The sequence below is a fragment of the Demequina sp. B12 genome (assembly GCF_028823635.1).
GTDB lineage: Bacteria > Actinomycetota > Actinomycetes > Actinomycetales > Demequinaceae > Demequina.
The window spans coordinates 173,015-230,685 of the sequence record NZ_JAPEHU010000004.1 but is presented as its reverse complement, the minus strand read 5'-3'; the positions used below and the strand labels follow the sequence as shown (position 1 = coordinate 230,685).

The following is a 57,671-nucleotide window of genomic DNA, read 5'->3' as shown; positions in this document are numbered from 1 at the left end:
CGCCTCCGGCGCCGCCGTGCCCGCCATCGCAGCAACCGACCCCGCTCCCGACAACGCGGGTTGGGTCCACGTAGAAACCGTTCACGAAGAACCGCGCTCCCACTCCGCTGCACCGCTGGCAGTCACCCCCATTGCCGCCGCATCCGAAGCACCTGACTCGGAGGCAACCCCCACGGTCACCGTGGCACCGGGAGACTCCCTGTGGTCCATTGCCGCCGACCATGGCGTCACAGACGGATCCGCTGCCGAGATCAATGACGCATGGCGAGACCTCTATGACCACAACCGTGAGGCGGTGGGCGATGATCCGGGGCTCATCCATCCCGGAGACACCTTGGAACTCCCAGAAGGGTGGCGAGCATGAGTGCGCAGCCCCTCGTATCCACCAGCGCCGCACATCCGTGGGTTCGCCCCAAGACGCAACTCGGCAACCCCTCGCCCTTGGCCTGCACGTTGGCGAAAGTCACGGCAGAAGCCGTCGTCGGCGGAGACTCTCTTCAGTCGATATACCGGTGGGTCTCCCCGGAAACGCGCCAGAGACTAGAGAAGCAACGCTCTCTCGCACGACGTGCCGGGCGGACACCCGTGATCGCCCACGTGCAACGCATCCGCGTCGAACGAGTCTCAGAAGACGCGGCGGAGGCCGCCGTCATCGTCAACATTGCGGGACGCTCCAGGGCCGTGGCGATCCGGTTAGAGACCGTCCACGGCCGCTGGCTCGCAACTCACATCGATGTCTTGTGAAAGGTGCGGCTTAGTCGTCTTCGTTCTTGCCGTGACACATCTTGTACTTCTTCCCTGATCCACAGGGGCACGGCGAGTTCTTGGCGGTGCCGGGGAAGGTGGCGCCGTCGTCCTCGGGCTTGGCCTTTCCGCCGTCCTTGGGCTTCTTCACCGTTGCCGTGCCGTCTTCCGACGGTCCGGAATACGTCAATGCACCCATCGACGACTGCATCAAAGCGCCCGGCGTTGCCGACTGTGTCGACACCGGACGACGCTGTGGCTGGGCGGATGCGGCAGTCGCCGCGGCAGAGTCGGCCGTGACCTGAGCCTGAGCCTGCGGCTCTGGCTGGCGCTTTTCCACGCGGTACAGGACCTGGATGGACTGTTCCTTGATTCCGTCCGTCATGGCTTGGAAGAGCTGGTAGCCCTCGCGCTGGTACTCCGTCAACGGGTCGCGCTGACCCATCGAACGCAGGCCGATGCCTTCCTTGAGGTAGTCCATTTCGTACAGATGTTCGCGCCACTTGGCGTCCAACACCTGCAGCACAACCTGGCGTTCCACCGTCCGCAGGATCTCTTCTCCAAGGCGCTCCTCGACGGCTTCGTACTGGACCTTGGCGTCCGCCACGAGTTCACGCTCGAGGAAGCCCGGGGTCAGCAGATCCACACCGCCGGCTTCTTCGATGAGCTCTTCCTCGGTGAGCGACACCGGGTACACAGCACGGAGGTCCTTCCAGAGTGCTTCAAGGTCCCAGTCCTCGGGGCTACCCACCAACGTTGCGGAGCGCACATAGGCACCCACTACGTCCTCAATGAAGGAGTTGACCTGAGTCTCGAACTCTTCACCATCGAGCACGCGGCGACGCTCCGCGTAAATCACCGAACGCTGGGAGCTCATCACGTCGTCGTACTTCAGGATGTTCTTGCGAATCTCCGCGTTACGGCCCTCGAGCTGAGCCTGGGCGCTCCGCACTCCACGAGTCAAGACCTTGGACTCAATGGGCATGTCGTCTGGAATCGCCGACGAGTTCATCATCGCCGCAGCCATTCCGGACTGGAACATACGCATCAGGTCGTCTTCAAGCGACAGGTAGAAGCGCGACTCACCTGGGTCACCCTGACGACCAGAGCGGCCACGAAGCTGGTTGTCGATGCGGCGCGACTCGTGACGTTCGGTGCCCAGCACGTAGAGTCCACCGGCTTCGAGAACTTCGTCGTGCTCCGCCGTGACGTCGTCCTTGGCCTGCTGAAGAACCTCGTCCCACACGCGCTCGTACTCTTCAGGATTCTCCTGAGGATCGAGTCCGCGAGCTGTCATCTCCTGCACAGCACGGAACTCGGGGTTACCGCCCAGCATGATGTCGGTTCCGCGACCGGCCATGTTGGTGGCGACTGTCACAGCCCCCTTGCGGCCCGCTTCGGCCACGATGACGGCCTCTTGCGCGTGCTGCTTGGCGTTCAACACCGAGTGCTGGATGCCGCGCTTGCGCAACTCCTTGGACAGGCGCTCGGACTTCTCCACGGACACGGTGCCCACCAGCACCGGCTGGCCCTTGTCGTGGCGTTCCAAGATGTCGTCGATCACTGCGGCAAACTTCGCTGCCTCGGTCTTGTACAGCAGGTCAGCCTTGTCCATGCGGATCATGGGCTTGTTGGTGGGAATGGGCACCACGCCCATGCCGTACGTGGCGTTCAGTTCTGCGGCTTCCGTCTGTGCGGTACCGGTCATGCCCGCGAGCTTGGAGTACTGACGGAAGTAGTTCTGGAGGGTAATCGAGGCGTACGTCTGGTTCTCCGCCTTGATCTGTACGCCTTCTTTGGCCTCGATGGCCTGGTGGAGTCCGTCGGAGTAGCGCCGGCCCTTGAGGAGTCGACCGGTGTGCTCGTCGACGATGTCCACGTCCCCGTTCTGGATCACATAGTCGCGGTCGCGGCGGAACAGTTCCTTTGCCTTCACGGCGTTGTTGAGGAAGCCGATCAGAGGGGTGTTGGCAGGGTCGTACAGGTTGTCGATCCCGAGCGCTTTCTCCACCTTCTCGATGCCCGGTTCGAGCATTCCGACGGTGCGCTTCTTCTCTTCTACCTCGTAGTCCTCTTCCGCAACCAGTTCACGGGCGATGCGCGCGAACTCGGTGTACCAACGACCGTGATCTGCGGACGAGGGGCCAGAGATGATGAGCGGGGTACGGGCTTCATCGATCAGAATCGAGTCGACCTCATCGACGATCGCGTAGTTGTAGCCGCGGTGAACCAGGTTCTTGGCGTCGAGCGCCATGTTGTCGCGTAGATGGTCGAAGCCGAACTCGTTGTTCGTGCCGTAGGTGATGTCCGCGGCGTACTGCTCGCGGCGGTCTTCGGAGGACATGCCGGACAGGATGCAGCCGGTTTGGAGTCCCAGGAACCGGAACACTCGGCCCATCAGTTCAGACTGGTAGGAGGCCAGGTAGTCGTTCACGGTAACGATGTGAACGCCCTTGCCCTCAAGCGCGTTGAGGTACGCGGGCAGGGTCGCGACCAGGGTCTTACCTTCACCGGTCTTCATTTCCGCGATGTCGCCGCCGTGGAGCGCGGCACCACCAAGAATCTGCACGTCGAAGTGACGCATGCCGAGGGTACGGCGGGAGGCTTCACGCACAGCGGCGAAGGCCTCCGGCATCAGGGACTCGAGCGACTCGCCGTCGTCGACTCGCTTCCTGAACTCGGTGGTGAGTTCACGCAGCTCTGCGTCACTCAGTTCCTCGTACACACTCTCCAAGGAGTTGGTCAGGGTGACGATCTTGTTGAGGCGGCGCAGCTGGCGTCCCTCTCCCATCCTGACGATGCGGTCGAGCACAGACACGAAGTGACTCCTCAAGCTTTAGGTTGGATCCTGGTCCATCGTAGGCCGTTAGCGCACTGCGACTCGAACGTCTCGCTGTTGGCGCAACGCAAGAGGCCCGCACCTCCGCCCTGTAGCGAGGTTTCGCTTGGGGGTGGTGCGGACCTCTTTTACTGCTGGGTCCGGAACTGGCTAGGCCTGGGCTGCCTCGGCGACGACCTCGGCATGGTCGGTTTCAAGGTGGATCACGCCATAGGTCCAGCCGCGGCGGCGGTACACGGCGGAGGGGAGGTTCGACTCGGAGTCGTGGAAGAGGTAGAAGTCGTGCCCCACCAGTTCCATCTGGTCGATTGCCTCAGACACCGTCATGGGAACACCGTCGTGTGTCTTGGAGCGGATCACGATCGGGGTGCCGTCGATGGCAACCTCGCGCGTGTGGCCTTCTGGAGCACCTTCCCATGCCTGTACGGAAGCGGCTTCGTCAGGCTCTGGGGCCGATGCTGCGGACTCTTGTGACGCGAGGTCTGCGACGACGGCGTGGAGAGACGGCTTGTTGTTGTGGCGCTTGGAGTGACGTTCGCGGCGCTTGCGCAGTTGCTCAAGGATCCGTGCTTGAGCGCGGTCGAGAGCAATGAGCCGGTCGTCAGCGTCAGCTTCAGCGCGGAGGATCCCGCGGGGACCGTGGAGGGTAATCTCCACCTTCTCGCGGTTCCCCGACAAGTGAGGGTTGCGTTCATGGACCACGTGAACCTCTGCTCGGTTCATCTTGGGGGCAACTTCCTCGACCTTTTCCATCTTCTCGAAGATCGTGGTGCGCATCTCTTCAGAGACCTTGGTGTGGCGTCCGACGATGGCGATGTCCATGGTGCAGCTCCTTCGCATTGCGGTGGGGGCCGGGGCGAATCCGCTCTCCGGCCAGGGTGATTCACGGCGGCGCCTCTCGCGCCTGCTGGCATCACCTCCCTGGCTGTGAAGGTGCGACGGGTGACCGTCGACGTTGTAGGTCCACATTAGACCGAAATGTGAGCCGATGCGAGGACGTTAGGCACATGCCAACACCAGCGCGCCGTGTACCTGCACGTGGTGTTCGCGCAGAGCCAACGCACAGGCCGCGAGGGTCGCGCCGGTCGTGACGACGTCGTCCACGAGGAGGACCGATGCGGGTGGCACGGCGCGTACACGGACGGCTCCATGCGTGGAGCGCCATCGGTCTCTGGTGGAGCCACCGCGGGATTCCCCTGCACCGAGTGTCATACTCCGACGCAGCGCAGTGGTGCCGAGTCCCGTGGCGGCTCCGCGGGCGAGGAGCGCTGTGAGGTCTGCGCCGCGTGCAGCGATGGATCGTGGGCGTGACGGCACGGGCACGACCGCCGGGGCACGGGCACTGCCAGGGATGGCGCCGCTGTCACGCAGGTGACGTGCTGCACGGACCATCGTGGCGTGGAAGAAGCGGTCGAGGTCGCGGCGGCGTCCGTCTTTCCACGCCCCCACCATCTCGTGGGAGGCTCCCTGCAGGTCGGTGCAGCTCCACACCGGAAACAGGGGTTGGTCGTCGATGGTGAGTCGGGGTGCACCCGACTCGCATCTCAACGGGGACTCCCACCACAGGGCTGCACATTCCTCGCACACGATCACGTCGTAGAGTCCGCATCCTGGACATGCGGTGGGGACCGCGAGCCGGGTCACGTCCCGAACCGCTTGGTTCAGGACGCTGCGGATAGAAACACCCAGGGGTTGCATGGCTCCAGGGCACCGGAGGGACGGCGAGCCGGGCAAGGGCAAGGACAGCGGCCGTGTACACCCGACCGTTGGCAAAGGCTTGGGGACGGCAGTGAATGCGGAGGAGCTACCCTGCGTACGCGATGTCGGTAATTCCCTCAAGCACCTGCGACCACGAGGTTCCGGACCGCTCTTCGACTGTGCCCTCTGCGGAGGCAACCACCAAGGACGTCACTCCAGAACGTGCCGAGACGCTTACCGCGTCACGCACGGTCGCGAGCGCCGCGGTAGCGCCCCCCACGGTGACCGTCCATAGCGGCGATGCGCTTCCCTCGACAGGCTCGCCCAGCACGGCAAACGTCAGGTCATCGACCCAGGAAATGTCGACGCCCAGTCCTACCCCTGGACCCACCGGCTTGGGTTCTCCCAGGGCGAGCGGAACCCCTGCAGAGTCACGGACCACGGCCACTACTTCAAGAATGGGTTGCCCTCCGGTGCGGGACTGCACCGCAACGTATGTGCCGGAGGGAGACACCGACACGGCGTTGATGGAGCGCCCCGACAACCAGTCGGCGCCTAGCGTGATCGTCTCGCCGTCGGTCGTGACGACCTGCAGTCCACCGCCGGCCTGCCGAGCGACCCACAAGTCGCCGTACCGGTCGAAGCTCGGGTCCACGGCATCGTTGGCGGCGAACACCAGGGTCGACTCCACCACGTCGGTGGCGTCGCTCGCAGCATCGGCTGGCACGGCGGCATCCCAACCGCCAGCCAAGGCGCGCGTGACTGACACTCCTTCGCCGGTCACAAAGGCCGTGGAGCTTCCGTCGTAGTTCCGCGCGACACCGCGCGTGCCCTCCGGCAGTAGCCCGATCTCCCCTGGTGTGATGCGCACTTCCTCGCCATTCCACAAGCCCAGGCGGTTGTCGACAATGACGGCTGCATAGCGATCAGGCACTGGCACGGGGTCGAGGTCAATCTCCACTTCATCGGAGATCGGCAGTCCACCGATGCGTACGTCGACGGACGTGACATCTGGCAATGACGACAGCGTCAAACGCAACTGCTCATCAGCGAGCGCTCGTTCGGTCAACGTTCCCGCCGATTGCGCGGTGAGATCCACCGTCGCGACCCCACCGTCCACCACCACTGACTCCACTGCCAGCGCGGCCGTCGCGGGGAAACCCGTCTCGACAGCATCGGCCAGCCACGCGGACGGCCCCTGCACCAGCTCACGTGCTGCCGCAGTGGCCGCAAAGTTATCCGGCAGCCATCGCAGTTCACTGGTCGCCATGCTCAAGTCCGATGTCGCGAACACCAGGGGAACTTGGCGGTAGAAACTCTGGAAGTTGGCGGCAGTCACGACCACGCCATCTGCCAGTTCGGAGATACGCCACTGGCCGTCGACTTCCGTCATCTCGAACACCAGTTGCACCACGTCTCCTTCGGTGGCGTCGGAACGCAACCCTGAGTCGTCCAGTGTCGAGTCCAATGGCACCTCGTACGCCACGGTGTGACTTTCCTCGTCCCACTCAGGTGCGACGGCGCCGGAGGAATACACAATCGTCTGAGCGCCCGGGTCCCATTGGGCGGCAGCCTCGTCGGTGAGGAACTGGCGCGCCACCGTGAAGTCAGTCGCCACTCCACCGGCCGATGCCGTCAGAAAGCCTGTCACGATCGCCGCGGGGCCATCCTCAGGGGCAGGCCCCGAGAGAATGGGTTCAAAGGGAGCCACGGGAAGCACTTCGCCGTTGCCCTCCGCGACCTCCCCTTCCGTGGGAATCGCGGCACACGCCGTCAGCGTGACTGCGAGCGCAGCCATCCCTGCCACCATCGCGCGGTTCATCGGTCCTCCTCCGGCTCAGGCAAGTCGACCCCGGGGAACTCCACTTCAGGCCCCACTTCATCAAAGGACCCTTGCCTCATGACCAAAGGCAACGGCTGATTCTTGCCGATCCCCTCGTGAGTGCGCGGCAGCAGCAACCGAAAACTGGCGCCCTGCCCTGGAGAACCCCACACTTCGAGTTCTCCACCATGCAGCTGCGCGTCTTCCAATGCAATGGATAGCCCCAAGCCGGTGCCGCCCATGGTTCGGGCGCGCGCCGCATCGGCCCTCCAGAACCGGTCAAAAACCCGATCCACTTGTTGCGGCGTCAAGCCCACGCCGTGGTCCCGTACCACCACTGCGGTGGAACGTCGGTCCGACCGCACCGACACGTCAACGGAGGTCTCTTGCGCGTGCTCGATCGCGTTCGACAGCAAGTTGCGCAGGATTCGGCCCACGCGGGGGCGGTCGATCGACGCCGTGTGCTCCCCTTCGGACACACGCAGACGCAACGGCACGCCCAGCTCTTGGGCGACAGGCAGCATCGCCTCCACCTCATCACGAACTACGTCTGCCACATCCATCCTCTCGAACTCCAGTTGAGCCGAGCCTGCATCGATGCGGGAGATTTCCAACAGGTCCGCCAGCAGCGCTTCAAAGCGATCAAGCTGGTTGATGAGGAGCTCCGACGAACGCGCCACCGCCGGTGGGAAGTCCTCTCGAGCGTCGTACAACACGTCCGATGCCATCCGGATGGTCGTCAATGGCGTACGCAGCTCATGAGAGACATCCGAGACGAAGCGGCGCTGCAGACGCGACATCCGCTCCATACGGGTGATCTGACGTTGCAATGACTCCGCCATGTCGTTGAAGGTCTGGGCCAGGGTCGCCATCTCATCATGCCCACGCACCGTCATGCGTTCGCTGAGCCGTCCCTCCGCCAGCCGTGACGCCACACGGGATGCCCGGCGCACCGGTCGCACTGCTTGGGCGGTGACGAACCACGTCATCAGCACCACCAAGCCCACCAGAACAACGGCACCCAACGCCAGGACACGTTGGATCAACGCCAAGGTGGCCTGCTCGTCCGCCATGGAGTACACGAAGTACAGCTCATAGGGGCCCGCCACCCCAAGGTTCAGACTGGACCCCACCACGATGCCAGGGGTCTCCGTGCCCGGCAGCTGGACGAACTGCCACGGCTGCGTCATGTCCCCCTCAACCGCTTCACGCATGTCCGGAGAAATCGCATCGCGAATGTCCGCCACACCCGTCGTGGACTCACCTACGGTCAACGGGATCGAGGACGTGTTGGCAGGGTCGCGCAACATGACGAGGCCACGGTTCTCGCCACCCAGCGCACGCAGTTCCAGCATGAGGTCGTACACGAACTGCTGCATCTCCGCCGGGTTCACAGCGGTCGTGGTGTCGGCTCGTTCCTGGGCAATCGCCGAATCGCGGGCGCTTTCCGACAGGACTCGCTCCACCCGGCCATCGACCAAGCCGTCCCGAATTTCGTCAGTGACGTACGCACCAAGCGCGAGCACTGTGCCAATGCCGACCACCAGAGTCGACGTCACGATGCGCAGCGACAGCGATCGCGACCACCGGCGTCCTAGCGTCCGCAACGGAGCCACCACGGTGGCACCCCACGAACGGCCAGACGCGGTCACGACTGATGCGCGCCGGCTTTGTACCCGACTCCGCGAACGGTCTGAATGATCTCCGGGTGCTCCGGGTCCTTCTCGATCTTGGCGCGCAGACGCTGAATGTGGACGTTGACCAAACGCGTGTCCGCAGCGTGACGGTAACCCCATACGTCTTCAAGGAGCACTTCCCGGGTGAACACCTGGCCCGGGGCCCGCGCAAGCGTCACCAACACATCAAACTCGAGTGGCGTCAGCGGAATCACGGCACCGTCACGCGTCACGCGGTGTCCGGTCACGTCGATCTCCAGGTCGCCGATGCGCACCACCGCAGGCACCGCGTTGTCGTTGCGGCGTAGGCGTGCACGCACTCGCGCGATCAGTTCGCGGGGCTTGAAGGGCTTAGGGATGTAGTCGTCCGCGCCGGACTCCAGCCCCAGCACCACATCCACTGTGTCCGACTTCGCGGTCAGCATGATGATGGGGACCCCGGACTCGGCCCGGATCTCACGGCAGATGTCGATGCCCGAACGTCCCGGCAGCATGAGGTCCAGCAGGATCACGTCAGGGTTGAGGTCCCTGAACGCTTCTACCGCCTTGTCGCCGTGATCACAGAAAACAGGGTCGAACCCGTCGCCGCGGAGAACGATTCCCGTCATCTCCGCCACTGCAGGATCGTCGTCGACCACCAAGATGCGTGCCGTCATACGGCAATCTTGCCATGAGTCTGGTGCACCACCTGGGGACTCACCGTTCAGCGGCCCGTTGACATGGCAGGATGGGCCTGGTTACCGAAAGTGGGGGTCATGACCGCAACACCACCGCAGCCGCCAGAACAGCATGCCTGGCAAGGAGCCGCACCCGGCGCTGCACCAACGCCAGCACCGGATGCTGCACCCGCCGCTGGCCCCGCCCCAGTGGCCCCAGCAAACCCAGCACCGCAGATGCCGCCGACCCCGCCTCCGCCTGCACCAGGCACGTATAGCCCGGGGGCGTATGGCACCTCGCAGCCGGGAGCGCACGCCTCACCTCCGGGACCGCAGGCGATCCCAAGTTTCCGTTCCTGGCAGCCAGGGATCATCCCGTTGAGGCCGATGTCCTTCGGAGACTTCCTGTCGGCGCCGTTGAAGGCCATGCGATTTGCGCGCGGACCGGTTTTGGGTGCGCCCGTACTCCTCACGGTGTTCTCCGTGGCCGTGATGCTCGTGGCGATGTGGTCCTACTTTGGAGATCCCGCGCTCGCGATCCTGCCCGCCGGAGACGTCCCAGCATCTCTGTCGGGTCTCACCATTGTGTTGGGAATCATCGCTCTGGCTTCGATCTTCGCCACTGACGTCCTTGCAGGCGCGTTCGTTGCGCCGGGTGTGTCCCGCGCCGTCATGGGAGAGAAGCTCTCTGTCGGTGGCGCCTGGGCTCTCGTGAAGCGTCGCCTCGGCTCGCTCATCGTGCTCTACCTGGTGGCAGGCGCGCTCATGCTCGGAGTCATGGTGCTGGCATTCTTGCCAATGCTGCTGGCCCTGGCGGGCGACCCCGCCGCGGGGGTAGCCGGGCTCACCATCTCCATGGCGCTGCTGTTCATTGTCGCGTTGCCGGCGTTCTTCATGATCACCATGTTTCAGGGAATCGCGCGCGCCATCATCGTGATGGAGAACGTGTCCTTCCGCGCCGCGTTCCGTCGCACCCGCCTGCTGATCAAGGGCCGGTTCTGGTGGTCAGTCCTGATCGTGTTCGTGTGCGCAGTACTCATCAGCGTCATCGCGGGCATCTTCCAGTCCGTGGGACAGTTCGGGGCCATCTTCGTGGTGCTGTTCATGCCCGAGTCAGAGATCGCCGTCATTCTGGCGTTCGTGGTGCTCTACGGACTCACGTACATCGTGAGCCTCGCGCTCACGTACATGTACATGGGCGGGGTATATGCGCTGATCTACATCGACGCCCGGATGCGCCACGAAGGATTCGACATGGACCTTGCGCGCGCAGCTGAGGCTCGCATGATGGCGGGACATCACTAGCCGATGCCGCTGTCCACCATCGTCACCCCGGACGCAGACGAAGCGCGTCGATGGGCGGAGGAAGAACTCTCCCGACCCGAGTACAGGGAAGAAGGCCAGCCCTGGTACGAACGCGTGATGGAGTGGTTCAACGAACTGCTCGACAACGCAGGTGCCGTCGCATCCGGGTTCCCGCTGACCGCAGTGCTCATCGCAATCGCGGTGACCGCGGTGATCGTGGGCGTCGTGATCTGGATTGTGATGGGGCCGATGCGCCGGTCCGGTGTGTCCGCTTCTGAAGCAGCATTCGAGCCCGGAGATACGCGGTCCGCAGAGCAGATGCGCGCTGCCGCACACGCGGCAGCGCAGCGCGACAACTGGGATCTCGCGACGATGGAGATGTTCCGCGCCTTGGTCCGGGGGCTGGACGAACGCGGCGCCATTGATCTGACGGCGGGAACCACAGCACACGAGGCAGCGACTGCTGTGGACAGGCTGCCGTTGGCCGCTGGCCGAGCTGCCGGGGCCGCGCAACTCTTCGATGAGGCGCGTTACGGCGACGGCGGACTGGACAAGGCAGCCTGGGAGCATGCGGCGTCCCTAGAGAAAGACCTCCGGAACACTCGACGTCAGGCGGTGGTCTCGGCATGACCGCGACCTACGTGCAGGCGTCGCCTACCCAAGGTGCTGGCGCCACGCTGCGGCAGCATCCCTTGGTCGTCGCCGCGGTCGTCGTGCTCATGCTGATCATCGGGGTCCTCGCGATCACCTCGCAGCCCGAGGACGGCACGCCATTGTCCCCGGCCAACCCGGGGCCCGATGGCGCACGCGCGGCGGCGCAGATCCTTGGCGATCAGGGTGTCACCGTCACCCACGCGGACACGCTGTCGGGTCTCGAGATTGACGACGCTGCCCACACGACGCTGGTGATCGCTTCCCCAGAGAACTTGAGCTACGACCAGATTGAGGCCGTGTTGGCCTATCCAGGAGACATCATCTTCCTGGGCGCGGACTACGGCGTGGTCGACCTCCTCGGTGGGCCCGATGCCACGGCATCGTCCTACATCCCGTCGCAGCCGGCAGCCGCGACCTGCGACGATCCCGACGCCCTTGCCGCCGGCACGGTGACGGTCACGGCGGGAGTGCAGTTCCCGGAGTCGCCGCAGACGGAGCAGTGCTTCACGGTGGACGGCTCAAGCGCTTACGTGGCGCATGAACGCGGGAGCGGCGCTGAGGCTTCGACGGTCCGGATCATCGCTTCCGCTGCGCTCGTGACGAACGCGGACCTCGCCACCGAGGGCAACGCAGCCTTGGCGCTGCGTGCGCTAGGCCACCACCCCCACGTCGCGTGGTACGTCGGCAGTTTCTACGATCTGTCGATGCCGCCGTGGACCGGCGGCGACGGAGACGACGGCGACGAGACAGCCGCACCCGCCGTCCCCACCACCTCAGACCTCCTCCCGCCCTGGTTCATGCCAGTCCTGTTCATCTTGGGACTCACCGTGCTCGTCGCCGCGTGGTGGCGGGGACGCCGCTTCGGGCGCCTCGTTCCCGAACCCCTACCAGTCGTGGTGCCAGGTGCAGAAGCGGTCAAGGGCCGCGCGCGCCTGTACCGCAGGGCCAATGCACACGCCCACGCCGGCGCATCCCTGCGGGCGCAAGCCGCGGTCCGCATCGGCCGCCGCCTTGGTGTCCCACGCACCGCGCCTGCTGACGCGCTCATTGATGCCACCCAGCGCGCTACTGGCAGACCGCGGGAACACGTCGCGGCACTACTGACAGGGCCGCTGCCCCACTCGAACGCTGACATGATGACCCTGATCAAGGAGCTCGACTCCCTGGAAAGCGAGGTTCACCGACCGTGACCGACAGCACTCCTGCCCCTCAACCCACGGACACCTCCGCTCCACCTGCGCTGTCTGCGGGGGCGCAAGCACGGACCGCACTGGGCAACGTCCGTACCGAAGTGTCGCGTGCCGTCGTCGGCCAAGACCAAGTTCTCACGGGCCTCGTGATCGCCCTCCTATGTCGCGGACACGTCCTCCTCGAAGGCGTTCCCGGAGTAGCCAAGACGCTGCTCGTGCGCGCTCTGTCCCGGTCGCTTGACCTCGAGTTCTCCCGCGTGCAGTTCACGCCCGACCTCATGCCTGGAGATGTCACCGGGTCCCTGGTCTACGACGCCCGCACCGCAGCGTTCTCGTTCCGTGAGGGCCCCATCTTCACGAACCTGCTGCTCGCCGACGAGATCAACCGCACACCCCCGAAGACTCAGTCATCGCTCCTGGAAGCGATGGAAGAGCGCCAGGTCACCGTCGACGGCGAGCCTCGTGGACTTCCCGACCCCTTCCTGGTGATCGCGACCCAGAACCCGGTCGAGTACGCGGGCACATACCCGCTGCCCGAAGCCCAGCTGGACCGCTTCCTCCTGAAACTTCCCGTGGAGTTGCCCGCGCGCGACGCCGAAATCGATGTGGTGCGCCGCCATGCTCAGGGCTTCGACCCCCGCGACCTTGCCGCCGCGGGCGTGACGGCAGTGGCTGGCGCCACCGACCTGGAGCAGGCACGTGCCGAGGTCCGTCAGGTGGCAATCTCTGACGAGGTAGCCGGGTACATCGTGGACATCTGCCGTGCCACCCGCGAAGCAGCGTCCGTGAACGTCGGCGTTTCCCCCCGCGGCGCGACGGCGCTCATGAACACTGCTCGCGCCTGGGCATGGATGCGCGGCGGCGACTTCGTGACGCCAGACGATGTGAAGGCTCTCGCGCACTGGACGCTCGCCCACCGGATGCAGCTCCTCGCGGAAGCTGAGTTGGAAGGCGTCACCGCATCCACCGTGCTGTCCTCCGTGCTCGCCTCCGTTCCCGTCCCGCGCTAATCATGTACATCACCGGATGGACCGTCCTGCTGTCGGCATTGGGTGCCGTGCCTGCGGTGTGGGCACATTCGCGCGCCTTTGCGTGGGCGTGGATCATCATGGTGGTGGTGTTGGCCTGTGTGGACGCGTGGATGGCGCCCAAGGTGACCGCACTCGGAGTGCGCCGCCACCTGCCGCGCGCGGTGCGATTGACGGAGTCCACGGCAGCCGAACTTGAGGTAGCGAACTTGGGCAAGCGCCGCATGAGGGGCGCTATTCGCGACGCATGGCAGCCGTCCGCGGGGGCGGATGAAACTCGGCATCGGTACACGCTCCGGGCCGGCGAAGCGGTGCGGTTCCGCACGGCTCTGACTCCCACTCGCCGCGGTGACCGTGCTGCAGACCGCGTGACAATGAGGTCTGAAGGGCCGATGCGCCTGGCGGGGCGGCAACGATCGGTCGAGGTTCCGGGCTCGGTCCGGGTCCTGCCGGAGTTCGCCTCCCGTCGTCACCTCCCCTCGCGCATGGCGCGCCTGCGCGAGATCGAAGGCAATACCGCGGTCCAGCTCAAAGGTGCAGGTTCGGAGTTCGACTCCCTACGCGAGTACGTCGAAGGCGACGATGTCCGCAGCATCGACTGGCGGGCCTCGGCACGCCGGGCCGATGTCCTGGTCAAGACGTACCGCCCCGAACGTGACCGGCGTGTCATCACGATCCTCGAAACGGGACGCACGGCGGCCATCAGAATGGGCGATGCTCCCCGGCTGGATGCATCAATGGAGGCCGCACTGCTGCTGACGGCTCTTGCGACACGCGCAGGAGACCGGGTGCAGGTGTCAGCGTTTGACCGTACCGAGCGTGCTCGGGCCATCGGGGTGACAGGCCCGACGGTGATGCCGCAACTCGCAGACGCGCTGTCCACCATCGAACCGTCACTGGTGGAACCCGACTGGCCCGCCGTGGTGCGGCTCGTGCAGTCGCGAGTAAGTCAGCGGGCACTCGTTGTCGTCCTGACTTCCGTCGATGTGACTGCGGTGGACTCTGGACTCGTCGAGGCCGTGGAAGCCCTGAGCCGCAAGCATCTGGTGGTCGTGGGTTCCGTGGAGGACCCCACCGAAGTGGAACTCGCCCAGGGCCGCGAGGATGTCAGCGACGTGTACTCGGCGGCCGCAGCCGCTCGTGCTTCACTCGAACGCGATGCTGTCATCGCGCGTCTGCGTCAATGCGGCGCCGATGTGGTGACGGCACACCCGGATGAGCTCGCCCCCGAGGTCGCCGACCGCTACTTGGCGCTGAAGGCATCGGGCCGCCTCTAACGATTCTCACGGCACCTGCGCCGTGACTGCCACAGCCGCTTAGGAAGCGATCGCGACCTTCGCCGTCGCAAAGTCTCCGTCCACGTCACCGTCGACGGACTCCCGTACCGCAGCTCGACCAGCGACAAACACGTACATCCAGAACGCCGCGCAAGCAATCACGCCGATGCCCACCTTGATCGACCAGGGGATCGCGGCACCCGTAATGAATCCCTCGATCAGGCCCGAGATCAACAGCACCACCGCAAGACCGATGGCGACACCGAAAGCGGTACGGCCCTCTTGTGCCAGGGCAAGGCCACGCGGACGGCCTCCTGGCGCCAGCAACGTCCAGAACAGTCGCAGTCCTGCTCCGGCCGCCACGAACACGGCTGACAGTTCCAGGAGTCCGTGCGGGCTGATGAGCTGGAAGAAGATGCCCAGGTAGCCGGCCTCCGCCATCACCGCGGCCGCCACACCGAGCTGCAGCACCGTGTTGAACAGCAAATACAGCGGGTAGAAGCCGGTGATCCCCAGAGCAATACACTGCGCCGCGATGAACCAGTTGTTCGTCCACACTTGCGCGGCGAATGATCCGGAGTCGTATTCGACGTAGTAGTTGGCGAACTCGAAACTCGCGATCGCCTCGCGCTCGGATGGCGAGCCGATCATCGCCATCGCGTCCGGATTCGACAGCAGCCACCAGGCACAGATTGCCCCACCGAGCACCACCGAAAGTGACACGATGACACCCCACCAGCGGACCCGGTACAGCGCTGCGGGAAGGCTCCTGGTGATGAAGTGCCGCACAGACCTGGTCGAGGATTCGTGGCCACCCGTCAACCACACGCGGGCGCTCGCGAGCGCGATCGAGAGGCGGCTCACCACCGTGGGGTCGGGGGCACTGGACCGGACCGCCGCCAAGTCTGCGGCGGTCGATTGATACAGCCGCGTCAGTTCATCGGCTTCGGCACCTGTGAGACGGCGCGACCGGGCCAACTCCCGCAGTCTCGCCCACCGAGGTTCTCTGGCGCGAGTGAAAGCATCAAGGTCCACGCCGCTACGATGCCATACAACGACCAACCCGGGGGTGAGCGCTGTGAATGAAGACGAGATCGTCATCGGCGAAGGTGTCGCCCTCAGCACGGGCGCAGCCCCGGTCACGATGCGGATGTTGTCCGGCGCGATCGACACGATTGTCTACTTTTGCGGAACGATGCTGATCGTGACGGGCCTCGACGCCACCTTGGGGCAAGTCATGAACTCGGCGGCCGGGGCCGCAGTCGCAATCGCCACGCTGGTCGTGTGCTTCGCGGTGATTCCGGCACTGATCGAGACGTTCACGCGGGGCTACTCCCTGGGGCGCCTGGCTGCCGGAGTGCGCGTGGTCCGTGACGATGGCGGGCCTGTGTCATTCCGGCATGCGTTCATTCGGTCGTTCACGGCGATCGGCGAGATTTACTTCACCTTTGGATTGGTGGCCGTCACCACATCTGCGCTGTCTGCTCGAGGAAAGCGGGTGGGCGACATCCTGGCCGGAACGTACGCGATGCGCGTGCGCGGGGCCGGGAAGGCGCTGCCGCCCGTGATGATGCCGCCCCATCTAGCGCCGTGGGCACGTGCCGCAGATATCCGTCGCCTTCCCGATGGCCTGGCGCTCACGTGCCGGACTTTCCTGGGACGGGCGCCCGGACTGCGTCCTGAGTCACGTGCGCGACTCGGCACCGAGTTGGGCGCGGCCGTGGCCGATTACGTTTCCCCCGCTGCGCCCGCTGGCACGCACCCCGAGTACCTCATTGCTGCGGTCCTCGCGGAGAGGTCTCGCCGCGAGTTCGGCCTGGAGATGCACCGTCAGTCGCGCCATACGGCAGAAACTGCACGTATGACGCGACTTCCGTACGGGCTCTCCGACTCGTAGTCGGCGTCCGCTAGTAGCGGTAGTGCTCGGCCTTGAACGGGCCGTGTTGGGGGACGCCCAGGTAGTCGGCCTGGTCTTGTGACAGTTCGGTGAGCTTCACGCCGAGTGCGTCAAGGTGGGTACGGGCTACCTTCTCGTCCAGCACCTTGGGGAGTCGGTGGACACCCAAGGGGTATGCGTCGAGGTTGATCCACAGTTCGATCTGTGCCAGCACCTGGTTGGCGAAGGAAGTAGACATCACAAACGAGGGGTGGCCGGTGGCGTTGCCCAAGTTCAGGAGGCGGCCTTCGGACAGGATGATGACGGAGTGGCCGTCAGCGAAGGTCCATTCGTCTACCTGCGGCTTGATGGGCTGGTGCTTAGCGCCGGAGCGGGCCAGACCTGCCATGTCGATCTCGTTGTCGAAGTGACCGACGTTACCCACGATGGCCTTGTCCTTCATCGCGGCCATGTGTTCCACCCGGATGATGTCCTTGTTGCCCGTGGTGGTGATGAAGAAGTCGGCGCGCTCCACGACGTCCTCAATGCGGGCCACTTCGTAGCCGTCCATGACAGCCTGGAGTGCGCAGATGGGGTCAACCTCGGACACGATGACTCGTGCACCTTGGCCGCGCAGTGCCTCTGCGGCGCCCTTGCCCACGTCGCCGTAACCGGCGACGAAGGCCACCTTGCCGCCCATGAGGACGTCGGTCGCGCGGTTGATGCCGTCGGGCAACGAGTGACGGATGCCGTAACGGTTGTCGAACTTCGACTTCGTGACAGAGTCATTGACGTTGATCGCGGGGAACAGCAGCTCGCCTCGTGCGTGCATCTGGTCGAGGCGGTGCACACCGGTGGTGGTCTCTTCGCTGACGCCAACGATCCCCGCTGCCATACGGGTGAAACGGGTGGGGTCGGCTTCCAGTGAGCGGCGCAGAACCTTGCGCATCCCTTCCACTTCAGCGTTGTAGGCGGGGTCGTCCTCGTCAACGGGAGGCGGAACGAAGCCGTCCTTCTCCGCCTTCACTCCTTCGTGTACCAAGAGGGTGGCGTCGCCGCCGTCATCGAGGATGATCGTAGGGCCGTCGTGCCCCTCCCACGTGAGGATCTGGTCGGTGTACTGCCAGTACTCGTCGATTGACTCGCCCTTGACAGCGAACACGGGCACCCCTGCAGGAGCGGAGTACGTACCGGGGCCGACTACGATCGCGGCCGCAGCATCGTCCTGCGTAGAGAAAATGTTGCACGACGCCCAGCGGACCTGCGCTCCAAGTGCGGTCAGGGTTTCGATCAGCACCGCGGTCTGGGTCGTCATGTGCAACGATCCCGCGATGCGGGCTCCCTTAAGCGGCTGGCTGTCGCCGAACTCGTCACGCAGACCTGTGAGGCCCGGCATTTCGATCTCCGCCAAACGGATCTGGTGGCGACCCGCTTCCGCGAGGGAAAGGTCGGCAATGACATAGTCGAGGTTGGTCACGCGTCAGGCTCCTTGAGGACGTGTCGTAGGTCAGGTTCGATAAAGATCAGGCGAGCAACCGGTACCGACCCGCGGATTCGGCGCTCTAAGTCATCAACGTCGCGCGCGATGTCCTCGATTGTCGAGTGGGGCGGCACCCCCACCTTGGCGGCGACCATCAGGTCGTCAGGTCCGAGGTGCATGGTGCGCAAGTGGATGATATCGGTCAGGCGCGACGCTGCGAACGCCGCCCGGATGAGAGCCAAATCCTCCGCGGTGGCGGACTCCCCCATCAACAGTGACTTGGTCTCCCTGGCGAGGATGATGGCATTGGTGAGCAGCAGGACTCCAATGAGGCCCGTGCCCACGGCATCCCAGATGCCGTCGCCTGTCACCACTGTCATCGAGATGCCGAACAAGGCAAACACCAAGCCGACCAGTGCGGCGGTGTCTTCCAGCAAGATCACCGGAATCTCCGGGGATCGCGACCGGCGGATGTACTCAAACCAGCCCAGATCTCCCCGGACCTCATTCGCCTCACGAATAGCGGTCCGGAGCGAAGCGCCTTCCATCGCGAGGGCCACCAGCAGCACAACGATCGGCACCCATACCCAGCTCTCCAAAGGCTCCGGGTTCTGTGCCTTCTCCCACGCCTCGAACAACGAAAACAGGCCGCCGGCAGTGAACAGCATGACGGCCACCAGGAACGCAAAGTAGTACCGGCTGCGGGCATACCCAAACGGGTGGGTGTCGTCGGCAGCGCGCCGCGCCTGCCGCTTTCCCACCAGCAGCAGGATCTGGTTGCCAGAGTCAACGACGGAGTGGATCGCCTCTGCCAACATCGACGAGGCACCCGTGAGCATCCAGGCACCAAGCTTGGTCACACCGATGCCGAGGTTGGCGGTCAGTGCGGCGAGGATCGCTTTGCTCCCTCCGGCAGTCTCGGCGACTGCGGTGGGTTCGCGCTGGCCCTCGCTGGTCACGTCACCCCTCGCGAATCAATGCCAGCGCCCGGTCACGAATCTCAGCCATCGTGGCGGCGTCGGCGGCCTCGACATTGAGTCGCAGCAACGGTTCCGTGTTGGAAGCGCGGACGTTCAGCCACCATCGCGGCTCGCTGTCCCAATGGTCCAACGTCATGCCGTCGAGGTAGTCCTCGCTCGCACCCTCCTGGGCAAAGGCCTCCCGCACCCGTTCGCGAGCAGCATCGGCATCCACGACAGTCGAGTTGATCTCCCCCGACGCCGCATACGGGTCATGCACCTCAAGGAGTGCTGACAACGTGCCTTCCTGCGATCCCAGCGCCGCCAGCACATGCATCGCTGCAAGCATGCCTGAGTCGGCGTAGAAGAAGTCCCGGAAATAGAAGTGAGCCGAGTGCTCGCCACCAAAGATCGCGTTCTCCTGGGCCATCTGCGCCTTGATGAAGCTGTGTCCCACGCGCGACCGGACGGGGGTCGCGCCTGCCGCACGCAACTGCTCGGGTACCGCGCGGGAAGAAATGAGGTTGTGAATGACCGTGGCGTGACCACCCGAGCGCGACTCGCGCGCCGTTTCGCGCAAACCCACGAGCGCCGTGATCGCTGAAGCTGGGACCACCTCGCCGCGCTCATCCACCGCAAAGCAACGGTCCGCGTCGCCATCGAAAGCGAGACCGATGTCCGCGCCGTGCTCACGGACTGCGGCCTGCAGATCAACCATGTTGGCAGGATCCAGCGGGTTGGCCTCATGGTTGGGGAAGGTGCCATCCAGTTCGAAGTACAACGGGATGATCTCGAGCGGCAGCGCCGGCAGACCGGCGTCCGTCCCGAGCACTGCAGGGACCGTATAGCCCCCCATCGCGTTGGCAGCATCCACCACGACCTTGAGGGGCCGGACCCCCTCCAGCGGCACCAAGCCACGCAAGAACTGAGCGTACTCCCCCAGCATGTCGCGCTCGGAAGACGCGCCCACGGCATCGGCTTTCTCATAACCGGATCCGAGATAGCGCGACGCAAGCGTCCGGACATCTCCCAGGCCTGTGTTCTCCCCCACGGCACGTGCACGTGAACGGCACATCTTCATGCCGTTGTACTCCGCTGGGTTGTGGGAAGCCGTGATCATGACGCCTGGAAGGTCCAACACCCCGGACGCGTGATACAGCCCGTCCGTGGAGCACAGACCAATGTGGACCACGTCAACGCTGCGGTCCGTGAGACCGGTCGCGAGAGCCTCGGCAAGACCCGGACCGGAGTCGCGCATGTCGTGTCCGATCACCACGGTGGTCTCGCCATCCGGCAGCACCACCGCATCAGCGAAGGCCGCGCCAATCGCTTGCGCCACTGCGGTGGTGAGGGACTCGCCTACGATGCCGCGAACGTCGTACGCCTTGATCAGGCCGGTCAGGTCAGGTGCGTCAGTCACCGGACCAGGCTAGCCGGTTACAGGTCGGAAGAGACGACTCGCAGATGGCCGCGGCGTGGCTCAGACGCCACAGGGGCCGCTGGAGGTGCCACAGGGGGCACAGGGCGGCCAGCCTCACGCACCGCACGCGCCAACGCGTCGAGGTCATCAGAGCTCGGGCCGGGGTCGACCAAGTCTTGATGGATATGCACCACGTCCCAACCGCGTGGAGCGGTGAACCGCTCAGCGTGGTGTGCGCACAGGTCATAGCTGTGAGGCTCGGCCGTCGCCGCCATTTGACCCACGACCACCGTCGAATCCTCATAGACATAGGTCAACGTCGCGGCCGCTGGACGGTCGCAACTGGTACGGGAACACTGACGGCTGGACTTCACGCATTGGACGCTACCCCGCGCCCGCGCCGTGTCCGTGTCAGGCGCGCCGAGGTGCGCGCGGTAGCCTCACCACATGGGTAGGCGAGACCGTCACGGCAGGGGCCTCAGAGCACCCCTCTTGCCCTACAGCGCGCCCGCCTGGAAGTCACGCGCCGACACCTTCGATGACTATGTGCGTGAAGCTGCAAGCCGGCTCGAACCCCAGTGGGGCAAAGCCTGGGGCAAGCTGGAGTTCGGCACGGAAGACGTCCCGCCAAGCGACCCCACTCCCTGGGAAGACGGCATTCCGCTCGCAAGGCTGTTCCCGGCTGACATGGGCCAGCCCGCTCGGATCGTCCTCTACAGACGCCCCATGGAGCAGCGAGCACAAGGCGACGAACTCGCTCAATGGGTACGGGACGTGGTCGCGGAAAACGTCGCATACCTGGTGGGTCGACGTCCCGAGGACATCGACCCCGACTACGGCGGCTAAGACGCGGCGCCGCAGCGAGCGCTACGGGTGATCAGCGCCGGTGTACGAACCGTGCGCGACACTGACATCGTGCGGCTCACGCTCAACAGGACGGGGCGTCACGGTGGTCACGTAGCCATCGTCCGTCACGCGCAGGGCCCAGGTGATGTCGTCGGAACCGGTCAGCGTAGTTCCCGCGGGTACATCGATCGAGAACTCGCGGTAGGTGTCCGGCCGCATCGCCTCATCCACCACAGGTTCCCCGTCAACATCGGTCAACACCAACCTGCCCGTACTGGTGGCAACGGCCACGACCGTCACCTCGCCCTCCGGCACCACCACCGCGCGAGCCGTGTCGCCATCGGCCTGTTGCGCAGGGGTCCATGCCATGTCCGTACCGGTGTCGTCTTCGTCGCCACGCTCATAGGAGGTGCGGGTCAAAGCCGCCGCCGCAACGGGCACGTCAGAAGTCACCGTGATCGCAGCACCCGACTGTGCGGGAATCGCCACGTCGGTCACAAGCCCCGCTTCGAGTTCCAGCGCCTGATCATCGAGCCACCGCTGAGCGCCAGACTCGTCGATCAGTGAGACCTGAACACTCGCGTCGTAGGGAGAAATCAACCGAAGGGTGCCAGGAGTCTCGTCTGAGACCGGCCCAGCGATAGGAATGGCTATGTCCGTGCCGTACGCGGCACGGGTACCCCAGTCGGTGCCCGCGGCAACGAAGCCGTCCAATCTGGAGTCCTGGAGCGCCGCAACAATGCCCACACCTCCGGCCTCAACTCGCATGGCTAGCCCCGGCACCTCAGGCTCAATGGCCTCCAACAGCACTTCATGTTGGGAGCGCGGCCCCACAGCCATGCTGATCGTTTCGCGGCCCTCGAAAGCCAAGGGGCCGTAGAGCGAGACCGTGACCCTGACCGATGCCTGGGAGGGGTTCGACAGCACCAAGCGCGAACTCGATCCCAATGCGGTGGACCCGGCGACGATCCACTGGTCCTGCACCGGCGGAGCGCAGGTCAGTGCCGCGAGCGACTCGATGTCGCCCCCACCCACACGCTCGGTCTGGGTCACCACGGTCGCATCTGCGGCGACCCCCTGGCCTACCTCAAACAGCGACGGGGCCGACATCCACAGCACCCGATCATCAGAGCCAGAGTCAAGGTCCTCATCGCCGGACTCAATCTCTCCCACGGGGATCTCGAGCGGGCCGGGACATACCGCAGGCTGAACGGCCGGTGCCACCTGAACCGTGTGCGGTTCGGGAACGTCTGGAGCGCTCGCGGACGGCAGCTCAACAACTGACGCAGCAACGACCGCCCCCACGGCAAGCACCCCAGGGACAGCGGCAGTCCACGCAATGCGTCTCATTCGCGACCCTCCTTGAACGAACGCGTCGGCAGCGGCACTGCACCGATCGCACACCACATCAACGCCAACATTGATACCCACCACCAGGCGCGGTGACCGCTGTCGTCAAAGCTCACGACCAGCTCGCCGGAGCCTTCGATCGCGAAGGCTGCCCGTCCGAGGTCGTCCTCGACCTTGTCCAACGCACGCCCGTTGAGCGTTGCGGTCCACGCGTCGTCGTCACTCACGGCAACCACGACCGTGCCGGTGACCGGTTCATCGAGAGTGGCGGTGCCCGACGTCCGGCCCATCGCCAGTGCCACCAGCGGTACGGACGCTGAGCCGTCATCCTGGGCCGATGCTGACTCCACCCACGCCCGTGAGACCGGCACGTCGCTGTCAGGCCGCGCGACTTTCCAGGATGTTCCGCGGTCAGACGATCCCAGGAGTTGGAGTGCGTCCGACTGCGACAGTGCGGAGACCGCGCGTTCGGCACCAGGCGCAGCCACCACCACTCCGATGCCCCACTGAGCAAGTTGTGCTGGCGCTTCTGCCGCGCCTCCCACCAGGCCAGCGATGGTCTCGTCAAGCGAGTCGATGCCCACGACAGCGACGCCGCTCGTACGAATAGCCGAAAGGTCTCCAGCCACCAGCTCGCCCGCGGTGCTCACGACATCGGTGCCATCACTCGAGTGGAGGCTGGCGACAATCTGGTCGTCAGCGTCGTCAAGAATGAGCACTCGTTGGCGCGTGGGTTGCTCCAGTTCAAGAGCCGCGACCAAAGGGATCGCATCACGGGACACGGCGGTGATATCGCGGCCCGCGTCGCCGGGCCACGCCACTGCCGTGGCATGGCCGACCACCACGATCGCGACGCTTGCCGCGGCAATCCCCTGGATTGAACGCGTGGCGGCACGCGTGCGGCCGGTGCCCACATCCCACAGGCCTCGTGAGGCGGCAGCGATCACGATGATCGCTCCCATGAGCGCGATGGATAGCCCTGGCCCCGCCCAGCCGTTCGCTTGTGCGGTGCCTGCACCCAAGTCGGGAGAGACCACTGTCGCAGCACTCGCCGCGCCGACCACCACGCCGACCACGACCATCCCGACACCCACGGCACTCGGAATCCACTGGCGGCCCAGGAAACTCATCACGACCGCGACCACGAGCACTGCCGGGACCACTAGGGCCGATGCGGACCACCACGAGTCCGTCACCATGCTGGCGGTGGACATCACGTGTCCCTGCCCCGAGAGGAACGTGTCGAGCGCACTTGCCGAGTTCGACAGCGACGGTCCGGGCTCCCTCACCATCACGGTCCACGCGTCGTGGCTGATACTCCCCTGCCTCACCATGGCGACGAGGCCAGGCACTCCGACGATCACGACGGGAAGTGTCACCGCCCACCATCGGCCGCGATAGCGTCGCGCAGTGAGAGCCAGGACCGTCAATCCTGCGACCAACGGGAACCACAGCACGGGCGCAGCCAGGACGGCAACGAGAGCGGCCGTCGCAGCGCCGGCAGCCGCGCTCGGCGACGCGACGCGCTGCGCAGGGAACTCCTCGCCCACGGCAATCCGCTCGCCGCAGTGCCAACCACCACCGCGAATGATGCCAAACACGACCCACGGCACAGCCACATGGACCAACGCGGCACCGATCCGGCCTTGATCCCAGGTCTGCACCGCGAAAGGCGCGAGGGCGTAGGTCAACGCAGCAAGTGCACGCACCACATTTGAGCGGGTGAGGGTGCCTGCGGCTGCCCACGCTCCCAGGGCCGACCACAACGGTAGGAACGTCAACAATAGGCCCAGACCCACGGCCAGACCGCCGGGGAAGAAAGCCAACGGAAGCAACAGGAGCGACAGGCCGCTGTCGATCGCAGGAGCACCCAGCCCCTGCTCCGTCCAGCCGCCCAGACCCCTGGCCCACAGGTCGTACCAGCCCACGTCGGTCACGCCCAACGCTTCTGAAGCGAGCATCCGTCCCGTGAACACACCGCCAACCCAGTCGGGGTGACGCAGCACGGCGACCACCGTCGCCGCTACCGCCACCGCGACCAACATCAGGCGGCGGCGGCGCGCAGCATGAGTCAACTCACGGCGCACAAGCTCGGGCGGAGTCGCCGCGGCCCGCCAACTCTCATAGGCCCCCCACTCGCGGCTACGCGTCTCAGCCCGGACCTGACGCGGAGTTGCCAACAAGGGGCGTTCCACCGTCCGCGCAGCCGTGCCGCGTAGCCCCGCCCGCGCCACCCTTTGCCGGGACCGCGGCAACCGCGGAAGCAGCGCGAGGACTCGAACCGGAACCCAAGCATCGGCCCCCGCGACCCTGGGCACGTTTTGCGCAGTCCGCAATACCACTCGCCCGAGCGCTGAACCCACGGAGGCAAGCAGCAGCGGGAGGATCATCCACCAGCGGGCGTACACCAGTGCGTGGTACCACTCCATCGCGCGTCGGGGGCCATACGTGGAGCGGCGCGTTCCTGCGCCCCCACGGCCACCGTTCAGGCTTTCCTGCGCGTGCCGCACTCGGGCCCGGGGCACGACCACGACATCCCACTCGGCACGCCACACTCGGCGACAGAAGTCGAGGCTGTCGCCCCAACCGTCGTAGGCCGGGTCCAAGCCGTCGAGGTGATCCCACACTTCTCGGCGCACCAACGCGCCCGCAAGCGACACCGCAAGGACGTCATCACGATCGTTGTACTGCCCCTGGTCGATGTCTCCCTCTTCGACCAGAGTGAGCCGGCGCGCACCACCACGAGTCGTGGTGATTCCCATCGAGACCAGCCTCGACGGATCGTCCCATTGCACCTGACTGGCACCCACCACACCTGCGCGGTGTCGCTTACGCGCCGTCGCGAGCAGCAGGCCTAGGGCACCCGGTTCGGGGGCGGAGTCGTCATGGAGGAGCCACAGCAGTTCACCGGGGGCGGCGGCAGTGGCCGACACGTGGTGGCGCAACGCGCCCGTGAGGTCCGATGCCTCAACCCGGTGAACACTGACGTGCGCGGGAAGGGTCGCGGGAGCCTCGGCGTTGCCGACCAGCAGAAGTTCAATGAAGTCAGGGACAGGGTCTTGGGTCGCGACAGCGTCGAGGACCGTGGCCAGGCGAGGAGAACCTCCATCACTGACCACCACCGCGCGCACATGCAGGCGCGCTGGACTCATGACCGTCCCACGCAGGCCGACCGGCTAGACAGCGCGGCGCTTCAACTTGCGCCGCTCCCGCTCCGACAATCCACCCCAGATGCCAAAACGTTCGTCATTTTCGAGTGCGTAATCCAAGCACTCAGACCGCACATCACAAGACGCGCAAACCTTCTTTGCTTCACGCGTTGAGCCGCCCTTTTCTGGAAAGAACGCCTCGGGATCGGTCTGAGCACACAGTGCGCGCTCCTGCCATGCCAAAGGCCCGTCATCCTCGACCCCGCTGAAGATGTCCACAACGGAAGCAAGTGAGGGTGAGGGCCTCCCTGCGTCAGAGGGCACTGCACCTTCGTAGATATTCCACATTGGCCGTCCTCCGATCGCTTCGACAGATATCTCTGCCTGCAAGAATTACACCCGTGTAATCCCCATGCGTCAAGTCGAGACTAACGCGTGGAACGCACAAATCCCGCACCCCACGCAAGGTGCATTGTGGCCAACACCACGGGCAAGCGAAGAGCCGCGCTAGCACCGGCCCTGGAGAACAAGCTCGCCGTTGCGACCAGCAGCCCCCCGGCATAAGCAAGCGGAATGAGCCATCCTGCCAGCAAAACAGGGTTGCTCAGGACAAAACCGACCACCCCCGCCACGACCCCCACAGCGAGCGCGAGCGTCAACACAGGTGCCGCGAGATACCTGAGCGAACGAGTATCGGGATAGCGTTTGACCACTTCGCGGCGCCACTGCCCCGTCAAGAAAAACTGTCGAGCAAGCGCCCGCCAGGACGTGCGCGGCGAGTACGGCACCTGCATCTCAGGCACAAACCAGATCCCGTAGCCTGCCTGCCGCAGGCGATAGTTCAGCTCCCAGTCCTGCGCGCGCACAAAGTGCGAGTCGTAGAGCCCGACGGCCTCAACAGCTTCCCGGCGGAAGCTCCCCAAGTACACGGACTCCGCAGGACCGGCGGTGCCGCCCTGGCGATGCCCTGCACCGCCTAGGCCCCACACTGACGACATCGCCACTGCGATCGCCTTCGCGAACGGTTCGGAAGCCTGCGGCACCATCCGTCCGCCCACATTCGCCGCTCCCGTTTCGCGAAGCGCCTCCACAGCCGCGTCGACATACCCCTGAGGCATGCGCGCGTGGCCGTCCATCCGGATCAAAACATCGTGACGGGCCGCGGAGATCGCCGCGTTCAGCCCATCAGGGGTCTTTCCCGACGGGTTCGGCACAACGCTGACCCGAGGATCGTTGGCGAGTGCAGTAGCGATGGCCTCCGTGTCATCGTCCGAAGGCGCCACCGCGAGGATCACCTCAAGCTCCCCGCGATACCCGCAATCCAGCATCGCCTGCACCGAATCTTCCAAGTACGGCGCCTCATTGCGGATGGGCACCACGATGCTGACGGCGGGCAAGGGCGGCAAAGGGGGCAGTTCGATCACTCGGTGAGCCTAACCGAGGTGCCGCGTCCCCACTGGCTTCCCTAGACTGAGGGGAAGGCTCCACAGTGACGAAGGGTTCGACGATGAGCGATGGCCATCCGGCTACTCCCCCCTCGGGTGACCTGATGCCCGCGGACGCTTCACATGACCGCCACGCTCCGCTGCGCCACAGTGCACGCGCCCACGCACCGCGCACCATCCCCATCGTGACCGCTGCCATCGCGGCGATCGCCGGTTTCGTTGTGGTCTACGCCGGTACCGTCAGCCAGCAAATCGAAGGCGCGATCACGACTCAGGACGTTGACCACATTGTCGACGACATCGACATTGAGGTCGCAGAAACGGGGGCGCTGAACATTCTGCTCATGGGCTCCGACGTACGTGACGGGGAAAACGCCGAGATCGGCGGCGACGTCACCGGGGGCATGCGCAACGACACCACGATCATCGCCCATGTCGCTGGCGACCGTTCACGTGTGGACATGATCTCGATCCCCCGCGACATGCAGGTCACCATCCCCGACTGCGCGCTGCTTGATGGCGAAACGGTCACAGGCGGGTACGGCGACTTCAACATCGCCTTTTCCAACGGCGGAAAGAACGGCAACGCCGCAGAAGCAGCCGCCTGCACCATCAACACCATCCAGCAGGAGGCACAGGTCCCGATCGACCACTGGGCAGTCGTGGACTTCGCAGGATTCATCGACATGGTGGACGCCCTGGGTGGTGTCGAGATGTACATCCCGACCGACATCGTGTCCTCCAAAGCCAACCTCGAACTCGAAGCGGGCTGGCAGACACTCAACGGCGAGGAAGCGCTCGGGTACGCGCGCCTGCGCACCGCGGAAGTGGGTGACGTCTCGGGTTCCGACCTTCAACGCATCGAACGCCAGCAACAACTGCTCGACGCCATGATCCACACGATCTTCACGCAGAATCTGCTGACGGACGCAACCGCGCTCACGAAGTTCTTGCGCGCAGCCTCCGAGTCTCTGACCACCGACCCCGAACTGGGCCAAGTGGAGTTCGTATTGTCGCTGGCAGCAAGCCTGCGCAATACACCCGAGGACGATTTCAGTTTCTTCACCGTGCCGTGGGTTTACACCGAGGATCGGCTCAATGTGTTGCCCACGGAAGACGCGGAACTCATGTTCGAACAGTTGCGTGCCGATGAACCTATTACCCTGGACGCCGAAGGCGATGCCTCGTCAGATTGGGACAGCAGCACCGACGAGCCAGCGCCTGAGCCAACGACGACGACCAACTGATTGCCCGACGACCGCACGCGAGGGGGAACCGACCTCACGCGTGGCGCGTTATCGACGCAGACACTGACGCGCACGTGCACGCGATGCCCGGCCCGTGGCCCACAGGAGGACCAGCTTGAGTACACGCACCGCCCGGTTGCGCGCCCGCCACGGCTCGCGCATGCCCCGCAGCAGCGTCCTCACCACCGCCCTAGCCTCGGTGGCCGCCATCGCTGGCTTCAGCATCGTCCTTGGTGGCGCATACGTCACCAATGCGCAGGGCGCCATCGACCGCTACGACACCCGCACCATTGCAGCCGGGACGGACGGCGAAGCCAATGACGAGTACGTTCCCACAGACTTTGCAGGCGGCGAAGCCATCAACATCGTTGTCATCGGCACCGACGAACGCAACGACGAAAACGGCGAGATTGGCGGGCGTGTCGCTGAGGGTATGCGCGGAGACACCACCATGGTGGTCCACATCTCTGCGGACCGCACTCGCGTTGACGTCGTGTCGATTCCCCGCGACTCACGCGTCCGCGTCTCCGACTGCGAGCTGTACGACGGCACAGTGGTGCCCGGCTGGACTGGAAAGTTCAACATCGCGCTCGCGAACGGCGGCATCAACGGCGACCGCGGTGAAGGCGCCGCATGCGTGATGCGCACCATCACCGACCTCACTGACCTGGAGTTCAACGGCCACTTCATCATGGTGGACTTCTCAGGCTTCCAGAACATGGTGGATGCGATGGGTGGCGTTCCCATGTGCATCACCCAAGACATGTACGCGCCGAAGGCGAACCTTAACCTTGAGGCTGGCGCTCAGACCCTTGACGGCGAGACCGCCCTGGCCTTCGCGCGGGCACGCACCGGCCAAGGCCTTGGTGGAGACGGCACAGACCTGTCACGCATCGAACGCCAGCAAGAACTCCTCACCAACCTGGCGCGCAAGGTGCTGGGCTCAAACGTGCTGACGGACCTGCCCTCGCTCACCCAGTTGCTACGTGCCGGCGCCGAGTCTGTCTCAATGGACTCGGAGTTGGGCAAGATCGACAACCTTGTGGGCTTGCTATACAGCCTGCGCAGCTTCAACACATCAGAACTGAACTTCTACACCGTTCCATGGAAGTACGCCGGTGACGGCTCGGGCGACGTGCTGTGGGATGAACCCGCAGCAACGCAGATGTGGCAGGCGCTGATCGACGACGTCCCCATCGAGTCCGCGGAAGAAAACGTTGAGACCACCCCTTCTGCCACCCCCACCCCGGAGGCAGAAGGCGATGCGGACTCCACGACCAACGCGGACGCCGCTGACTCATCCGCAGAGACGGCGACCACTGAGTCGGTCATCGATACCGGAGACGCCACGGAAACCGCGTCGAACGCCTCTGACCCTGAGCCAAGCGTCACCCCCTCGCCTGTACGCGAGACGGAAGAAGACATCTTGGCCGAATGCACGCTGGAGTACTAACTCCGCGCTCACGCCTCGCATCGGCTCCCCTCCAACGACAACGACGCGCTGGTTTCACTGCCCTTCACGGACGGTGACGCCAGCGCGTCGTGCGTTGTCGAGTGGAGTTAAGCGCCGATGCCGCCGTCAGCAGCCGCCGATGACACGGTCGGCTTGGGCTTGCGGGTCATGCAGCAGTTGGCAGGGCAGACGTCCTGCCAGGGGCCCAGGTCAGTCAGCGCCTCACGCGCCCTAGGGGTGTCCCCCGCTGCGGCCACGTGGCGTTCTTCCACCAAGTCGATGAGTCCGGACACGAACTGTGGGTCCACACCGACGGTCGGAACACGCACCATGGCCAAGTCTCGTTCGTCGCAGGTTTCCTTGGCCTCGTTGTCGAGGTCCCAAGCCACTTCCATGTGGTCGGACACGAACCCAATCGGAGAGATCACGAGTCCGGTGACGGAGTCGTCGAGGGCTTCGATGGCGTCGTTGATGTCGGGCTCAAGCCACGGGATGCTGGGGTCTCCGGAGCGGGACTGGAAGACCAGCGACCAGGGCGTTCCGGGGAACTCCTGCTCGACAGCGTCCATCACCAGCGCGGACACGGCACGCTGCTGGTCCACATACCAACCGCCGCCGGCATACCATTCCTCACCGCCACCGGTGGGGACGGGTGTGCCGTCCGGGCGGGCTTCACGGGGTCCGGACACATCGGCCGCGGCGGTCGGGATGGAGTGGGTCGCGAACATCACGTGCGCGTTCTCCGCTTTGCCTGCCGCCTTGAGTTCGCGAAGGCCGTTGAGAACAGCATCGATGTTGGGCTTCACAAAACCGGGGTGGTCAAAGTACTGGCGGATTTTGTCCAGTCGCAGTTCGTCGGTCAGACCGGTGTCCGCCAACGCCGTGGCGAGGTCTTCGCGGTAGGCACGGCACCCCGAGTACGAGCTGAACGCAGTCGTGACCAGCACCAGCACCTTGCGGTGGCCGTCCTCGTGCAACTCCTTGAGCGCATCGGTGAAATACGGCGCCCAGAAGCGGTTGCCCCAGTAGACGGGCAGGTCGAGTCCACGCTTGGCGATCTCCTGCTCCAAAGCGGCCTTCAGATCACGGTTCTGCTCATTGATGGGGCTGATGCCGCCAAAGTGACGGTAGTGGTGGGACACCTCTTCGAGGCGTTCGTCCGGCACGCCACGGCCTGCGGTCACGTTGCGCAGGTACGGGATGACGTCGTCTTGGCCTTCGGGGCCGCCGAAGCCTGCCAGCAGAATACAGTCATAGGTGTCGGCATCGAGGACGCGCGCGGCGGCGTCGAGGGGAGCAAGCGTGTCGGTCATGAGGCCAGAACCTCCACAGCCTCCGCGGTTTCGATCCGGCGGCCGGTGTAGAACGGCAACTCTTCGCGGACGTGACGGCGTGCCTCCGTGTAGCGAAGGTCGCGCATCATGTCGACCAAGTCCAGGACGTCATCGGCTTCCATGGGCAGCAGCCACTCGTAGTCGCCCAACGCGAAGGCGGCAACAGTGTTCGCCACGACTCCCTTGAACTTGGCGCCCTTCATGCCGTGTTCGCGCAGCATCTGACCGCGCTCTTCGTCACTGAGCAAGTACCAGTCGTAGGAACGCACGAACGGGTACACCGTGAGCCAGTCGCGGGCGTGCTCGCCACGCAAGAAGCCGGGAACGTGGGCCCGGTTGAACTCGGCGGGGCGGTGCACGCCTGCAGCGGACCAGGTCAGCTTCGTGTCGGCCAACAGTTCCGTGGCGCGGAGTTCACGCAACGCCAGTTGCAGGTCAGCGAGGTCGGGACCGTGCAGCCACAGCATCACGGTGCCGTCGGCACGCATACCGGAGACGTCGTAGATGCCTCGCAGCACCACGTCGTGTGCGGCGAGTTCCTCGACTGCTGCGTCGAAGTGTTCGACCACTTCAGCAAGTTCATCGTCGGGCGCGTCGAGGAATCCGTCTAGGACCGAAAACAGGGTGAAGCCATGGGGCTGATCGCTCATTGGTCCATTGTGACCCGAGCATGCGCGCGTGTGAAATTGGATGACAGGGATAGGCCGATGCTGGGTATGGGCGCGCACCACCCCTCACCACACCGACCACAAAAGCGGGACTTTGGTCCTAGGTGGCGGCGTGGTGCATCCTCCACGCCCCGGCTACTCCTCAGGAGCCCCCAGCGTGGAGCGGGCGTCGTCGTCAACAATCGCAGCCAAACCAGAAAACCCTGCGGCGGCACCGACTAGGTGCAAGCCCGGAACAGGCTCACGGTCCCCTGGGCGCGTGGGAGCGGCGTCATGCCAGGTGACCTGCACCAGATCCCTCACCTGTGCGTCGGTGAGTTCCACGCCCAACAGGCGCGAGGCATCGGCCACTGCATGAGGGCTGAGGTCCTCCGCTGTTTCCAAGTTGTAGGACAACCGCACCAGGTGGCGTTCCGGAGCTTCGCGCGCCACCCACGCCCATTTGGCACTCGCATGAGTGAGGGCCTTGGCACGGGTCACATCGCCGACTGCGAGAACCCCGGAACCACGTGGCTGGCGGTCCAGCGCAGGCGCATCGAGGGACAGCGTCACGAGCGCGACCTGCTTGTCCGGAGCCCGCTCAATCTGTGGCACGAGCGCCGCCGCCACGGGACGTGACGCGGCAACCACCACAGCGTCGGCCTTCCACTTGTGGCCGTCGGTGACGACATTCCAGCGGCGGGTCTTGCGTGTCAGGGAGTACACGGGGGCATCGGTCACGATCCGCACGCCAGCGGCCTGGGCCTGTGCGGCAAGGGCATGCGTGAGTTGAAAAATGCCACCGTCGAGACCCATCACAGCCGAACCGGCCGGGGCTGCCGCGCGACGCCGTGCGGCGGCGCGCACCAGGCCCACCTCGGACACTTCCGCCGCGAGGCCCGCGGCCGCAGCGTCGATACGAAGGTCATCAACGGGACGGGAGAAGATGCCGCTCACGACGGGCGACATGAGCCGGTCCACAGCCGCGTCCCCCAGGCGCTTGCGGGCGATCTTGCCCAAGGAGTCATCAGGGGCAATGGGTTCCGGCGGCATGAACCGCTCTACAGCGGCTCGCAGCGCACCAGACCACCCCAGCGCCTTGCGCACATCTCGAGCCAACGACACCGTCGGCACGCCCAACCAACCTGCGCTGGGCATCGGATATGCGCGGTCCGGGCTGACGACCCACGCAGGCGCGCCCGCAGGCGTCACCAGTTTGTCTCCCAAGCCCAGGTCGCGGACAAGCGTCTCCACATAGCCGCCACGAGTCGCGAACGACTCCGCGCCAGCATCCATGTCGAGCCCGTCAACCCGAGTGCGGGAGACGCGTCCCCCCACCTCAGACTCGGCTTCCAAGACCGTCACGTCGTGGCCGTAAGAAGCCAGCCGGCGCGCAGCCAACAACCCCGCCGGGCCTGCCCCAATAACGATCCAGGTGCGCGGCTTAGCCACGCTCATGCACCTGGTCCACGATCGACTTCACCACATCGGGATTAGCGTGCGGCGGCATACCGTGACCCAAGTTCACGACGTGCCCGGGAGCCTCAGAGCCGCGGTCGAGTACGTCCTGAACATGCGCCGCCAACACCTCGGGGGGCGCGGCAAGCATCGCCGGATCAATGTTTCCTTGCAGCGGGAAACGCCCGCCGGTCACGGCAACCGCGCGGTCCAACGGCACCCGGTAGTCGACCCCCAGTGCGGTTGCGCCAGCAGCGCCGAGCGCGTCAAGCAGATGACCCGCGTTGGCCGCAAAGTGGATACGGGGCACCGGCAGATCCGCCACGGCAGTCAGAGCGGTGCGGGAACCGCCCGCGCAGTTCGCCACATACGCCTGTTCCGACAGCGACCCAGCCCACGAATCAAACAGCTGCACTGCGGACGCCCCCGCCAGCACCTGCGCACGCAAGAACAGACCGGCAGCCTTAGACGTCCACGCCACCAGCGCCTCCCACGTGGCAGGATCCGCGTGCATCAACTCACGCGCCGCCATATGGTCGCGCGACGGCCGCCCCTGCACCATGTACGCCGCCAAAGTAAACGGCGCGCCCGCGAAACCAATCAACGGCGTGGAACCCAACTGCGCGACCGTCAACGCCACAGCATCACGGATAGGAGCAAGCGCCACATCGAAGGCGCCTCCATCTCCGGTGACGCCCAAGTTCGGCAGCGCCTCAACATCGGCCATAGTCCGGATGGGGTGAGCAAACACCGGACCCACGCCCGGTTCAATCTCCACGCCCACACCCGCCACGCGCATCGGCACCACAATGTCGGAAAAGAAAATCGCCGCATCGACGCCATAGCGGCGTACCGGCTGCAAGGTGATTTCAGCCGCGAGCGCAGGCGTCAGACATGCCTCCAACATCTGCGTGCCCTTGCGCGCTTCCAGGTACTCCGGCAAGGACCGTCCCGCCTGCCGCATGAACCACACAGGCCTGTGCGAAGGCTGACGTCCCTGGAGCGCCGCCACGAGCGGGGAGTTCGCAGTAGCACCAGTCGCGAGGGGGTGAGAAGCGGGCAACACGGAAGCGGTCATGTCTCGATTCTGCCCTGAGTCGCGCGCATGTCAGAATGGAGGGGTGGTGCTGATGTCTCTAGTCGCCAGTCACCACAACCGTGATCTCACCGTCCTCGAGCAACTCAGCGTTGGTTCGGATGCGTTGGGAACGTCGGTGGTGCAAGGCGACTCCCCGGTCCGTGGTGCCGTCGTGCTTCCGACGTGCAACCGTTTCGAGGTGTACCTGGAAGTGGACGATGTCCAGTCCGGTCGCGCCGCAGTGATCGACGCGCTTGAGCGTACATCATCCCTGGATCGAAGTGCTATTGAGCAGGCGCTCGCCACCTATGAAGGCGACGACGCGGTCCACCACCTGCTGTCGGTCGCCACAGGACTCGAATCTATGGTGGTCGGCGAACGCGAGATTTCCGGGCAGGTCCGTCGCGCCCACATTGATGCGCAGGCCAGCCACCATGTGTCGCCGCTGTTGGACCGGCTTTTCCAGTCTGCGTTGAGAACGTCCCGAGTCGTGGCATCCTCCACAGGTTTGGGAACCTCGGGCCGTTCTGTGGTGTCGGTCGCGTTCGACTTGGCCTCGTCAACTGTCGATTGGCCTCGCGCCAAGGCCCTCCTCATTGGGACGGGCGCGCTCGCGGAGACAGGTGTGGGGTCGCTCCTGACGCGCGGCGTCGACATTGTGGGGGTGTACTCGCCCTCGGGACGTGGCGACGAATTTGGCGCTCGCCATGGTCTGCGGTCCCTCGACATCGATGGCCTCAAGGCTGCGCTGGCCGACGTTGACATGGTGCTGGCGTGCTCCGGCGGAGAGTCGATCGTGTTGACGCCCGCGATGGTTTCTGCCGCTCGTGCAGAATCATCCCGGCCTGTCACCTTGGTGGATCTTGCACTGCACCGCGATGTCGCCCCCGGCGTCGCCGAGCTGCGCGGCGTCCACGTCATCAACTTGGAGTCCGTCGGGGCCCAAGCCCCGGGCGAGTCTGTGACGTCGATTGACGCCGCCCGGTCCATCGTGGCTCACGCCGTGGCGCGCTTTGGCGACGGCGAGAGCGCCCGTGCACTCGATCCCGCCGTGGTGGCCTTGCGAGAGCACGTGTTTGGAATCTTGGAGAAGGAACTGGGACGGGTGAAGCCTGGCCCCGGCGCTTCCGAAGAAACCGTGGCGCAGGCCGATGCTGTGGAACAGTCGCTGCGGCGCTTTGCCCGGACGCTGCTTCACACCCCCACAGTGCGTGCTCGTGAGCATGCACAGGCGGGCCAGGCCGACCGATACCTCGGTGCCATTCGCGCGCTCTACGGCATCGATGTTGACATGCCCGTCGACGCTTGCCCAGCCGACGAAATTGAGTTTTCTGACGAATCCGCGTCGAGCCTCGAACACAACGCCTAGCGCTTTTGCACTGGTAGACCAGCGCGTCCCAGATCGTCCGTGCAACAGCAGGTGCGGATTCCATCACTCGCGCGTTGCATTATTCCCCTTCGATGATTTACCTTAGGTGAGCCTTACCTACGTTACGTAGCGGTGTACTGCGATGTGCGCCCACCCCTCACCAAGGAGCCTCATGCCTCGGCGTGCCCTGATAGCGACTGCTGCCGCCGCGGCATTGGTGATCGCTGTCGCACTGTCGCTGGCCATCGGCTCACGGTCTATTGACCTGGGCACCGTGGGAGAAGCGCTCTTCGCCTTCAATCCCGAGGACCCCGAACAGCTCATCGTGCGGGAACTCCGGGTCTCCCGCACCGTCATCGCCGTCCTCGCCGGAGCGGCGCTGGGCATTGCAGGCGCACTCATGCAGTCGTTGACGCGTAACCCGTTTGCGGACCCCGGTCTGCTCGGCATCAACGCCGGAGCCTCACTGGCCGTCGTCATCGCGCCCACCTTGGGAATCACGGGCTTCGCCGCACAAGTCCCCGTGGCGTTCGTCGGCGCAGGAATCGCCGCAGTGATCGTCTACGCGATCGGCGCGCGAGGAGCCGCCGCAGGCGCCCCCGTGCGCCTAGCCCTCGCAGGTGTCGCGTTCACCGCGCTCATCACGTCGATCACCAACGCCGTCCTCCTCACCAACGACGCCACCCTGGACCAGTACCGACTCTGGGTTGCAGGTTCCCTCACGGGACGGCAAAGCGAAGACATCACCACCCTGATCCCAATCGTGCTGGTCGCGATCGGCGCAGGACTGCTGTTCTCCCGCCAACTCCAAGCCGTGAGCCTGGGAGAAGACACCGCACGCGCCCTAGGCATCAACATCACCGCCACCAGAGTGATCACCATCATCATCGTCACCCTGCTGGCAGCATCGGCCACCGCAGCTGCGGGCCCCATCGTTTTCGTTGGCCTTGCGGTCCCCCACGTCGCACGTGCGCTCGTCGGTGCGTCGCTGCCCTGGTTGCTCGTCGTCAGTGCCTTCGGAGGCGCCACACTCGTGCTGGTATGCGACGTCATCGGCCGCGTCGTGGCCCCGCCGTCGGAAATCGGCGTCGGCATCACCACGGCGTTCATCGGAGGCCTCATCTTCGCCATCATGGCCCGCCGCATGAAGGTGGTGGAACTGTGAAGATTCTGCGCATCGGCCCGCTGGGGATCACCACCCACCAGCGCACCTTCGCCGTGGGCCTAGCCCTCTTCGCCGTACTCGCCGGGCTGTTCATCTTTGCGCTCGTACAAGGCAAAGCCGACATCGGCGTGCTCGACTCCCTCAAAGCCTCCGTCGGCATCCCCGTGGGCGCGCCCGGAGACTTCATCGTGGGCCAGGTCCGCGCACCGCGCGCCTTCACCGCGATCCTGGTGGGCGCAACCCTCGGCCTCTCCGGCGCGATTCTGCAATCGCTGACCCGCAACCCGCTCGCATCGCCCGACTTCATCGGCATCAGCGCAGGAGCCAGCACTGGTGCAGTCATCACCATGTGGCTCGTCGGCGGCGGATCGCTATGGATCACCGCGGCGGGCGCCGCCGTCGGCGGACTACTGATTTCGCTCCTCATCTTCGCGTTGGCATGGAAGCGCGGCATCGTTCCCCTGCGCCTGATCCTTGCGGGCATCGGCATGGGCTTCGTCGCCCAGTCCGTCACCCAGTACCTCCTCACCCGCATGGACGTCCACGACGCAGGCACGGCTCTGGGATGGCTCGTCGGCTCTACCACCGGGCGCACCTGGACCCACGTCACCGTGGCCGCCACCATCCTGGGCGTGCTCGTCCCGATCATCCTGTGGCATGCCCGTGCCCTCCGCACCATGGAGATGGGGGACGACACCGCCCGCGCCCTCGGCATCCCCGTGGCACGCTCACGCGCGATCCTCGCTGTCAGCTCGGTGCTCCTCGCCGCTGCCGCCACCGCCATCTGTGGCCCCATTGCATTCATCGCCCTTGTCGCCCCCGCCCTCGCACTCCGCCTCACCCGCAACGCAGGCGTCACCCTCATCCCGTCCGCGCTCATGGGCGCTGTCCTCCTGCTTGCCGCAGACCAGGCGTCCCAGCTCATGCCCGCAACTTTGCAGTTCCCCGTAGGAATCTTCACCGCCGCGGTTGGCGCCCCCTACCTCTTGTGGTTGGTGTGGCGCGCATCCAAAGGAGGCACACAGTGAGCAGACTCCAGACCACCAACGCCGTCATCGGCTATGGCGACACCCCTATTGTCCATGGCGTCAACGTGGAGATCCCCGACGGCAAGATCACCGCGATCGTCGGCCCCAACGGTTGCGGCAAGTCCACTCTCCTGCGCGCGCTCGTACGCCTCCTGAACCCGTCCCACGGCACCGTGGCACTCGACGGTGAGGACATTCACTCGATCCCCACCAAAGAAGTAGCTCGACGAGTTGGCCTTCTCCCCCAGTCCCCCATCGCGCCCGCGGGGATCACCGTCAAAGAACTCGTCGCCCGTGGCCGCACCCCCCACCAGAAGGTGCTGCGCCCCTGGTCGGCCGCTGACGAAACCGCGGTGATGAGTGCCCTGCACTCCACCAACCTCACTTCCATCCAAGACTCCGTCGTCGACGAACTTTCCGGCGGCCAACGCCAACGCGCCTGGATCGCCCTCGCACTCGCCCAAGACACGCCGCTCATGCTGCTGGACGAGCCCACGACATACCTCGACATCGCCCACCAGTACGAGGTGCTCGACCTCCTGCACCGCCTCAACACGCGTCAGAGCCGCACCATCGTGATGGTGGTGCACGACCTGCACCAGGCGGCACGGTACGCCCACCACGTCATCGCGATGCGAGACGGGAAAGTGGCAGCCTCGGGCAACCCCACGGACGTCTTCACCCAAGAACTCGTCAGCGACGTCTTCACCATTGACGCCCGCGTGTTCCCCGACCCCGTCACCGGAACGCCCATCATCGTCCCTGCTCAAGGACCAGGAGACAGCGAATGACCGTCACCGCTCCGTACATCCGCTCCGCAGCAGCACTCGTGGCCGCAGTCCCCGGCGTCGCCGTGCACCTCACCCTTCCGGACCAGTCCGTGATTGCAGGTGACAGCGACGACGCCACCATGTGCGGACATACCTTCCGCAGCCTCGTCATCGACCAGTTCTTGGACGGCAGCGGTCTCGACCACGCCACCCTCACGATCCCGAACGCCGACCACATCACTGGCCTCATCAGCAACGGCCGCACCGGCAAGGCCGCCGCGCGCTGGTTTGTCTCTCCCCTCCCCGCACCGATGACCGTAGAGACGCTGCGCGAAGCAGGCCACACCAAAGCCCCGCTGCAAGCACTCGTGCGCGCCGACGCAGACCTTGGCGTGTCCGTCGTCGCCGTGCGCGACCAGTCCGGCGCCTCCACCCCCACCGAACTTGACGACGCTGCCGTTGCCGCATCGGCCGCCTGCGTCGTCGCCCACCTGCTGGCCACAGCAGGACTCTCCTCGTCACCGACCGGTACGACCCACCCCAACAGATAAGGAACCCCGATGTTCATGGACATCAAGCGCGGAATCCCCGCCGTCACCATGGCGGCCGCCGCAGCGCTCGTGCTGTCCGCTTGCGCCTCCGACTCCGAGGCCAACGACGGGACGGACTCGACCGCCACCGCGGGCGCCACCACCGAAGCGGCCGCAGGCTTCCCCGTGACCCTCGACACCGCCATGGGCGAGGTCACCATTGACGAAGAGCCCCAGCGCGTCGTCACGCTCGGCTCGCACGAGCACGAGTACCTGTACTCGCTCGGCGTCGCCCCCGTCGCCGTTCCCGTCTCCTGGCAGGGCTACGACAACGGCACCGGCCCCTGGGCAGACGAAGCTCGCATCGCCGCAGGCGCCGAGCCCGAACTCTTCGAGCCTGGCACCACCACCTACGACGCCGAGGCCATCGCCGCGTTCTCGCCCGACCTCATCGTCGCGACCTACCCCAACCACGAAATGACGCCTGAGGAGTATGAACTCCTGTCCGGCATCGCCCCTGTGGTCACCCGCCCCGCAACGGACTCCGACGGCAATGAGACCGTCGAATGGGGTGTCACCCTCGCCGACGAGCTGACGCTGCTGGCCCAGGCCACCGGCACCACCGACAAGGCCGAAGAGATCATTGCCGACCTCGATGCTCAGTTCGCTGAGGTTCGTGATGCTCACCCCGAGTGGGAAGGTCTCACCTCCCAGGTGGGCGGCTACTACGAGGGCCAGGCCTTCGTCTACGCCGCATCGGACACCCGTAACCAGTTCCTCGCGAACGTGGGCCTCGACGTCGCCTCCATCGAAGGCACCGAGTCCGCTTGGATGCAGATCAGCGCCGAGCAGCTCGACGTCCTGGGTGAACTCGACTCGATCGTGTGGCAGGTCGCAACCGACCCCACCACTCAGCAGTCGCTCGAAGCACTTCCGCTGTTCGACTCGCTCAACACCACCACGGTGGGCGGCAACGTGTGGCTGACCGACTCCATCCTCGAGGGCGCGTTCTTCGCGAACTCCCCCTCGTCGATCGAGTTCGCCCTCGACGCGTTCGTGCCGATGCTTGAGTCCGCCCTCGACGGCGACCCCGCCACCGAGGTTGTGCCCTTCTCCTCGGAGGGCTAACTCTCCACGGACGCGTCTACCGCGTCTACCGGTGAGGGCCGATGCCTCACTCACCCGAGCATCGGCCCTCACCACCCGCAGTCCCCACCAGTGTCAGGAGACACCATGACTGACTCGTTCGTCGTCACCGTTGCCGCAACAGAACACCTCAGCCCCAACCTTCGCCGCGTCGCCCTGACCGGAGAGTCGTTGCGGGCGTGGGAATCCACCGGCAAAGCCGACGAGTTTGTCCACGTCCACATTCCCGGGGACAACCCTGCGGATGGGTGGGAAGACGATCACGACATTGCCCGCCATTACACGATCCGCCGGTGGGATCCTGCCGGCCCCAGCCTGGTGCTGGATGTGGTGACGCACGGGCACGGGCTGGGTGCCACGTGGGCGAAGACCACCACTCCGGGCGACACGGTCGCTGTCAGCACCCCCCACGGGTATTACAGCCCTCCAGAGGGCTCCACGCGGCGGCTGCTGATCGCTGACGCGACCGGCCTGCCCGCCGTGGCTCGCATCCTTGAAGAAGCGTCGCCGAACGAGACCTTCGACGTCCTCATCGAACTGATTTCCACCGACGACGCCATCGCGTTGCCGTCCCCCGCCACCGTGAACGTGGAGTGGCGGGTGTCGGGCAATGGACGCGGCCCCTCAGCACTGGTCAGTGCGATGGGCCGGCTCGAGGTTCCCGAGGGCGACACCTATGTGTGGGTGGCGTGCGAAAGCGCCGAATCGCGCCGCGCGCGGGCATTCATCCGCGACAGCTGGGCTCGCCACCACAGCCTCTACCGCATCGTTGGCTACTGGCACGTGGACCAGGAAGAACAACTCAAGAAGTGGGAAGCGCTCACCGATGAGCAGAAGGCCCGCTACTTGGAGATCTGGGACGAGAACCGTCCCGACGAGGTGAACTGGCTGGAACTAGAGCCCTACCTCCAGGAGCTGGGGCTGTAGCCCCCTCCCACTTGCTCCGACCTCCCCCCTCCGTCAAATGGCTCCGTTTGGTGGTTTTAGTTAGCTACAACAGGAAGATGGCTCCATTTGACGGGGAGGGGGCAGGGCGGGCTACAGGCTAGAGGTCGAGGCGTTCCAGCATGTCCGTGACCAGCGCAGCCACCGCGGACCGCTCCGAGCGTTCCAACGTCACGTGCGCGAACAGCGGGTGGCCTTTGAGAGCCTCAATCACGGCGGCCACACCGTCGTGGCGCCCCACTCGCAAGTTGTCGCGTTGTGCCACGTCGTGAGTCAGCACTACACGCGAGTCTTGGCCGATGCGGCTCAACATCGTGAGCAGCACGTTGCGTTCAAGCGATTGGGCCTCGTCCACAATGACGAACGCGTCATGCAATGATCGGCCGCGGATGTGGGTCAGCGGCAGGACCTCGAGCATGCCGCGGGCCATCACTTCCTCGACGACTTCGCTGGACACCATCGCGCCAAGCGTGTCGAATACGGCTTGCGCCCAGGGGTTCATCTTTTCTGTCTCGGAGCCCGGCAGGTATCCCAAGTCTTGGCCACCAACGGCGTAGAGCGGGCGGAACACCATGATCTTCTTGTGCTGACGGCGTTCCATCACCGCTTCGAGGCCCGCGCATAGGGCCAAGGCGCTCTTTCCGGTTCCGGCACGGCCACCCATGGAGACGATCCCCACGGTTTCGTCCAGCAGGAGGTCGATCGCGACGCGCTGTTCCGCGGACCGTCCGTGCACTCCGAACACTTCCTGGTCGCCGCGCACCAACTGGATGCCGCCGTGGTCCGTGACCCGTCCAAGGGCGGAACCGCGTGGGGACTGGATGACCAGGCCGGTGTGGACGGGGAGGCTTGCAGTGTCTTCCCCACACTGCTCGGCCGTGACGGGGTCTACGTGTTCGGTCTCGTAGAGGGAGGATATTTGCTCGTCGGTGAGCTGGATTTCCCGCATGCCGGTCCACCCGGAATCAACCGCGAGTTCTGCACGGTACTCCTCCGCCTCGATCCCTAGCGCGGAGGCCTTGACGCGCATCGGCAGGTCCTTCGAGACGACAACCACGCTGTGGCCCTCGGCCTTGAGGTTCGCGGCAACGGCCAGGATGCGAGTGTCGTTGTCACCCAGCCGGAATCCTGAGGGCAGCACGCTTTGATCTGTGTGGTTCAGTTCGACGCGAATACTGCCGCCCGCCTCATTGGCCGCCACAGGTTCGTCGAGTTTGCCGTGCTTGACGCGGAACTGGTCAAGCATTCGCAACGCCGACCGCGCAAAGTAGCCCAGCTCGGGGTGGTGGCGTTTGGCTTCCAGTTCTGTGATCACCACCACGGGCAACACGACCGAGTGCTCAGCGAAGCGCTTGAGTGCGCCTGGATCGGACAGCAGGACGGAGGTGTCGAGCACGAAGGTCCGCAGCTCGGTTGCGGCCTCAGCGTTGATGGATGGTGTGGTGTCGAACTCGGTGGTGGTCACGTGGCGCTCCCGGGGTTAGGCCGTGGAGCGGCTAGCCCCCCCCCCCCCCGCGGGGGGCCCCGGCGGCGCGCGGGGGGGGGGGCGGTGCCGCGCCGACCGCTCCACGGCGGTCGGTGTCAGTCCCGCATCGGGTCGGTGCGGGTGAGTGTTGTTCCCACGTTTCGGACGCTACGCCCGGTCATCGCTCACGAGTGCGCGACACTCCGGTGGACACATGTTCGACACACACGAGTTCGGGCGTGGCGAGCCGATGCGGGTTAGCGCCCGTGGCGACGTTCCCGTTGAGAGAAGGAGCGGACGGCGCGCAGGAAGTCGACCCGGCGGAAGTCAGGCCAGTAGGCGTCGCAGAAGTAGAACTCGGTGTGGGCGGACTGCCACAGCAGGAACCCGGACAGGCGTTGCTCACCGGAGGTGCGGATCAGCAAGTCTGGGTCGGGTTGGCCTTTGGTGTAGAGGTGTTCCCCGATGTGTTCGACCGAGAACTCATCTGCGAGTTCGTCCAGGGTCTTGCCTGCTGCGCTGCCAGCGCGGAGGAAGGAACGCACGGCATCGGCGATTTCGTGCCGGCCGCCATACCCGACTGCGACGTTGACGTGGAGTGCAGTGGCCTCGGAGGACTTGTCGACGGCTGCGCAGATGCGGTCGGTGGTGTCGCGGGGCAGGAGTTCCGCGGAGCCGACGTGCTGGATGCGCCAACGGCCGTCAGCGGCGAGGCGTTCGGTCGCGGTGCAGATGATGTCAAGCAGTGGCTCGAGTTCGTCGGCGGGGCGTTCGAGGTTGTCGGTGGACAGCAGCCACAGGGTCACCACTTCGACGCCGATGTCCGCGGACCACTCGAGGAGGTCTTGGATCTTGTCCGCGCCTTTGCGATGCCCGTCGGCTGGTGAGGCGCCGCTTTGCTTGGCCCAGCGCCGGTTGCCGTCGAGGATGACGCCGATGTGCCGGGGGACGTTTCCTTCGGTGCGGAGGGTGTGCTCGATATCGCGTTCGTACTTGCGGTACAGGAGTTCGCGAAGGCCCACGTGTTGTCCTCTCCATCGGCGAATCCGGGGGGGTGGGACAACGGTACCGCCACCTCATAACCTACGGTATCGTAGGTTTATGGCCGACAACCTGCCTGACCCAGCGAAGCCGCTCATGCGGGGCTGGCTCCATTTAGGCGCCGCCCCCATCGCCTTGATTGCCGGAATGGTCCTCGTGGTGTTTGCTCCCACGTTGGCCGGACGGGTGTCGACAGCAGTGTTTACGCTCACTGCCGTCATGTTGTTTGGCACCTCTGCGGTGTATCACCGCGGGGATTGGTCGCCTACGACCAAGGCCGTGCTACGCCGCATGGACCACGCCAACATCTTCCTCATTATCGCGGGCACCTACACGCCTCTGACGGTGCTCCTCCTTGACGGCACAACCCGGCTCACGGTGCTGATCGTGGTGTGGTCCGGAGCCCTCGTGGGGCTCTTGCTCAGAATCTTCTGGCTCAGTGCACCGCGATGGCTGTATGTGCCTCTGTATGTGGCGCTGGGTTGGGTCGCGATGGGATACATCGGCCCGTTCTACCGAGCGGGCGGCGCGGCTGTTGTCACCCTGATCATCGTGGGCGGCTTGTGCTACACGGTGGGTGCAGTCATCTACGGCACCAAGTGGCCTCGTGGTTCAACCAGGTACTTCGGCTTCCACGAGATCTTCCACGCGTTAACGATCGCGGGGTTCTTCTGCCACTTCATCGCCATCGCCTTGGTCGTCTTCAACGCTTAGCGTGGTTCCCGTGGCCGCTTCGTCATCCTCGGGTGGGCGCGTGCGCACCTTCCGCAGGTGCTTGGACAACGACAAGAACAGCACGATTGCCGCTGCGACCAGGACAAATGTCACTACGAAAGCCGCGAATCCCGGCCCTCCGGTAAAGCTCGTCACGAGTAGGCCCCTTTCCGTGAACTATCCTGCCTCATGATGAGCAACGCACCCGACCACGAAACCGAGGAAGAACTCTCGGACGCTGTCCCCCACCTGTCCAAAAAAGGATGGACCTGGGTGACAGTGGGACTGGTGGCACTCACCGGAATCGCGACGTGGTACGGCGTGGGCCAAGCAGACCAGGCCGCCCGCTGGGCCACCGTGGGATTCTCCATCGACTCCGCGACAGATGCGGAAGTGACGTTCGACGTCCACCTGTATACCGATGAGACCGTGGAGTGTCAGGTCCGCGCCATGAACACCAGCTTCGCGGAGGTGGGTGTCGCGACTGTCACGGTTGACCCCGCTGAAGGCGAAAGCCAGCGTCTCACCGTCCCCATCACCACCGTGGAAGAAGCCACCACGGCAGAGGTCAACTACTGCGACGTGCCCCGCTAGGCGAGCATCGCCGTCTGCAGGCGTGTCGCCTGCGTGCGTCCCATGGCACGCGTACACGGCCGGAAACTTCTGTTTAGCGTCACCTGTTGTTATTCTGTCCAGTCACGTCCACTAAGGAGGATCTCGTGACTGAGACGACTGGCACCTGGCTTACCCAGGAAGCCTTGGACCGCCTGCAGGCCGAGTACGACCACCTCGCAGGCGAGGGCCGTGCCGCTATCGCCAAAGAGATCGACGAGCGCCGCCAAGAAGGCGACCTCAAGGAGAACGGCGGCTATCACGCAGCGCGTGAGGAGCAGGCAAAGCAGGAGGCTCGTATCGAGCAGCTGCGTCACATCCTGCAGAACGCAACCGTGGGCGAGGCAAGCACTGCATCCGAAGTCGCGTCCGGCTGCGTCGTCACCGCTGAGGTGATGGGACGCGAGATGCGCTTCCTGGTGGGCTCTCGCGAGGTCGCAGGCGGCACGGACATTGACGTGTTCAGCGCCCAGTCGCCGCTCGGGTCTGCACTGATCGGCAAGAGCGCCGGTGACGAGACTTCCTACACTGCCCCCAACGGCAATGAGATTCCCGTGAAGGTGATCACGGTGGAGCCCTTCAGCGGCTAACACCTTCGCCACACACGAACGGCCCGCCGGACGCTCGCCGCGTCTGGTGGGCCGTTGTCATGTCTAGCGACTCCCGCGGACTCTCACGCGTCCTATGGCGTCGCGCGAACCAACAGCACCGCGACCTCCATATGGCCGGTGTGCGGGAACATATCGAACAGCCGCCCCTGCTCCACTCGGTAGGACGGCATCGCCGCGAGATCCCGCGCCAAGGTCGCCGGATTGCAGCTCGAGTACACGATCGTCTCGATTCCGCTGCCTTCTAACCAGGCCGCGAACTCCGCTCCCACACCCCGGCGCGGCGGGTTCACGATCACTGCATCGGGCATCTGCGTTTGGCTCATGGCCCAGGCCCCGGCATCGGCCGCGATCAAGGTCACGCCATCAGCGCCAGGCATCCCGGCCGCGAGGGCCTCCGCACGGGAACGCTCAGCGGAAACGATGGCTTCCTCGCTCACTTCGACGCCCACCACCGCGCGGGTAGCGGCCAGGCAGTGCAACGCGAACCCACCGACTCCGCAATACAGATCCCACAACGAGGACGGTGCACGCGAGTCAATCCACTCCCGGACCTGGGCGTACAGGTCGGTTGCGACGGCAGTGTTGGTTTGGAAGAAGCTCCGTGGACCCAGGTGGAGCGACAGGTCGCCGAGCGGCATGGCAAGAGTCGACTCGGCAGTGAGCACGATTTCTCGCTCACCCTCCGTGACGGCACGGTGCTCAGGCAGCACGTTGAGCGTTGCCACACGCAGGTGGGGAAGACGGTCCTGCAACCAGGGCAGATGTTTGACGAGTCGGGTGTGGGCTTCTGTGGAGCGCATGACGAACCGAAGGAGCAGGTCACCGGTGGAAGCGGCCGTCACGAGCAGGTGCTTGAGCTCACCGCGCCGGTCCGGCACGGAGTACGGCTCCAGGCGTGCCCGCGTGATGAACTGAGCGAGCACCGGCAGCGCGTCCGTGATCGCGGCGGGATACAGCCCACATTCGCGCAGGTCGACGCCGTGACCGTGGTCGTCGAGGATGCCAAGCGTGGGTTCGTCCATGGTTCCGGCGACCACCATCTTGGCCTTGTTGCGGAAGCCACCGACCGCGCTGAGGCACGGGGTCAACCACTGAGCGTCTGCGGCACGCTCCCCTAGGGCTGCACGTACCTGCACGTCCTTACCTGAGACCTGTGTCGCGTACGGCTGCGAGATGAGCGAGCATGAACGGCATACGCCTGCGTCCCAATACGCACAGATCAGACCGCGGCTGGGGGCGTCAGGAACGTGGCTCACCGTTCTCACCGTCAGTCGCCGATCCACCCTTGGGCTTGCGCACTCGGATGGTGCCAGTGGTGGGCCGGGCCTCTTCCACATGATCGGCTTCACCGGCATCGGTAGCGCTGTCACCGCTGCGTTCGACACCTTCATCGCGTCCCTCGGTGGGCTGGGCGGTCGTGGCCCCGTCGTGATGCACTCGGACCTCCCCGGTCCGGGTGATTGCGGTGCGCGCACGACGCACTGCTTCGCGTGAGCGTTCCGCGAACACCGGCACCTGCGAGGTGATCGGGGGCACTTCTTCCTCGTCGGGCTTGTAGCTTGCGCTGAGCGCGCGGCCAAAGGCGTAGATGAAGGAGACGATGGGCACGGCGATGATGGCTCCCACCAAGCCCAGGGTGAGGGTTCCGGCGGAGATCGTCAGCAACACCACCAGCGGGTGCAGCGACAGTGCCTTGCCGAACAGCCACGGGTAGAGGACGTTGCCCTCCAGTTGCTGCACCAGCAGCACGATGCCCAGCATGATGAGCGCCGTTGTCCATCCGCCATCCACGAGCGCCACAAGCGAGGCGATGGCACCCGACAAGGTGGCGCCGAACATCGGGATGAAGGAGAACAGGAAGACCAAGATGCCGATGGGCAGGGCGAGCGGAACGCCAAGGATCCATGCACCCACACCGATGCCAACCGCGTCAACGAACGCCACAAACACTGTGGTTTGGGTGTAGCGGCGCAACGTCTTCCAGGCGTGCATGCCGGCCTCGTCGGTGCGCTTTTCGACGTCATTGGGCAGCAGCGTGACGCCCCACAGCCACAGCTTGCGCCCGTCACGCAGGAAGAAGAACAAAGCGAAGACCGCAATCACGGTTCCAGCGACCAGGCCGCCGATGGTGGACGCCGCACCCAGCGCACCGCTGGCCAAGCCCCATGCGTTGTCGCTCAACTGAGACTGGACCCTGCCAATGATCTCGTCGAGTTGCTCCTGGCCCATATGAAGCGGTCCGGTAGCCAACCAGTCGGTGAAGGTACGGAAACCCTCCAAGGCGGTCTCACGTAGGTCGTCAAAGCCGGAAATGATCGACGTGGATGCCGCTCCCAGCAAGAAGCTCACGACGCCCAGCAGCACCAAGATCGCCAAGAGCGCACCCAAGCCACGCGGGATGCCGATCTTGTTCATGTGGTGCACGAGGCGCTCCATCGGAGCGGCAATCAGCAAGGCAATGATGAGCGGCACAAACAACGTGGCCAACGAGGTGAACGTCCAGAACAGGAAGCTCACCACAATCCCCAGCACGATGAGTCGCCACGACCATGCGGCCGAGATCCTCAACGCCAGTGGCACACGGGTCAAGACTGCGTCGCGTGGTGCTGGCGCAGCTGGCTGGGGCGCACGCGTATCCGTGACGGGCTCCTGGGTAGGATCAGGCATAAAGCGAGCCTAGCGCGCGCATGGGACATTCCGACTGGACCCGCCGCACGAGGAACAGACGCGCCCCTGACAGCGTTGGACTGACCATCAATCGTTCGCACCGCCCAAGGAGCAGTCATGATCTTCGGATTCGACAAGACCACCATGATCACCGCGGACCAAGCGATGCCCGGTAGGCCGGTAGCTCTCCCCGTCGCTGACACGCACGTCGTGCTCGGGACGCCGCTGCAAGGCCCCTGGCCGGAGGGCACGGAAGTCATCTACTTCGGTATGGGCTGTTTCTGGGGCTCCGAACGAATCTTCTGGCAAACCCCGGGCGTGTATTCCACGGCGGTGGGTTACATGGGCGGCTGGACCCCCAACCCCACCTACGAAGAAACGTGTACCGCGAAGACCGGGCATGCCGAGACTGTGCAGGTCGTCTACGACCCCGCCAAGGTCAATGTCGACACCTTGCTGAAGGCGTTCTGGGAGAACCACGACCCCACGACAGCTAATCGCCAGGGCGGAGACATCGGCACCCAGTACAGGTCCGCCATCTTCACCACGACCCCGGAACAGGCCGATGCTGCCCGCGCCTCGCGAGACAAGTACCAAGAAGCGCTATCGGAGCAGGGTTACGGCACCATCACCACACAGATCGCTCCCGCTACGGAAGCGGGCGACGGAACGTTCTATTACGCCGAGGACTACCACCAGGGCTACCTCCACAAGAATCCCGGCGGGTACTGCAATCACGGCTTCTGCCAGGCGTCCTACGCGTAACCGCGCACCGGTTACTGCTGTGCGATGCTCCGCACAAACTGGAGCTGCTGCGCGAGTTGGTGAACCGCTCCTCCTTCATGCGTGTTGTCGTGCCACACCTGCATGTGCTTGGCAGGCGTGTGCGCGGCACGGTCTCCGTACCAGTTGAATGCCGCGTATCCCGTGGACGGTGGGCATACCGGATCACGCAATGCCACTGACGCCAGTAGCGGAGCCGTGGCGCGCTTGGCGTGGTTGACACCGTCAAAGTAGCTGAGAGTCTCGAACACTCGCGTGCGGTCCCCGCGCCGCACCGCCAGGTACTTCACGATCTCTCCGTAGGGGAACTCGTCAGTGATATCGACGGCGCGCTCAAAGTGGCACAAGAATGGGACATCGGCCATGACGCCAGCAAGGCCCTCCGCAAGCCCGGCAACCGCCAACGCGATACCGCCGCCTTGCGAGGCGCCGGAGAAGAACACGGCAGACTCGTCGACGCCAGGAAGCGACCGCGCTGCATCGACGGCGCGCACCGCATCGGTGAAGACTCGGCGGTAGTAGTAGTCGGAAGGGTCCTCAATGCCACGGGTCATGAACCCGGATGCGCTCGCCCCTGATCCCACCGGATCGGGCGTGTCTCCCCCATTGCCCCAGCCGTGCCCCTGGCCGCGCGTGTCCATGAAGAAGTGCGCATAGCCGGCAGTGGCCCAGAAGGTGCGTTCCAGGGCGTGTCCGCGTCCACCTCCGTAGCCCGACACCTCCACGATGCACGGCAACGCCTGTTGCACGCCCCGTGGCCTGACGTACCACCCACGAATGGGGTGACCACCAAAGCCCGGGAAAATCACATCGCGGATGCTCACCTGGGCCAAGTCCCACCCAGCGTCCGCCAACATCAACTCTCCGTCGTGTTCACGTGCCTGCGCAAGCGTCGAAGACCAGAACTCGTCAAAGAACTGCGGCTCGTGTACCGCGGGACGGTAGGACTCCAGCGAGGGAAGCGGAAGGTCAAACAGCGGCATCGGTGCCTCACGGTGCTAGACAACAACGGACGTGGCGTGCCGGTAGCTCCGGAGACAAGGGCCGATGCGACGCCGAGGCCACGCTACAACGAGATGAGCCCCACGACCCAAAGGTCGTGGGGCTCATCCACAGGCAGGACTCGCGCAGAGACTAGTCGCGGCCTTGAAGCAAAGCGATGATGCGCAAGAACTCGGTGTACATCCACACCAGGGTCACCACAAGTCCGAACGCTGCCGTCCACTCGTACTTGGCGGGAAGGCCACGCTTGACACCATTCTCAATGAAGTCAAAGTCGGAGATCAGCGAGACACACGCCAGGATGACCGCGAACGCGCCAATCAACACGCCCAACGGAAGGCCCATGATCTCGTACTCCGAGCGCAATCCCCACGCGGAGTCCGTGGCGCCAAAGACCATCATTCCTACGTTCACCAGGGAGAACAGCAGGTAGGAGATTCCACCAATGAGGAGGAACTTGCGCATCTTGGGCGTGTAACGCAACTTGCCCGAACGGTACAGCGTGAGGCACACACCGAAAGTCACGGCAGTGGCCAACAGCGCCTGCAGGCCCGCGCCCTGAGCATCAAAGGCGGTCTCCACATACGAGGTCAGTGAGCCCAGGAAGTAACCCTCGACACCTGCGTAGATGATCGCGAGTGCGGGCGGGGTGGTCTTCTTGAACGCCAGGACCAAGCCCAGCACCATGCCCACAATCGCGGACACGATCAGGCCGGCGGGGGAGAAGAACATGTAGCCCGGCGCGGCAAGGATGAACGCCAGGATGATCATGGCGGCCGTCTTGGACGTCACGCCTTCGTAGCTCATGCGTCCCGCATCCATGGGGGTCGCGGCTGGCGAGTTGAAGTGCTGCTGAAGCTCATCCGCGGAAACGGTGGAGCCGTCGGGGTTGATGGTGGCACCAGGCTTGAAAGCACTGTTGGCGCCACTGAAGACGGGGCTGGACATGTGGTCCTCCTCGAGGTGGAACTGAGTCCGGTTCAGGATACAAGGCACGTCCCACCCCGAACCATCGTCCGTGGGGGTGATTCGCTCAGGGCGTGACGCTTCTCACGCCACTGGTGCCCCCGGCGGGACTCGAACCCGCACTTGGCCGATTTTAAGTCGGCTGCCTCTGCCAATTGGGCTACGAGGGCATGCCCCACGATTGTGCCGTATCCCACGCCAGTCGCCTCACGCAGCGCAGGCGACTGGCATGGGCCACAGCAATCCCGCGAGGGTTCTAGATACGTGCCGCCGCGGAGAACGCGATGCCGTCAAGGATGTCGTGCTCGCTCGTCACGGCCTCTTCAAGTTCGCCACCAGCGGCCCGCACCTCCGCCTGAACACGCAGCACCACCTCGCGCCACACCAGCGCGCCCGCGCCAATGACGTCAACGCGTCCAGGGTGCATAAACGGCATCGCTTCGCGTTCTTCTCGCGACGCATGCAGCAGGGCGTTGCACGCAGCAACCACCTCATCGACAGTGAGGCGAGCGCCATTGATACGGTCCCGGTCGTACTGCTGGAGCCCCAGGGCCTGAGCGGTGACAGTCGTGATAGACCCGGCCAGGCCCACCAGAGCACGGGTCTGTGCCACAGGAACATCCTTGATCGCCGCATCCAGCGCAGCCTGGACATCGGCGACCGCAGCATCGATCTGCACATCCGAAGGCGGGTTCGCGGCCAGGTGGCGCTCCGTCATGCGGACGCACCCCACATCCATCGAATGGGCGCCTGCAGGACCACGCTCACCCAAGACCATCTCAGTGGACCCACCGCCCAGGTCCACGACCAGATACGGCGGCACCAGGTCATCGGCCACCACGGAGACCGCTCCACGGAAACTCAGCGCGGCCTCTTCTTCACCCGAGACCACCTCCGGCTCCACGCCCAGACGTTCCTTCACACCCGCAATGAACTCGTCTCGATTGGACGCGTCTCTGGTGGCAGAGGTCGCAACGAACCGGATCGCTTCCACGCCGTGCGCGCGGCACAGCGCCGCATACTCATCGGTGGCAGCCAACGTCCGCTCAAGCGCCTCCGGAGCGAACTGCCCCGTGCGGTCCACGCCCTGACCCAACCGCACCACCTTCATGAGGCGCACCACGTCGGTCAGCGACTGACCGTCAGCAGCGACATCGGCAATCAGCAGACGAATCGAGTTGGTTCCACAGTCGATCGCGGCCACACGGGTCATGCGTTGTCCTCCACAGTGTTTGTCGCGGGGGCGTCCCCCAGGTCACAGGTGCATCGTTCCGGGGTCCACTGGTGGGCAATCAACGCCAACGCCTGATCCCCCAACGGGTTCACGCCCGGTCCCGCAGCCAAGGAATGGCCCACGAGCACGTGGAGGCACTTCACACGGTCGGGCATCCCTCCTGCGGAGATGCCGTGGATCTCCGGCACATCGTCCATGGCGTAGCGCTCTTCGAGATAGCGCTCGTGCGCAGCACGGTACTGAGCGGCCAGATCCTCATCCTCACCCAACGCCGCAGTCATGTCTTTCATGACGCCGTTGGCTTCCAACGTCGACACGGCGCTGACAGCATCGGGGTGCGTCAAGTAGTACTGCGTGGGGAATGGCGTGCCGTCAGGAAGGCGAGGGGCCGTGTGCACGACCGTGGGGCGTCCACACACGCAACGTGCCGCGATCGCGACTACTCCCCGGGGTTCGCGTCCCAGTTGCTGGCGCAGGGCGGAGATGTCGGCATCGGTCACGTCAGGGGTTTTCACCCTCCAAAGTCTACGGTGGTCACCGGCTCGTTCGTCCCGGTGGAATCCACGGTCGCGGGTTCCGCGGCTGGCGCATCCTCCACAGCAGGGTCGTCTCCCCCTGCATCGACCATCGAGTCCCACAACGTGTCGTACCAAGGCTGCAGCGGAGTTCCGGCGGCGTCGACCTCTGATGCCGCGGCGTCTTCCTGCTGATCGGCCGCAACTTCAGGATCGACCACGCGGTAGGGCGTCTCCCCGGGGAACACGTAGGCCAATCGCTCGCGAGCCTGCGCCACCACGTAGGCAGGATCGTCCCAACGCGCGACCTCCGCGGTCAGATCGTCGACCTCCGCCTGCGCTGTCGCGGCATCAGCGCGCAAACTATTGAGCATGGCTTGCTGATCCAGGTAAGCGCGAACCGTGGGTGTCACCACCGCGAACGCAGAAATCACCACAATGACAATCACGGCCGTACGCCATGTCAGCATCGCCGCCCAGGACCCTTGCGCGCTTGCCGCCTCGATACGAGGCGCGGCTGAAGCCTTACCCGCGGAGCCTTTGCTTCCGCCCTTGGCCGTGCTCGCCTGGGGCTTTGACGGAGACGTGCCTGAGGACGCGCGGTTGGCGGGACGGCTCGCCCCGGGGCGCTGTGAGCGCGGTGACCCGCCCTGCGAACGCGACGAGCCGGCCTGCGAGCTCGGCCCTGCGGCACGGGTGCGACGCTGCGGATCGCTCGCCGGACGCGACGATGAGCGCGCTGACGAGCGCGGAGCACCGGGTCGACGGGGAGCAGTCACGTCGCCATTGTCTCCCGCGGTCAGGGGTGGTTTGCTCAGGGCGGAACCGCGAGTCGTGTGATTCGCACCACGATTGTCCGATATGTCCAAAAATGCCTCAGGGCCGCGACTCCCGAAGGAATCGCGGCCCTGAGCCGGTAGCGGTCAGCGTGGCTGACCACTACACACAGCGTGCCTTACGCGGGGTACGAACGCGGGAAGGCGGACTTGCCGGCGTAAACGGCGGTGTCGTCCAGTTCCTCTTCGATGCGCAGCAGCTGGTTGTACTTAGCGATGCGCTCTCCACGTGCAGGTGCACCGGTCTTGATCTGGCCGGTGTTGAGTGCGACGACCAGGTCAGCGATCGTGACGTCCTCGGTCTCACCGGAGCGGTGCGACACCATCGAGGTGAAGCCAGCGCGGGTGGCGAGCGACACAGCGTCGATGGTCTCGGTCAGCGAACCGATCTGGTTCAGCTTCACGAGCAGGGCGTTGGCCGACTTCTCGTCGATACCGCGCTGGAGGCGCGTGGGGTTCGTGACGAACAGGTCGTCTCCGACGATCTGGGTCTTGTCGCCGACAGCGGCCACCAGTGCGGACCAGTCGGCCCACTCGTCTTCCGACAGCGGGTCTTCGATGGAGACCAGCGGGTAGTCAGCAACGAGCTGCTCGTAGTAGGCGATCATGTCGGCACCCGACTTGGCTTCGCCTTCGAACTGGTAAGCGCCGTCCTTGAAGAACTCAGTCGCTGCCACGTCGAGTGCGAGGGCAATGTCCTCACCGGGCTTGAAGCCGGCCTTCTCGATCGCGACGATGATCAGGTCCAGAGCGGCACGGTTCGACTCAAGGTTGGGAGCGAAGCCACCCTCGTCGCCCAGGCCGGTGGCCAGGCCGCGCTCCTTGAGCACGGACTTCAGGGCGTGGTAGACCTCAGCGCCGTAGCGGTAGGCCTCACGGAAGGTGGGAGCGCCAACGGGGGCGATCATGAACTCCTGGATGTCAACGTTGGAGTCGGCGTGCGATCCACCGTTGAGGATGTTCATCATCGGGACGGGCAGAACGTGTGCGTTCGGGCCACCGATGTAACGGAACAGGGCCAGGTCGGCCGAGTCGGCAGCGGCCTTGGCAACTGCGAGCGACACACCAAGGATGGCGTTCGCGCCCAGCTTGCCCTTGTTGTCGGTGCCGTCCAGGTCCAGCATGGTCTGGTCGATCAGGCGCTGCTCGGTGGCGTCAAGACCAACGATTTCGGGGGCGATGTCGTCGATGACCGCGTCAACGGCCTGCTCGACACCCTTGCCCAGGTAACGGCTCTTGTCGCCGTCACGACGCTCAACAGCCTCGAAGGCTCCGGTCGATGCGCCCGACGGAACTGCTGCACGTGCGAACGTGCCGTCCTCCAGCGCGACCTCGACCTCGACGGTGGGGTTGCCGCGCGAGTCAAGAATCTCGCGTGCGCCAACGGCCTCAATGCTCGCCATGATGCTCCTTCAGTTGTATGTGGATTTCTCTTCGTGAGTCTAGCCGCGCTCATGGAGGGGCGCGCCCTGACAAACGTCCTAGTTGGGTGAACCTTCGGTGGCGGCCGTTTCCGCCTCGCGTGCAGCGCTCTCGTACTGTCGTACTGCGTCACGCAAGGCGCCCTCGGCGTCCACTCCTTCGGCTTGGGCGCGCGCCACCAGTTCCAGTAGCTGATGGCCGATGCCAACACCGGCGGGATCGTTCACCTGCAGTCCCGCTTTGGCCGCGCGCGAGATCACTTTCTGCGCGCGGGCGAGCGCGGGCTGTGCGACGGGGATGCCGTCCATCACAGACTCGCGCCCTTTGGTCTTCTTCTTGATGTCTTCCCAGTTGGCGAAGACTTCGGCCGATGTTTGGGCCGGGTCGTCTCCGAACACGTGGGGGTGACGTTCGATCAGTTTGTCGGTGACCGCCTGGGCGATCTCGTCGATGCTGAAGGGATCGGTGGCGTGGTCCTGCGCGACACGGGCGTGGAACACCACCTGTAGCAGGACGTCCCCGAGTTCTTCGCGCAGGTCGTCGCGGGTGCCGTCCTCGACTGCTTCCGCAAGCTCGTACGCTTCTTCGATCGCATGCTTCACGAGCGTCTCGTGAGTCTGCTCCGCATCCCAGGGACAACCGCCCGGGGACCGGAGGCGATCCATCACCTCAACCAGTTGGGTGAGGGCTTCACTCACCGGCGATCCAGGGCTCGTCTGCGTCCACGAATCCGTTGGCGCCGGAGAACTCCGTCATCCAGGTCGCTTCGCCTGCTTGGGCCTTGTTCAAGGCGGTGGGGGCGACCAGTGCGAGCGATTCCGCGAATGCGACCTCGTCCCATTCACCGGTGCGGTTGGACGTCACGGCTTCCGTGGCGATGTGGTTCGACATGTCTGCGATCGCTTCGCCCGTGGTGTCCAGGATCGCGAAGGCGCTCAGCAGGTAGGCGGCTTCCAAGCCATCCACGAGCTCTTCGCTGGGCTCGCCCTCCACACCCTCGGACACCTTCAGCGCGGAGGCGAGGTTATACAGGTCCTCTCGGCTGTACGTCAGACCCAGGTCCGCAATCTGCTCCAGCATCGGCTCTCGCAACACCTCGAGAGTGATGACAGCGCGACGGTCAATCGACACGTGACCCTCCGTGGTCCACGCCTGGTAGAGGTCCGCAACGCGGTCGTTGGTGATGACAGTGTCGTCAATCTCGACGGCGCTCGCAGGCGAACCTTCCTGACCAGGAACGGCACATCCGGTGAGCACGATCGCCGTGGCCGCAAGGGCACCGGCTAGGGAACGTCGGCGTCGGGGGGTCGTCATGGTGGTCATCCTACTTGCGCTCCCTGCGTGGCCGAAATGACTTGCCTCACCCACGCCAAAACCTCGAGCCCTTCGACAGGTTTGCCGCCCACTCGAGCCGTCATCGGGGCCGGGACCAAGATCTGGCGGACTGCAGGCTTGATGAGCGTTCCCGGGTAAATCCGGGTCATCCGCATCGCCGCGGAGTCGGGCAGTTCGAGTGGACTGAAGCGGACGAACTTCCCCTGCGCCACGATGTCCTGGACACCGGTCTCGCGGACCTCGGTGCGCAGCTTCGCCACTTCGAACAGGTTCTCGACAGGCTCCGGCAGATTGCCGTACCGGTCCTGAAGTTCCTCACGCACCGCCTCAAGAGCGGAGGTGTCGGCGGCATCGGCAATCTTTCGGTACGCCTCCAGGCGCAAACGTTCGTGCTCGATGTACGCCTCTGGGATGTGGGCGTCGATGGGCAGGTCGATCGTCATGGGGGCGCGTTCCTCCTCACCCTCGCCACGGAACGACGCCACCGCCTCTCCCACCATGCGGATGTACAAGTCGAAGCCCACGCCCTCAATGTGGCCGGACTGTTCGGCGCCCAACAGGTTTCCGGCGCCGCGGATCTCTAGGTCCTTCATCGCGACTGCCATGCCCGCACCCAAGTCAGTGTTCGCGGCGATGGTCTGCAAACGGTCGTGAGCCGTCTCCGTGAGGGTGCGGTCCGGCGGGTACAGGAAGTAGGCGTACGCACGTTCGCGGCCACGGCCCACACGTCCGCGCAGCTGGTGGAGTTGGCTCAGCCCGAACTTGTCGGCCCGCTCCACGACAAGCGTGTTCGCGTTGGAGATGTCCAGGCCTGTCTCCACGATCGTGGTGCACACCAGGACGTCGTAGCGCTTGTCGTAGTAGTCGACAATTACCTGTTCGAG

At 65.0% G+C, this 57,671-nt stretch carries 54 protein-coding genes and 1 tRNA gene (2 of these 55 running past the window's edge); 22 read left to right on the top strand and 33 right to left on the bottom strand.

Annotation, left to right across the window (positions count from 1 at the left end; all coding sequences use genetic code 11):
• Together ON058_RS10455 and ON058_RS10450 are read left to right on the top strand one after the other, a co-directional pair.
• Positions 1-364: the 3' portion of a LysM peptidoglycan-binding domain-containing protein gene (locus ON058_RS10455; RefSeq protein ID WP_274668987.1), read on the top strand. The gene continues 329 nt to the left of window position 1, outside the view; the window shows 364 of its 693 coding nt (coding positions 330-693); its start codon lies beyond the left edge, outside the window; the stop codon is at positions 362-364.
• Positions 361-744 (top strand): Rv3235 family protein, encoded by a 384-nt coding sequence (locus tag ON058_RS10450; protein ID WP_274668986.1) that lies wholly within the window; start codon positions 361-363, stop codon positions 742-744. Before ON058_RS10455 ends, ON058_RS10450 begins: the two co-directional genes overlap by 4 nt.
• A 10-nt stretch (positions 745-754) precedes the next feature.
• Here the strand turns inward: ON058_RS10450 and secA are convergent, their stop codons facing one another.
• The 6 genes from secA to mtrA form a co-directional block, all read right to left on the bottom strand.
• Entirely contained in the window at positions 755-3,535 is a 2,781-nt protein-coding gene (gene secA / locus ON058_RS10445; protein ID WP_274669104.1) for a preprotein translocase subunit SecA, read from the bottom strand.
• A 198-nt stretch (positions 3,536-3,733) separates the two neighbouring features.
• Positions 3,734-4,405 carry a ribosome-associated translation inhibitor RaiA gene (gene raiA, locus ON058_RS10440; protein WP_274668985.1) on the bottom strand — a complete coding sequence of 224 codons (672 nt, stop codon included), beginning with the start codon at positions 4,403-4,405 and terminating at the stop codon, positions 3,734-3,736.
• Positions 4,406-4,582: 177 nt separating this feature from the next.
• Positions 4,583-5,281: a ComF family protein gene (locus ON058_RS10435; protein ID WP_274668984.1), complete on the bottom strand. Its 699-nt coding sequence runs from the start codon at positions 5,279-5,281 to the stop codon at positions 4,583-4,585.
• Between the two features lie 106 nt (positions 5,282-5,387).
• Positions 5,388-7,103, bottom strand: a complete 1,716-nt coding sequence (locus ON058_RS10430) for a GerMN domain-containing protein (RefSeq protein ID WP_274668983.1) — start codon at positions 7,101-7,103, stop codon at positions 5,388-5,390.
• Entirely contained in the window at positions 7,100-8,755 is a 1,656-nt protein-coding gene (gene mtrB, locus ON058_RS10425) for an MtrAB system histidine kinase MtrB (protein ID WP_274668982.1), read from the bottom strand. Before mtrB ends, ON058_RS10430 begins: the two co-directional genes overlap by 4 nt.
• On the bottom strand, positions 8,752-9,435 hold the full coding sequence (gene mtrA, locus ON058_RS10420; RefSeq protein ID WP_274668981.1) for an MtrAB system response regulator MtrA: 684 nt from the start codon (positions 9,433-9,435) through the stop codon (positions 8,752-8,754). The genes mtrB and mtrA overlap by 4 nt, the downstream gene beginning before the upstream one ends.
• A 387-nt stretch (positions 9,436-9,822) precedes the next feature.
• On the opposite strand from mtrA, the gene ON058_RS10415 reads away from it, so the two are divergent.
• Genes ON058_RS10415 through ON058_RS10395 form a run of 5 tightly spaced genes read left to right on the top strand, consistent with a single transcriptional unit; the run spans position 9,823 to position 14,889 of the window.
• Positions 9,823-10,740 (top strand): hypothetical protein, encoded by a 918-nt coding sequence (locus ON058_RS10415; protein ID WP_274668980.1) that lies wholly within the window; start codon positions 9,823-9,825, stop codon positions 10,738-10,740.
• Between the two features lie 3 nt (positions 10,741-10,743).
• A complete protein-coding gene (locus tag ON058_RS10410; protein WP_274668979.1) occupies positions 10,744-11,370 on the top strand; it encodes a DUF4129 domain-containing protein in 627 nt (208 codons plus the stop codon).
• Positions 11,367-12,584 carry a DUF4350 domain-containing protein gene (locus tag ON058_RS10405; RefSeq protein ID WP_274668978.1) on the top strand — a complete coding sequence of 406 codons (1,218 nt, stop codon included), beginning with the start codon at positions 11,367-11,369 and terminating at the stop codon, positions 12,582-12,584. The genes ON058_RS10410 and ON058_RS10405 overlap by 4 nt, the downstream gene beginning before the upstream one ends.
• Before the next feature lie 50 nt (positions 12,585-12,634).
• Positions 12,635-13,594 (top strand): MoxR family ATPase, encoded by a 960-nt coding sequence (locus tag ON058_RS10400; RefSeq protein ID WP_274669103.1) that lies wholly within the window; start codon positions 12,635-12,637, stop codon positions 13,592-13,594.
• A gap of 2 nt (positions 13,595-13,596) precedes the next feature.
• Positions 13,597-14,889 (top strand): DUF58 domain-containing protein, encoded by a 1,293-nt coding sequence (locus ON058_RS10395; RefSeq protein ID WP_274668977.1) that lies wholly within the window; start codon positions 13,597-13,599, stop codon positions 14,887-14,889.
• A 39-nt stretch (positions 14,890-14,928) separates the two neighbouring features.
• Here ON058_RS10395 and ON058_RS10390 read toward each other — a convergent pair whose 3' ends face one another.
• Positions 14,929-15,867 (bottom strand): stage II sporulation protein M, encoded by a 939-nt coding sequence (locus ON058_RS10390; protein WP_274668976.1) that lies wholly within the window; start codon positions 15,865-15,867, stop codon positions 14,929-14,931.
• Positions 15,868-15,958: 91 nt separating this feature from the next.
• Here ON058_RS10390 and ON058_RS10385 point away from each other — a divergent pair, with 91 nt between their 5' ends.
• Positions 15,959-16,786: an RDD family protein gene (locus ON058_RS10385; protein WP_274668975.1), complete on the top strand. Its 828-nt coding sequence runs from the start codon at positions 15,959-15,961 to the stop codon at positions 16,784-16,786.
• Between the two features lie 10 nt (positions 16,787-16,796).
• On the opposite strand, the gene ahcY is transcribed toward ON058_RS10385, so the two are convergent.
• From ahcY to ON058_RS10365, 4 genes are read right to left on the bottom strand one after another with little or no spacing between them, the layout of a single operon-like run.
• On the bottom strand, positions 16,797-18,242 hold the full coding sequence (gene ahcY / locus ON058_RS10380) for an adenosylhomocysteinase (RefSeq protein WP_274668974.1): 1,446 nt from the start codon (positions 18,240-18,242) through the stop codon (positions 16,797-16,799).
• Positions 18,239-19,204, bottom strand: coding sequence for a cation diffusion facilitator family transporter (locus tag ON058_RS10375; protein WP_274668973.1), 966 nt, complete (start codon positions 19,202-19,204; stop codon positions 18,239-18,241). The genes ahcY and ON058_RS10375 overlap by 4 nt, the downstream gene beginning before the upstream one ends.
• Position 19,205: 1 nt before the next feature.
• Positions 19,206-20,624 (bottom strand): phosphomannomutase/phosphoglucomutase, encoded by a 1,419-nt coding sequence (locus ON058_RS10370; RefSeq protein WP_274668972.1) that lies wholly within the window; start codon positions 20,622-20,624, stop codon positions 19,206-19,208.
• Positions 20,625-20,641: 17 nt separating this feature from the next.
• Positions 20,642-20,998, bottom strand: coding sequence for a DUF3499 domain-containing protein (locus tag ON058_RS10365; protein ID WP_274668971.1), 357 nt, complete (start codon positions 20,996-20,998; stop codon positions 20,642-20,644).
• Positions 20,999-21,071: 73 nt separating this feature from the next.
• Here ON058_RS10365 and ON058_RS10360 point away from each other — a divergent pair, with 73 nt between their 5' ends.
• The gene (locus tag ON058_RS10360; protein WP_274668970.1) at positions 21,072-21,470 is read left to right on the top strand and encodes a metallopeptidase family protein; all 399 of its coding nucleotides are present in this window, start codon (positions 21,072-21,074) and stop codon (positions 21,468-21,470) included.
• A gap of 21 nt (positions 21,471-21,491) precedes the next feature.
• Here the strand turns inward: ON058_RS10360 and ON058_RS10355 are convergent, their stop codons facing one another.
• The 4 genes from ON058_RS10355 to ON058_RS10340 all read right to left on the bottom strand — a co-directional run bounded on the left by ON058_RS10355 (position 21,492) and on the right by ON058_RS10340 (position 27,393).
• Complete coding sequence (locus tag ON058_RS10355) at positions 21,492-22,820, bottom strand: DUF5719 family protein (RefSeq protein WP_274668969.1); 1,329 nt, start codon at positions 22,818-22,820, stop codon at positions 21,492-21,494.
• Positions 22,817-25,972, bottom strand: coding sequence for a glycosyltransferase (locus tag ON058_RS10350; protein WP_274668968.1), 3,156 nt, complete (start codon positions 25,970-25,972; stop codon positions 22,817-22,819). Before ON058_RS10350 ends, ON058_RS10355 begins: the two co-directional genes overlap by 4 nt.
• 24 nt (positions 25,973-25,996) lie before the next feature.
• Positions 25,997-26,317: a WhiB family transcriptional regulator gene (locus tag ON058_RS10345; protein ID WP_274668967.1), complete on the bottom strand. Its 321-nt coding sequence runs from the start codon at positions 26,315-26,317 to the stop codon at positions 25,997-25,999.
• A gap of 80 nt (positions 26,318-26,397) precedes the next feature.
• Positions 26,398-27,393 carry a glycosyltransferase family 2 protein gene (locus ON058_RS10340; protein WP_274668966.1) on the bottom strand — a complete coding sequence of 332 codons (996 nt, stop codon included), beginning with the start codon at positions 27,391-27,393 and terminating at the stop codon, positions 26,398-26,400.
• 83 nt (positions 27,394-27,476) lie between these two features.
• Between ON058_RS10340 and ON058_RS10335 the strand changes: the two genes are divergently transcribed.
• Positions 27,477-28,661, top strand: a complete 1,185-nt coding sequence (locus ON058_RS10335; protein WP_274668965.1) for an LCP family protein — start codon at positions 27,477-27,479, stop codon at positions 28,659-28,661.
• A 115-nt stretch (positions 28,662-28,776) separates the two neighbouring features.
• A complete protein-coding gene (locus ON058_RS10330; RefSeq protein WP_274668964.1) occupies positions 28,777-30,114 on the top strand; it encodes an LCP family protein in 1,338 nt (445 codons plus the stop codon).
• Positions 30,115-30,221: 107 nt separating this feature from the next.
• On the opposite strand, the gene ON058_RS10325 is transcribed toward ON058_RS10330, so the two are convergent.
• The 4 genes from ON058_RS10325 to hemE all read right to left on the bottom strand — a co-directional run bounded on the left by ON058_RS10325 (position 30,222) and on the right by hemE (position 34,631).
• Entirely contained in the window at positions 30,222-31,427 is a 1,206-nt protein-coding gene (locus tag ON058_RS10325) for a ferrochelatase (RefSeq protein ID WP_274668963.1), read from the bottom strand.
• Positions 31,424-32,098 (bottom strand): hydrogen peroxide-dependent heme synthase, encoded by a 675-nt coding sequence (gene hemQ / locus ON058_RS10320; RefSeq protein ID WP_274668962.1) that lies wholly within the window; start codon positions 32,096-32,098, stop codon positions 31,424-31,426. The genes ON058_RS10325 and hemQ overlap by 4 nt, the downstream gene beginning before the upstream one ends.
• Positions 32,099-32,251: 153 nt before the next feature.
• On the bottom strand, positions 32,252-33,553 hold the full coding sequence (locus ON058_RS10315; protein ID WP_274668961.1) for an NAD(P)/FAD-dependent oxidoreductase: 1,302 nt from the start codon (positions 33,551-33,553) through the stop codon (positions 32,252-32,254).
• Positions 33,540-34,631: a uroporphyrinogen decarboxylase gene (gene hemE / locus ON058_RS10310; protein ID WP_274668960.1), complete on the bottom strand. Its 1,092-nt coding sequence runs from the start codon at positions 34,629-34,631 to the stop codon at positions 33,540-33,542. The genes ON058_RS10315 and hemE overlap by 14 nt, the downstream gene beginning before the upstream one ends.
• 52 nt (positions 34,632-34,683) lie before the next feature.
• On the opposite strand from hemE, the gene ON058_RS10305 reads away from it, so the two are divergent.
• The 7 genes from ON058_RS10305 to ON058_RS10275 all read left to right on the top strand — a co-directional run bounded on the left by ON058_RS10305 (position 34,684) and on the right by ON058_RS10275 (position 41,566).
• Positions 34,684-36,000 (top strand): glutamyl-tRNA reductase, encoded by a 1,317-nt coding sequence (locus ON058_RS10305; RefSeq protein WP_274668959.1) that lies wholly within the window; start codon positions 34,684-34,686, stop codon positions 35,998-36,000.
• Positions 36,001-36,172: 172 nt separating this feature from the next.
• On the top strand, positions 36,173-37,165 hold the full coding sequence (locus ON058_RS10300) for an iron ABC transporter permease (protein WP_274668958.1): 993 nt from the start codon (positions 36,173-36,175) through the stop codon (positions 37,163-37,165).
• Positions 37,162-38,193, top strand: coding sequence for an iron chelate uptake ABC transporter family permease subunit (locus ON058_RS10295; protein WP_274668957.1), 1,032 nt, complete (start codon positions 37,162-37,164; stop codon positions 38,191-38,193). Before ON058_RS10300 ends, ON058_RS10295 begins: the two co-directional genes overlap by 4 nt.
• A gap of 26 nt (positions 38,194-38,219) precedes the next feature.
• Complete coding sequence (locus ON058_RS10290; protein ID WP_274669102.1) at positions 38,220-38,984, top strand: ABC transporter ATP-binding protein; 765 nt, start codon at positions 38,220-38,222, stop codon at positions 38,982-38,984.
• The gene (locus ON058_RS10285; protein ID WP_274668956.1) at positions 38,981-39,514 is read left to right on the top strand and encodes a hypothetical protein; all 534 of its coding nucleotides are present in this window, start codon (positions 38,981-38,983) and stop codon (positions 39,512-39,514) included. The genes ON058_RS10290 and ON058_RS10285 overlap by 4 nt, the downstream gene beginning before the upstream one ends.
• Positions 39,515-39,523: 9 nt before the next feature.
• Positions 39,524-40,621, top strand: coding sequence for an ABC transporter substrate-binding protein (locus ON058_RS10280; RefSeq protein ID WP_274668955.1), 1,098 nt, complete (start codon positions 39,524-39,526; stop codon positions 40,619-40,621).
• Between the two features lie 105 nt (positions 40,622-40,726).
• The gene (locus ON058_RS10275; RefSeq protein WP_274668954.1) at positions 40,727-41,566 is read left to right on the top strand and encodes a siderophore-interacting protein; all 840 of its coding nucleotides are present in this window, start codon (positions 40,727-40,729) and stop codon (positions 41,564-41,566) included.
• Positions 41,567-41,684: 118 nt separating this feature from the next.
• Here the strand turns inward: ON058_RS10275 and ON058_RS10270 are convergent, their stop codons facing one another.
• Positions 41,685-43,016: a PhoH family protein gene (locus ON058_RS10270; protein ID WP_274669101.1), complete on the bottom strand. Its 1,332-nt coding sequence runs from the start codon at positions 43,014-43,016 to the stop codon at positions 41,685-41,687.
• 290 nt (positions 43,017-43,306) lie between these two features.
• Positions 43,307-44,071 (bottom strand): isoprenyl transferase, encoded by a 765-nt coding sequence (locus ON058_RS10265; protein WP_274668953.1) that lies wholly within the window; start codon positions 44,069-44,071, stop codon positions 43,307-43,309.
• Positions 44,072-44,150: 79 nt separating this feature from the next.
• Here ON058_RS10265 and ON058_RS10260 point away from each other — a divergent pair, with 79 nt between their 5' ends.
• From ON058_RS10260 to greA, 3 genes are all read left to right on the top strand, one after another.
• Entirely contained in the window at positions 44,151-44,804 is a 654-nt protein-coding gene (locus ON058_RS10260) for a hemolysin III family protein (protein ID WP_274668952.1), read from the top strand.
• 192 nt (positions 44,805-44,996) lie between these two features.
• Complete coding sequence (locus ON058_RS10255) at positions 44,997-45,398, top strand: DUF4307 domain-containing protein (RefSeq protein WP_274668951.1); 402 nt, start codon at positions 44,997-44,999, stop codon at positions 45,396-45,398.
• A gap of 125 nt (positions 45,399-45,523) precedes the next feature.
• Positions 45,524-46,006 (top strand): transcription elongation factor GreA, encoded by a 483-nt coding sequence (gene greA, locus ON058_RS10250; RefSeq protein ID WP_274668950.1) that lies wholly within the window; start codon positions 45,524-45,526, stop codon positions 46,004-46,006.
• A gap of 92 nt (positions 46,007-46,098) precedes the next feature.
• Here greA and rlmC read toward each other — a convergent pair whose 3' ends face one another.
• Both rlmC and ON058_RS10240 read right to left on the bottom strand, forming a co-directional pair.
• On the bottom strand, positions 46,099-47,250 hold the full coding sequence (rlmC, locus tag ON058_RS10245) for a 23S rRNA (uracil(747)-C(5))-methyltransferase RlmC (RefSeq protein WP_274669100.1): 1,152 nt from the start codon (positions 47,248-47,250) through the stop codon (positions 46,099-46,101).
• Between the two features lie 16 nt (positions 47,251-47,266).
• Positions 47,267-48,694 carry an AI-2E family transporter gene (locus ON058_RS10240; RefSeq protein ID WP_274668949.1) on the bottom strand — a complete coding sequence of 476 codons (1,428 nt, stop codon included), beginning with the start codon at positions 48,692-48,694 and terminating at the stop codon, positions 47,267-47,269.
• Between the two features lie 117 nt (positions 48,695-48,811).
• On the opposite strand from ON058_RS10240, the gene msrA reads away from it, so the two are divergent.
• On the top strand, positions 48,812-49,459 hold the full coding sequence (gene msrA / locus ON058_RS10235; protein WP_274668948.1) for a peptide-methionine (S)-S-oxide reductase MsrA: 648 nt from the start codon (positions 48,812-48,814) through the stop codon (positions 49,457-49,459).
• A gap of 11 nt (positions 49,460-49,470) precedes the next feature.
• Here the strand turns inward: msrA and ON058_RS10230 are convergent, their stop codons facing one another.
• From ON058_RS10230 to mfd, 10 genes are all read right to left on the bottom strand, one after another.
• The gene (locus tag ON058_RS10230) at positions 49,471-50,460 is read right to left on the bottom strand and encodes an acetylxylan esterase (RefSeq protein WP_274668947.1); all 990 of its coding nucleotides are present in this window, start codon (positions 50,458-50,460) and stop codon (positions 49,471-49,473) included.
• A gap of 151 nt (positions 50,461-50,611) precedes the next feature.
• Positions 50,612-51,427, bottom strand: coding sequence for a Bax inhibitor-1/YccA family protein (locus ON058_RS10225; RefSeq protein WP_274668946.1), 816 nt, complete (start codon positions 51,425-51,427; stop codon positions 50,612-50,614).
• A 111-nt stretch (positions 51,428-51,538) separates the two neighbouring features.
• Positions 51,539-51,615: transfer RNA gene (locus ON058_RS10220), tRNA-Leu, on the bottom strand.
• An 86-nt stretch (positions 51,616-51,701) separates the two neighbouring features.
• Positions 51,702-52,658 (bottom strand): Ppx/GppA phosphatase family protein, encoded by a 957-nt coding sequence (locus tag ON058_RS10215; protein ID WP_274668945.1) that lies wholly within the window; start codon positions 52,656-52,658, stop codon positions 51,702-51,704.
• Positions 52,655-53,194: a DUF501 domain-containing protein gene (locus ON058_RS10210; protein ID WP_274668944.1), complete on the bottom strand. Its 540-nt coding sequence runs from the start codon at positions 53,192-53,194 to the stop codon at positions 52,655-52,657. Before ON058_RS10210 ends, ON058_RS10215 begins: the two co-directional genes overlap by 4 nt.
• Positions 53,191-53,973: a septum formation initiator family protein gene (locus tag ON058_RS10205; RefSeq protein ID WP_274668943.1), complete on the bottom strand. Its 783-nt coding sequence runs from the start codon at positions 53,971-53,973 to the stop codon at positions 53,191-53,193. The genes ON058_RS10210 and ON058_RS10205 overlap by 4 nt, the downstream gene beginning before the upstream one ends.
• 176 nt (positions 53,974-54,149) lie before the next feature.
• Positions 54,150-55,433 carry a phosphopyruvate hydratase gene (gene eno / locus ON058_RS10200; protein ID WP_274668942.1) on the bottom strand — a complete coding sequence of 428 codons (1,284 nt, stop codon included), beginning with the start codon at positions 55,431-55,433 and terminating at the stop codon, positions 54,150-54,152.
• A gap of 78 nt (positions 55,434-55,511) precedes the next feature.
• Positions 55,512-56,150: a MazG family protein gene (locus ON058_RS10195; RefSeq protein ID WP_274668941.1), complete on the bottom strand. Its 639-nt coding sequence runs from the start codon at positions 56,148-56,150 to the stop codon at positions 55,512-55,514.
• Positions 56,143-56,766 carry a hypothetical protein gene (locus tag ON058_RS10190; protein ID WP_274668940.1) on the bottom strand — a complete coding sequence of 208 codons (624 nt, stop codon included), beginning with the start codon at positions 56,764-56,766 and terminating at the stop codon, positions 56,143-56,145. The genes ON058_RS10195 and ON058_RS10190 overlap by 8 nt, the downstream gene beginning before the upstream one ends.
• A gap of 5 nt (positions 56,767-56,771) precedes the next feature.
• Positions 56,772-57,671: the end of a transcription-repair coupling factor gene (gene mfd, locus ON058_RS10185; RefSeq protein ID WP_274668939.1), read on the bottom strand. 2,640 nt of this gene lie beyond the right edge of the window; the window shows 900 of its 3,540 coding nt (coding positions 2,641-3,540); its start codon lies beyond the right edge, outside the window — the gene reads right to left on this strand; its stop codon occupies positions 56,772-56,774.

Coding starts and splice junctions, on each gene's coding strand:
- ON058_RS10450 (WP_274668986.1), top strand. CDS start 361: ATGAGTGCGCAGCCCCTCGTATCCACCAGCGCCGCACATCCGTGGGTT.
- secA (WP_274669104.1), bottom strand. CDS start 3,535: ATGGGAGAGGGACGCCAGCTGCGCCGCCTCAACAAGATCGTCACCCTG.
- raiA (WP_274668985.1), bottom strand. CDS start 4,405: ATGGACATCGCCATCGTCGGACGCCACACCAAGGTCTCTGAAGAGATG.
- ON058_RS10435 (WP_274668984.1), bottom strand. CDS start 5,281: ATGCAACCCCTGGGTGTTTCTATCCGCAGCGTCCTGAACCAAGCGGTT.
- ON058_RS10430 (WP_274668983.1), bottom strand. CDS start 7,103: ATGAACCGCGCGATGGTGGCAGGGATGGCTGCGCTCGCAGTCACGCTG.
- mtrA (WP_274668981.1), bottom strand. CDS start 9,435: ATGACGGCACGCATCTTGGTGGTCGACGACGATCCTGCAGTGGCGGAG.
- ON058_RS10415 (WP_274668980.1), top strand. CDS start 9,823: ATGTCCTTCGGAGACTTCCTGTCGGCGCCGTTGAAGGCCATGCGATTT.
- ON058_RS10410 (WP_274668979.1), top strand. CDS start 10,744: ATGCCGCTGTCCACCATCGTCACCCCGGACGCAGACGAAGCGCGTCGA.
- ON058_RS10405 (WP_274668978.1), top strand. CDS start 11,367: ATGACCGCGACCTACGTGCAGGCGTCGCCTACCCAAGGTGCTGGCGCC.
- ON058_RS10395 (WP_274668977.1), top strand. CDS start 13,597: ATGTACATCACCGGATGGACCGTCCTGCTGTCGGCATTGGGTGCCGTG.
- ON058_RS10360 (WP_274668970.1), top strand. CDS start 21,072: ATGGGTAGGCGAGACCGTCACGGCAGGGGCCTCAGAGCACCCCTCTTG.
- ON058_RS10355 (WP_274668969.1), bottom strand. CDS start 22,820: ATGAGACGCATTGCGTGGACTGCCGCTGTCCCTGGGGTGCTTGCCGTG.
- ON058_RS10350 (WP_274668968.1), bottom strand. CDS start 25,972: ATGAGTCCAGCGCGCCTGCATGTGCGCGCGGTGGTGGTCAGTGATGGA.
- ON058_RS10345 (WP_274668967.1), bottom strand. CDS start 26,317: ATGTGGAATATCTACGAAGGTGCAGTGCCCTCTGACGCAGGGAGGCCC.
- ON058_RS10335 (WP_274668965.1), top strand. CDS start 27,477: ATGAGCGATGGCCATCCGGCTACTCCCCCCTCGGGTGACCTGATGCCC.
- ON058_RS10325 (WP_274668963.1), bottom strand. CDS start 31,427: ATGACCGACACGCTTGCTCCCCTCGACGCCGCCGCGCGCGTCCTCGAT.
- hemQ (WP_274668962.1), bottom strand. CDS start 32,098: ATGAGCGATCAGCCCCATGGCTTCACCCTGTTTTCGGTCCTAGACGGA.
- ON058_RS10315 (WP_274668961.1), bottom strand. CDS start 33,553: ATGAGCGTGGCTAAGCCGCGCACCTGGATCGTTATTGGGGCAGGCCCG.
- hemE (WP_274668960.1), bottom strand. CDS start 34,631: ATGACCGCTTCCGTGTTGCCCGCTTCTCACCCCCTCGCGACTGGTGCT.
- ON058_RS10305 (WP_274668959.1), top strand. CDS start 34,684: ATGTCTCTAGTCGCCAGTCACCACAACCGTGATCTCACCGTCCTCGAG.
- ON058_RS10300 (WP_274668958.1), top strand. CDS start 36,173: ATGCCTCGGCGTGCCCTGATAGCGACTGCTGCCGCCGCGGCATTGGTG.
- ON058_RS10285 (WP_274668956.1), top strand. CDS start 38,981: ATGACCGTCACCGCTCCGTACATCCGCTCCGCAGCAGCACTCGTGGCC.
- ON058_RS10280 (WP_274668955.1), top strand. CDS start 39,524: ATGTTCATGGACATCAAGCGCGGAATCCCCGCCGTCACCATGGCGGCC.
- ON058_RS10275 (WP_274668954.1), top strand. CDS start 40,727: ATGACTGACTCGTTCGTCGTCACCGTTGCCGCAACAGAACACCTCAGC.
- ON058_RS10260 (WP_274668952.1), top strand. CDS start 44,151: ATGGCCGACAACCTGCCTGACCCAGCGAAGCCGCTCATGCGGGGCTGG.
- ON058_RS10255 (WP_274668951.1), top strand. CDS start 44,997: ATGAGCAACGCACCCGACCACGAAACCGAGGAAGAACTCTCGGACGCT.
- ON058_RS10240 (WP_274668949.1), bottom strand. CDS start 48,694: ATGCCTGATCCTACCCAGGAGCCCGTCACGGATACGCGTGCGCCCCAG.
- msrA (WP_274668948.1), top strand. CDS start 48,812: ATGATCTTCGGATTCGACAAGACCACCATGATCACCGCGGACCAAGCG.
- ON058_RS10230 (WP_274668947.1), bottom strand. CDS start 50,460: ATGCCGCTGTTTGACCTTCCGCTTCCCTCGCTGGAGTCCTACCGTCCC.
- ON058_RS10225 (WP_274668946.1), bottom strand. CDS start 51,427: ATGTCCAGCCCCGTCTTCAGTGGCGCCAACAGTGCTTTCAAGCCTGGT.
- ON058_RS10215 (WP_274668945.1), bottom strand. CDS start 52,658: ATGACCCGTGTGGCCGCGATCGACTGTGGAACCAACTCGATTCGTCTG.
- eno (WP_274668942.1), bottom strand. CDS start 55,433: ATGGCGAGCATTGAGGCCGTTGGCGCACGCGAGATTCTTGACTCGCGC.
- ON058_RS10190 (WP_274668940.1), bottom strand. CDS start 56,766: ATGACGACCCCCCGACGCCGACGTTCCCTAGCCGGTGCCCTTGCGGCC.